The sequence below is a fragment of the Aliiruegeria haliotis genome, assembly GCF_003003255.1.
GTDB lineage: Bacteria > Pseudomonadota > Alphaproteobacteria > Rhodobacterales > Rhodobacteraceae > Tropicimonas > Tropicimonas haliotis.
On the sequence record NZ_PVTD01000012.1, the window covers coordinates 56,006 to 113,437 of the forward strand.

51 protein-coding genes (2 of these 51 only partly in view) are annotated in these 57,432 nt (G+C 61.8%); 22 read left to right on the forward strand and 29 right to left on the reverse strand.

Going from position 1 to position 57,432, the window contains the following annotated elements:
* From CLV78_RS20395 to hemJ, 6 genes are all read right to left on the reverse strand, one after another.
* Positions 1–539, reverse strand: the 5' portion of a protein-coding gene (locus CLV78_RS20395; protein WP_106207508.1) for a ParA family protein. 268 nt of this gene lie to the left of the window's left edge; the window shows 539 of its 807 coding nt (coding positions 1–539); its start codon is at positions 537–539; the stop codon falls past the left edge of the window.
* A complete protein-coding gene (gene rsmG, locus CLV78_RS20400) occupies positions 532–1,164 on the reverse strand; it encodes a 16S rRNA (guanine(527)-N(7))-methyltransferase RsmG (protein WP_245925207.1) in 633 nt (210 codons plus the stop codon). Before rsmG ends, CLV78_RS20395 begins: the two co-directional genes overlap by 8 nt.
* A complete protein-coding gene (gene mnmG, locus CLV78_RS20405) occupies positions 1,157–3,028 on the reverse strand; it encodes a tRNA uridine-5-carboxymethylaminomethyl(34) synthesis enzyme MnmG (protein ID WP_106207510.1) in 1,872 nt (623 codons plus the stop codon). Before mnmG ends, rsmG begins: the two co-directional genes overlap by 8 nt.
* 2 nt (positions 3,029–3,030) lie before the next feature.
* Positions 3,031–4,311 carry a tRNA uridine-5-carboxymethylaminomethyl(34) synthesis GTPase MnmE gene (gene mnmE, locus CLV78_RS20410; RefSeq protein WP_106207512.1) on the reverse strand — a complete coding sequence of 427 codons (1,281 nt, stop codon included), beginning with the start codon at positions 4,309–4,311 and terminating at the stop codon, positions 3,031–3,033.
* Between the two features lie 24 nt (positions 4,312–4,335).
* Complete coding sequence (gene rho / locus CLV78_RS20415; RefSeq protein ID WP_106207514.1) at positions 4,336–5,607, reverse strand: transcription termination factor Rho; 1,272 nt, start codon at positions 5,605–5,607, stop codon at positions 4,336–4,338.
* A gap of 135 nt (positions 5,608–5,742) precedes the next feature.
* Entirely contained in the window at positions 5,743–6,195 is a 453-nt protein-coding gene (gene hemJ / locus CLV78_RS20420; RefSeq protein WP_106207515.1) for a protoporphyrinogen oxidase HemJ, read from the reverse strand.
* A gap of 416 nt (positions 6,196–6,611) precedes the next feature.
* On the opposite strand from hemJ, the gene CLV78_RS20425 reads away from it, so the two are divergent.
* Genes CLV78_RS20425 through dnaQ form a run of 4 tightly spaced genes read left to right on the forward strand, consistent with a single transcriptional unit; the run spans position 6,612 to position 9,313 of the window.
* Positions 6,612–7,211 (forward strand): Maf family protein, encoded by a 600-nt coding sequence (locus CLV78_RS20425; protein ID WP_106207517.1) that lies wholly within the window; start codon positions 6,612–6,614, stop codon positions 7,209–7,211.
* The gene (locus CLV78_RS20430; protein ID WP_106207519.1) at positions 7,208–8,041 is read left to right on the forward strand and encodes a shikimate dehydrogenase; all 834 of its coding nucleotides are present in this window, start codon (positions 7,208–7,210) and stop codon (positions 8,039–8,041) included. Before CLV78_RS20425 ends, CLV78_RS20430 begins: the two co-directional genes overlap by 4 nt.
* Positions 8,038–8,628, forward strand: a complete 591-nt coding sequence (gene coaE / locus CLV78_RS20435) for a dephospho-CoA kinase (RefSeq protein WP_106207521.1) — start codon at positions 8,038–8,040, stop codon at positions 8,626–8,628. The genes CLV78_RS20430 and coaE overlap by 4 nt, the downstream gene beginning before the upstream one ends.
* Positions 8,621–9,313 (forward strand): DNA polymerase III subunit epsilon, encoded by a 693-nt coding sequence (gene dnaQ, locus CLV78_RS20440; protein WP_106207522.1) that lies wholly within the window; start codon positions 8,621–8,623, stop codon positions 9,311–9,313. Before coaE ends, dnaQ begins: the two co-directional genes overlap by 8 nt.
* 72 nt (positions 9,314–9,385) lie before the next feature.
* On the opposite strand, the gene secB is transcribed toward dnaQ, so the two are convergent.
* Positions 9,386–9,910 (reverse strand): protein-export chaperone SecB, encoded by a 525-nt coding sequence (gene secB, locus CLV78_RS20445; protein WP_106207523.1) that lies wholly within the window; start codon positions 9,908–9,910, stop codon positions 9,386–9,388.
* 64 nt (positions 9,911–9,974) lie between these two features.
* Positions 9,975–10,466 (reverse strand): FxsA family protein, encoded by a 492-nt coding sequence (locus CLV78_RS20450; RefSeq protein ID WP_106207524.1) that lies wholly within the window; start codon positions 10,464–10,466, stop codon positions 9,975–9,977.
* A 109-nt stretch (positions 10,467–10,575) separates the two neighbouring features.
* Between CLV78_RS20450 and CLV78_RS20455 the strand changes: the two genes are divergently transcribed.
* Genes CLV78_RS20455 through CLV78_RS20465 form a run of 3 tightly spaced genes read left to right on the forward strand, consistent with a single transcriptional unit; the run spans position 10,576 to position 12,909 of the window.
* Positions 10,576–11,244 carry a Tim44/TimA family putative adaptor protein gene (locus CLV78_RS20455; protein ID WP_106207525.1) on the forward strand — a complete coding sequence of 223 codons (669 nt, stop codon included), beginning with the start codon at positions 10,576–10,578 and terminating at the stop codon, positions 11,242–11,244.
* Positions 11,245–11,286: 42 nt separating this feature from the next.
* A complete protein-coding gene (gene mltA, locus CLV78_RS20460) occupies positions 11,287–12,267 on the forward strand; it encodes a murein transglycosylase A (protein WP_106207647.1) in 981 nt (326 codons plus the stop codon).
* A 6-nt stretch (positions 12,268–12,273) separates the two neighbouring features.
* Positions 12,274–12,909, forward strand: a complete 636-nt coding sequence (locus CLV78_RS20465) for a Smr/MutS family protein (RefSeq protein WP_106207526.1) — start codon at positions 12,274–12,276, stop codon at positions 12,907–12,909.
* A gap of 4 nt (positions 12,910–12,913) precedes the next feature.
* Here the strand turns inward: CLV78_RS20465 and CLV78_RS20470 are convergent, their stop codons facing one another.
* The 3 genes from CLV78_RS20470 to hslU all read right to left on the reverse strand — a co-directional run bounded on the left by CLV78_RS20470 (position 12,914) and on the right by hslU (position 16,709).
* Positions 12,914–14,134, reverse strand: a complete 1,221-nt coding sequence (locus CLV78_RS20470) for an MFS transporter (protein ID WP_106207527.1) — start codon at positions 14,132–14,134, stop codon at positions 12,914–12,916.
* Entirely contained in the window at positions 14,135–15,235 is a 1,101-nt protein-coding gene (locus CLV78_RS20475; protein ID WP_106207528.1) for an alpha/beta hydrolase, read from the reverse strand.
* Between the two features lie 166 nt (positions 15,236–15,401).
* A complete protein-coding gene (gene hslU / locus CLV78_RS20480; RefSeq protein ID WP_106207529.1) occupies positions 15,402–16,709 on the reverse strand; it encodes an ATP-dependent protease ATPase subunit HslU in 1,308 nt (435 codons plus the stop codon).
* A gap of 129 nt (positions 16,710–16,838) precedes the next feature.
* On the opposite strand from hslU, the gene CLV78_RS20485 reads away from it, so the two are divergent.
* A complete protein-coding gene (locus CLV78_RS20485) occupies positions 16,839–17,948 on the forward strand; it encodes a THUMP domain-containing class I SAM-dependent RNA methyltransferase (protein ID WP_106207531.1) in 1,110 nt (369 codons plus the stop codon).
* Positions 17,949–17,967: 19 nt separating this feature from the next.
* On the opposite strand, the gene CLV78_RS20490 is transcribed toward CLV78_RS20485, so the two are convergent.
* The 10 genes from CLV78_RS20490 to regB all read right to left on the reverse strand — a co-directional run bounded on the left by CLV78_RS20490 (position 17,968) and on the right by regB (position 31,788).
* On the reverse strand, positions 17,968–19,032 hold the full coding sequence (locus CLV78_RS20490; protein ID WP_106207532.1) for a hypothetical protein: 1,065 nt from the start codon (positions 19,030–19,032) through the stop codon (positions 17,968–17,970).
* Positions 19,029–19,586 carry an ATP-dependent protease subunit HslV gene (gene hslV / locus CLV78_RS20495; protein WP_106207534.1) on the reverse strand — a complete coding sequence of 186 codons (558 nt, stop codon included), beginning with the start codon at positions 19,584–19,586 and terminating at the stop codon, positions 19,029–19,031. Before hslV ends, CLV78_RS20490 begins: the two co-directional genes overlap by 4 nt.
* 162 nt (positions 19,587–19,748) lie before the next feature.
* On the reverse strand, positions 19,749–20,069 hold the full coding sequence (gene trxA / locus CLV78_RS20500) for a thioredoxin (RefSeq protein ID WP_106207536.1): 321 nt from the start codon (positions 20,067–20,069) through the stop codon (positions 19,749–19,751).
* Between the two features lie 57 nt (positions 20,070–20,126).
* Positions 20,127–23,519, reverse strand: coding sequence for a double-strand break repair helicase AddA (addA, locus tag CLV78_RS20505; RefSeq protein ID WP_106207538.1), 3,393 nt, complete (start codon positions 23,517–23,519; stop codon positions 20,127–20,129).
* Positions 23,516–26,482 (reverse strand): double-strand break repair protein AddB, encoded by a 2,967-nt coding sequence (gene addB, locus CLV78_RS20510; RefSeq protein ID WP_106207540.1) that lies wholly within the window; start codon positions 26,480–26,482, stop codon positions 23,516–23,518. The genes addA and addB overlap by 4 nt, the downstream gene beginning before the upstream one ends.
* Positions 26,475–27,173 carry a nucleotidyltransferase family protein gene (locus CLV78_RS20515; RefSeq protein ID WP_106207542.1) on the reverse strand — a complete coding sequence of 233 codons (699 nt, stop codon included), beginning with the start codon at positions 27,171–27,173 and terminating at the stop codon, positions 26,475–26,477. The genes addB and CLV78_RS20515 overlap by 8 nt, the downstream gene beginning before the upstream one ends.
* Positions 27,149–28,171 carry an aminoglycoside phosphotransferase family protein gene (locus tag CLV78_RS20520; protein ID WP_106207544.1) on the reverse strand — a complete coding sequence of 341 codons (1,023 nt, stop codon included), beginning with the start codon at positions 28,169–28,171 and terminating at the stop codon, positions 27,149–27,151. The genes CLV78_RS20515 and CLV78_RS20520 overlap by 25 nt, the downstream gene beginning before the upstream one ends.
* Entirely contained in the window at positions 28,168–28,680 is a 513-nt protein-coding gene (tsaE, locus tag CLV78_RS20525; RefSeq protein ID WP_106207546.1) for a tRNA (adenosine(37)-N6)-threonylcarbamoyltransferase complex ATPase subunit type 1 TsaE, read from the reverse strand. The genes CLV78_RS20520 and tsaE overlap by 4 nt, the downstream gene beginning before the upstream one ends.
* 63 nt (positions 28,681–28,743) lie before the next feature.
* Positions 28,744–30,315, reverse strand: coding sequence for a PAS-domain containing protein (locus tag CLV78_RS20530; RefSeq protein WP_106207548.1), 1,572 nt, complete (start codon positions 30,313–30,315; stop codon positions 28,744–28,746).
* Positions 30,316–30,393: 78 nt separating this feature from the next.
* Complete coding sequence (regB, locus tag CLV78_RS20535; RefSeq protein ID WP_106207550.1) at positions 30,394–31,788, reverse strand: sensor histidine kinase RegB; 1,395 nt, start codon at positions 31,786–31,788, stop codon at positions 30,394–30,396.
* Positions 31,789–31,898: 110 nt separating this feature from the next.
* Between regB and CLV78_RS20540 the strand changes: the two genes are divergently transcribed.
* Both CLV78_RS20540 and CLV78_RS20545 read left to right on the forward strand, forming a co-directional pair.
* On the forward strand, positions 31,899–32,522 hold the full coding sequence (locus tag CLV78_RS20540; protein ID WP_106207552.1) for an SCO family protein: 624 nt from the start codon (positions 31,899–31,901) through the stop codon (positions 32,520–32,522).
* A gap of 104 nt (positions 32,523–32,626) precedes the next feature.
* Positions 32,627–33,181 (forward strand): ActR/PrrA/RegA family redox response regulator transcription factor, encoded by a 555-nt coding sequence (locus CLV78_RS20545; RefSeq protein ID WP_106207554.1) that lies wholly within the window; start codon positions 32,627–32,629, stop codon positions 33,179–33,181.
* 529 nt (positions 33,182–33,710) lie between these two features.
* On the opposite strand, the gene CLV78_RS20555 is transcribed toward CLV78_RS20545, so the two are convergent.
* Together CLV78_RS20555 and CLV78_RS20560 are read right to left on the reverse strand one after the other, a co-directional pair.
* The gene (locus tag CLV78_RS20555; RefSeq protein WP_106207558.1) at positions 33,711–34,367 is read right to left on the reverse strand and encodes a peroxiredoxin; all 657 of its coding nucleotides are present in this window, start codon (positions 34,365–34,367) and stop codon (positions 33,711–33,713) included.
* Positions 34,368–34,554: 187 nt separating this feature from the next.
* Entirely contained in the window at positions 34,555–35,151 is a 597-nt protein-coding gene (locus CLV78_RS20560; protein WP_106207560.1) for an HD domain-containing protein, read from the reverse strand.
* Positions 35,152–35,335: 184 nt separating this feature from the next.
* On the opposite strand from CLV78_RS20560, the gene ahcY reads away from it, so the two are divergent.
* Positions 35,336–36,724: an adenosylhomocysteinase gene (ahcY, locus tag CLV78_RS20565; protein WP_106207562.1), complete on the forward strand. Its 1,389-nt coding sequence runs from the start codon at positions 35,336–35,338 to the stop codon at positions 36,722–36,724.
* Here ahcY and CLV78_RS20570 read toward each other — a convergent pair.
* A complete protein-coding gene (locus CLV78_RS20570) occupies positions 36,718–38,790 on the reverse strand; it encodes an acyltransferase family protein (RefSeq protein ID WP_106207563.1) in 2,073 nt (690 codons plus the stop codon). The genes ahcY and CLV78_RS20570 overlap by 7 nt on opposite strands.
* A gap of 465 nt (positions 38,791–39,255) precedes the next feature.
* On the opposite strand from CLV78_RS20570, the gene pta reads away from it, so the two are divergent.
* Positions 39,256–41,391, forward strand: coding sequence for a phosphate acetyltransferase (gene pta, locus CLV78_RS20575; protein WP_106207564.1), 2,136 nt, complete (start codon positions 39,256–39,258; stop codon positions 41,389–41,391).
* Between the two features lie 178 nt (positions 41,392–41,569).
* Here pta and ppk2 read toward each other — a convergent pair whose 3' ends face one another.
* Positions 41,570–42,409 carry a polyphosphate kinase 2 gene (ppk2, locus tag CLV78_RS20580; protein ID WP_106207566.1) on the reverse strand — a complete coding sequence of 280 codons (840 nt, stop codon included), beginning with the start codon at positions 42,407–42,409 and terminating at the stop codon, positions 41,570–41,572.
* 118 nt (positions 42,410–42,527) lie between these two features.
* Here ppk2 and CLV78_RS24060 point away from each other — a divergent pair, with 118 nt between their 5' ends.
* Positions 42,528–42,866, forward strand: coding sequence for a GrlR family regulatory protein (locus CLV78_RS24060; RefSeq protein WP_106207568.1), 339 nt, complete (start codon positions 42,528–42,530; stop codon positions 42,864–42,866).
* A 58-nt stretch (positions 42,867–42,924) separates the two neighbouring features.
* On the opposite strand, the gene CLV78_RS20590 is transcribed toward CLV78_RS24060, so the two are convergent.
* Positions 42,925–43,947 (reverse strand): LacI family DNA-binding transcriptional regulator, encoded by a 1,023-nt coding sequence (locus CLV78_RS20590; RefSeq protein WP_106207570.1) that lies wholly within the window; start codon positions 43,945–43,947, stop codon positions 42,925–42,927.
* A gap of 248 nt (positions 43,948–44,195) precedes the next feature.
* On the opposite strand from CLV78_RS20590, the gene CLV78_RS20595 reads away from it, so the two are divergent.
* The 8 genes from CLV78_RS20595 (at position 44,196) to CLV78_RS20630 (ending at position 52,750) form a co-directional block, all read left to right on the forward strand.
* A complete protein-coding gene (locus tag CLV78_RS20595) occupies positions 44,196–45,449 on the forward strand; it encodes an ABC transporter substrate-binding protein (protein WP_425427975.1) in 1,254 nt (417 codons plus the stop codon).
* A 155-nt stretch (positions 45,450–45,604) separates the two neighbouring features.
* Complete coding sequence (locus CLV78_RS20600; protein ID WP_106207572.1) at positions 45,605–46,549, forward strand: carbohydrate ABC transporter permease; 945 nt, start codon at positions 45,605–45,607, stop codon at positions 46,547–46,549.
* Positions 46,546–47,484, forward strand: coding sequence for a carbohydrate ABC transporter permease (locus CLV78_RS20605; RefSeq protein WP_106207574.1), 939 nt, complete (start codon positions 46,546–46,548; stop codon positions 47,482–47,484). The genes CLV78_RS20600 and CLV78_RS20605 overlap by 4 nt, the downstream gene beginning before the upstream one ends.
* Positions 47,481–47,669: a hypothetical protein gene (locus tag CLV78_RS20610; RefSeq protein ID WP_106207576.1), complete on the forward strand. Its 189-nt coding sequence runs from the start codon at positions 47,481–47,483 to the stop codon at positions 47,667–47,669. Before CLV78_RS20605 ends, CLV78_RS20610 begins: the two co-directional genes overlap by 4 nt.
* A gap of 3 nt (positions 47,670–47,672) precedes the next feature.
* On the forward strand, positions 47,673–48,770 hold the full coding sequence (locus CLV78_RS20615) for an ABC transporter ATP-binding protein (RefSeq protein WP_106207578.1): 1,098 nt from the start codon (positions 47,673–47,675) through the stop codon (positions 48,768–48,770).
* Positions 48,763–49,758: an ABC transporter ATP-binding protein gene (locus CLV78_RS20620; protein WP_106207580.1), complete on the forward strand. Its 996-nt coding sequence runs from the start codon at positions 48,763–48,765 to the stop codon at positions 49,756–49,758. Before CLV78_RS20615 ends, CLV78_RS20620 begins: the two co-directional genes overlap by 8 nt.
* Before the next feature lie 11 nt (positions 49,759–49,769).
* The gene (locus CLV78_RS20625; protein WP_106207651.1) at positions 49,770–51,386 is read left to right on the forward strand and encodes a dihydroxyacetone kinase subunit DhaK; all 1,617 of its coding nucleotides are present in this window, start codon (positions 49,770–49,772) and stop codon (positions 51,384–51,386) included.
* 176 nt (positions 51,387–51,562) lie between these two features.
* Positions 51,563–52,750 (forward strand): alpha-hydroxy acid oxidase, encoded by a 1,188-nt coding sequence (locus CLV78_RS20630; protein WP_106207581.1) that lies wholly within the window; start codon positions 51,563–51,565, stop codon positions 52,748–52,750.
* A 176-nt stretch (positions 52,751–52,926) separates the two neighbouring features.
* On the opposite strand, the gene CLV78_RS20635 is transcribed toward CLV78_RS20630, so the two are convergent.
* Positions 52,927–54,549 carry a ribulokinase gene (locus CLV78_RS20635; RefSeq protein WP_106207583.1) on the reverse strand — a complete coding sequence of 541 codons (1,623 nt, stop codon included), beginning with the start codon at positions 54,547–54,549 and terminating at the stop codon, positions 52,927–52,929.
* Between the two features lie 149 nt (positions 54,550–54,698).
* On the opposite strand from CLV78_RS20635, the gene araC reads away from it, so the two are divergent.
* Entirely contained in the window at positions 54,699–55,709 is a 1,011-nt protein-coding gene (gene araC, locus CLV78_RS20640) for an arabinose operon transcriptional regulator AraC (RefSeq protein WP_158263620.1), read from the forward strand.
* A 15-nt stretch (positions 55,710–55,724) separates the two neighbouring features.
* Here the strand turns inward: araC and araA are convergent, their stop codons facing one another.
* Both araA and araD read right to left on the reverse strand, forming a co-directional pair.
* Positions 55,725–57,233 (reverse strand): L-arabinose isomerase, encoded by a 1,509-nt coding sequence (gene araA / locus CLV78_RS20645; RefSeq protein WP_106207587.1) that lies wholly within the window; start codon positions 57,231–57,233, stop codon positions 55,725–55,727.
* A 51-nt stretch (positions 57,234–57,284) separates the two neighbouring features.
* Positions 57,285–57,432, reverse strand: partial view of an L-ribulose-5-phosphate 4-epimerase AraD gene (araD, locus tag CLV78_RS20650; protein WP_106207589.1) — the final stretch only. The gene runs 542 nt beyond the window's last position; the window shows 148 of its 690 coding nt (coding positions 543–690); its start codon lies beyond the right edge, outside the window; it ends in the stop codon at positions 57,285–57,287.

The window sequence follows — 57,432 nt, forward strand, 5'->3', positions numbered from 1 at the left end:
TGCCGTACCTCACGGAGTGTCAGCATCAACTGAGATAGACCTTCCAGCGCGAAGAACTCACTTTGAAGGGGAACGAGGACGGAATGCGCCGCCACCATTGCGTTCACTGTCAGAAGGTTCAACGACGGTGGGCAATCAATGAGGATAAACTCAAGCTTCTGTTCCATCACGGCTGGCTGGCGCAATGCGTCATGAAGCAAAAAGCTCCGGCGTTCATTCGACACGAGCTCAATATCAGCGGAGCTCAGATCCGTCGTGGCCGGCGCGATGAGCAGATTTTCGACACTGGTCGGATGGATGACGTCTGCAAGCGGAGCATCCTCCAGCAGCAAATCAAAGGTCGTGTGCCGACGATCATGCGCTTCGATCCCCAGCCCGGTCGACGCATTCCCCTGCGGATCGAGATCCGCAATCAGCGTTCGGTGACCGGCCTTCGCCAGGGCAGCTCCCAGATTGATGGCAGTTGTTGTTTTGCCCACGCCGCCCTTCTGGTTGGCAACGGCGATGATCTTTGGTTCGGACCGGTAAAGGTCAGTCACGCTGGATGTCCCCAACTACAAGAATAGTGGCCTTTGGGTCGGTTATACTGGGCTTCTTCACAAGCTTGAAGCGCCAGTTGGCCTGTGCTTGGAGAACTTCCTCTTCGCTACGGGACCCCTTTGGAAACAGGCATGTTCCAGTCGTTAAAAGGTGTCTGTCCGCAAACTGAAGCAACTTTTCCAGAGGTGCGAGCGCCCTTGCAGAGAGGATATCCGCTTCCTGTGGCTTCAGGTCTTCTATCCGTTTCGTCGCAACCGTGGCCTGAACACCGGTCTCACGGATGACCGTCATCAGGAAGGTTGCCTTCCGTTTGTCGGATTCCACAAAGGTAAACCGGAGGTTGGGCGCAATTTCGGCCGCAAGAACGGCACAGACCAGACCCGGGAACCCCCCTCCCGTGCCCAGATCCAACCAATGGCCGACGTCCGATGGCCGGGCCAGAAACACCTGGGCGGAGTCCACGATATGTCGCGTCCAACTATCGTCCAGCGACCCCGCGGACACCAGATTGATTGCTGGGTTCCACTTTCGAAGCAAGTCGTGGTGATGACCAAGCCGATCAAGTGTTTCACGTGAAACATCCAGACCCACCACGCGTTGAAAACTGTCGATCGGGTTACGCACGTCGCCGCTCCGCCTTGCGGAGATGGGCAAGAATTAGCGTCAGGGCGGCCGGGGTCATCCCGTCAATTCGACCGGCCTGCGCCAAGGTTCTGGGTTGAACGCGTGCCAGCTTTGACCGTAGCTCGGCCGACAACCCCTCCAGTGACTCGTACAAAAAGTCCGCTGGTATCGGCCTTTCTTCATCCCGCTTCAGAAGGGCAACATCTTTCTTCTGGCGTTCGATATAGGACTCGTAGATTGCGTCCCGGCCCACCTGCACCAGTATTTTCGGAGATATCGCATCAACGCCCGGTAGAATTGTTGCCAAGGTCCCTGCGTCGGCATTCGGAAGCGCCAAAGCCTCCAGCCCATTTCGCTTGGGACCGTCCGCATTTACGCGGACACCAAGAGCATTCAGCTCGCGAGACGACACACTCGCCGACGACAAGAACGCCTTCGCATCCTGGATTTCGGCCATCTTTCTTTCGAATACGGCGCGACGGCTCTCCCCGACAACTCCCAGTTCAAGTCCGATCGGAGTCAATCTCTGATCCGCATTGTCCGCGCGCAGAGAAAGGCGGAACTCGGCCCGGGACGTGAACATGCGATAGGGCTCCGCAACCCCCTGTGTCACAAGATCGTCAATCATCACGCCGATATAGCTCGTATCACGGGCGAATACTGCCGGTTCCAGACCCTGAGTACGGCGTGCCGCGTTCACGCCCGCAACCAATCCCTGCGCCGCTGCCTCCTCATATCCGGTGGTTCCGTTGATCTGCCCAGCGAGGTACAGCCCATCAAGAGCCTTCACCCGCAAGCTGGCATCCAGGTTCCTCGGATCGAGGTAGTCATACTCGATTGCGTAGCCAGGCTGCTGGATTTGCACGTTTTCCAGGCCGGCGATCGATCTCACATAGGCTTCCTGAACGTCCTCGGGCAATGACGTGCTGATACCATTCGGGTAGACTGTTGCGACCGTAAGGCCCTCCGGTTCAAGGAAGATCTGATGCGAGTCCTTGTCGGCAAACCGCACCACCTTGTCTTCGATCGACGGGCAATACCGCGGGCCGACACCTTCGATGTGACCGCCATACATCGCCGACCTGCCCAGATTGTCGCGAATGATCTGGTGCGTCTTTTCGTTGGTATGCGTGATCCCACAGGGAATCTGCCGCGCGGAGACTTCGGTCGACAGAAACGAGAAAAGCTCCGGATCCTCGTCTCCGGGTTGCTCGGCGAGAACGCTCCAGTCGATTGTGTTTCCATCCAGGCGCGGAGGCGTACCGGTTTTGAGACGCCCCATCGCCAAACCAAGCTCACCCATCTGCCTCGCCAACAAGTTGGACGGGTCGTCTCCCATACGGCCCGCGGCATACGACCGGTCGCCGATGTGAACCACGCCATTCAGAAAAGTCCCCGTGGTCAGGACCACGGCCCGGGCTGCAACAAAGGCTCCATCCGCCATGGAGATTCCTGCAATCCTGTTCGATTCGATTACAAGGCCAGCGACTTCGCCCAGCAACACTTGCAGACCATCAATGCCCTCTATCTCGCGGCGCATCGCAGCTCGATACAGCTTCCGATCCGCCTGTGCTCGGGGACCTTGCACCGCCGGACCCTTCCGGCGATTGAGTAGCCGATATTGGATCCCGGCCTGGTCTGTCACCCGCCCCATCAATCCATCAAGTGCGTCGATTTCCCGAACGAGGTGGCCCTTGCCCAATCCACCAATCGCCGGATTGCAGGACATCGTTCCAAGATCATCGAGTTTCAACGTGACCAGCGCCGTGCGTGCGCCGGCACGAGCGGCTGCGGCCGCGGCATCACAGCCGGCGTGTCCACCACCAACGACAATGACATCAAACTCATGTTTCACGTGAAACATCCTCACTTCCCAATGCAAAACGATCCGAAGATCTCGCCCAGCACATCTTCAACGCCAATCCGGCCAACGAGCGAATCCGTCGCACGGACAGCGACACGAATATTCTCTGCGATCAATTCCGCCATTCCCATACCATGAAACAGCTCTTCGCGGGCCAACTCCAGCGCGTGACTCGCCCGGCCTAGTGCATCGGCGTGCCGCAACCGTGTCGCCGTCTGTGCAACGCCCATGCGCCCCCGCAACTCGTTCTCGACCACTTCCAATAGCCGCCCGATCCCTTTGCCCGTCTTTCCCGATACGGCAAGGCCATCACCAACGACGCCGAGGTCGGCCTTCCCGGACACGACAATATCACCTTTCCGCTGCTCCACGCCAAACAGGTCATTGCCCATGAAAATCCGGAGATCCGCCTCCCCCGCCCTCTGCATCGCACGTTCCACGCCCAGAGACTCGATCTGGTCGTCGGTCTCCCGCAATCCGGCTGTATCCAGAAAGGTAACGGGCAAACCCGACACATCCAGCCTGACCTCGATCACATCCCGGGTCGTGCCTGCAATCTCGGACGTGATTGCCGCCTCTCGACCGGAAAGGCGATTCAGAAGCGTTGATTTTCCGGCATTCGGCGGCCCAACGATAGCAACCTCGAAGCCATGGCGAAGCTGTTCTGCCGTTGCGACACCGGCGGCTTCTTCCGAGAACTCATGTATTAACGAATCCAGCAGCGCTTCTACGTCCGGCGTCACATCCACCGGAACTTCTTCATCCGCAAAGTCTATCGTTACCTCAACCAGAGCCAGAGCACGAAGCAACTGCGCCCGCCAAGCTTCAACCTTGTCGCCGAGGCTTCCGGTAAAGACCCGCATAGCCTGCTGCCTCTGCGCCTCTGTTTCGGCATCTACAAGGTCGGCGAGCCCCTCAACCTGCGCCAGGTCCATCTTGTCGTTTTCGAGAGCCCGGCGCGTGAACTCCCCGGCCTCCGCCAAACGAAACCCGGAAATGGAACTCAATGCCCGGATCAACCGGGATACAACAGCCACGCTTCCATGGACCTGAAATTCGACCGAACGCTCGCCCGTGAAGCTTGCTCCGACATCAAATGCCAGCACCAAGGCCTGATCGATGACATCGCCGGCATCCACAAGCGAGCGCAAGCTCGCCATCCGGATCGGTGGGACGCCGCCACACAGCCGATCACAGCTTTTCCAGGCTTCGGGGCCAGAGACACGTACCACAGCGACCCCGGCGCGGCCGGGCGCCGTCGCCAGGGCGAATATGGTATCCATGCTATGCTCCGTCGTGGGAACGCCCTAGGTGTTCATCGAGTCGAAAAATTCGGCGTTGCTCTTGGTCTGTTTCAACTTCGAGATCAGGAACTCGATCGCATCCGTGGTGCCCATCGGGTTCAGGATCCGGCGCAGCACGAAGGTTTTTTGAAGATCGCGCGGGTCGACCAGAAGATCTTCCTTACGCGTACCGGACTTCAGAATGTCCATCGCCGGGAAAACCCGCTTGTCCGCGACTTTCCGGTCCAGAACGATTTCCGAGTTACCCGTTCCCTTGAACTCTTCGAAGATAACCTCGTCCATCCGGCTTCCGGTATCGATCAGCGCGGTTGCAATGATCGTGAGAGATCCGCCCTCCTCGATATTCCGGGCGGCACCAAAGAACCGCTTTGGCCGCTGGAGGGCGTTCGCATCCACACCACCGGTCAAAACCTTGCCCGATGACGGAACAACCGTGTTGAAGGCTCTACCAAGTCTTGTGATGGAGTCGAGAAGGATCACAACATCTCGTTTATGTTCAATCAGCCGCTTAGCCTTCTCGATGACCATTTCCGAAACAGCAACGTGCCGCGTCGCGGGTTCGTCAAAGGTCGACGAAATGACCTCGCCCTTCACGCTCCGCTGCATGTCCGTCACTTCTTCCGGCCGTTCGTCGATCAGCAGGACGATCAAGTAGCACTCGGGGTGATTCCGTTCGATGGAATGCGCGATGTTTTGCAGCAGCACGGTTTTGCCGGTTCGCGGCGGCGCCACGATCAGGCAACGCTGACCCTTCCCGATGGGGGCCACCAGGTCGATGATCCGTGCGGAACGATCCTTGATGGTCGGATCGTCGATCTCCATGTTCAGGCGCTCATCAGGGTACAACGGCGTCAAGTTGTCGAAATTGACCTTGTGGCGGGCCTTCTCCGGCTCCTCGAAGTTGATTTCCGAGGCATTCATCAGCGCGAAGTACCGCTCGTTCTCCCGCGGTGCCTGGATGACGCCTGCAACCGTGTCACCGGTACGCAGGGCGTACTGACGGATCATCTCAGGCGAGACATAGATGTCATCAGGACCTGGCAGGTAGTTCGCCTCCGGAGAGCGCAGAAAGCCGAACCCATCCTGCATCACCTCAAGAACGCCATCTCCGGAGATTTCCCAACCGTCTTCGGCGCGCTCCTTGAGGATGGCGAACATCATGTCGCCCTTCCGCATCGTGGAGGCGTTATCGATCTCCAGCTCCTCAGCCATCGCCAGGAGATCCTTCGGGCTCTGCGCCTTCAGTTCGGAGAGAGACAGGGACAATTCGGACATGCGTGCGTACTTCCTGAGCCGGGACCGGCTGCGGTATCATATGTGAACGGAAAGACCTGGCAGGACAGCCATTGGGCAGACCACCTAAAGGCTCCGCGCCGCGGAGTCAATTCCCACCGGCGCGATCCTGCCGGATCAGAACTTCACGATGACAGAGAACACGATGATCAACATCAACACCGTCGGCACTTCGTTCATGATGCGGTAGGTCCTGCCGGAGAGGCTGAACCGCCCCTCAACGAAGTCGTGCCGGTGCTTTGCCAGCCACATGTGAAACCAGGTCATGGCACCAACCGCCAGAAGCTTCGTATAGGGCCACACTGCGCTCCAGTCGACGATACCCGGCGTCAGCAGCAGCAATACCCCAAAGACCCAACTGGCGATCATGGCGGGGTTCATGATCAGCTTCAGAAGCTTGCGCTCCATCATCTGGAAAACACCGTCCATCTCTGTGCCAGCAACCGTTTGCTCCGTGTGATGCACGTAGAGCCTTGGGAGATAGAACAGCCCAGCCATCCAGCTCATAACAGAAACCACGTGGAGAGCCTTGGTCCAGAGATAGGCATTCGCCAGCCAATCCATGATCATTGCATTCTCCGGAATATATTTCGTCGCTTTGCTCTCTAAATAATAAATAAGAAAAGAAAAGAGGTAGTGGTTGTAGTAGGGGCTGTGGATTTGTGGATTACGTGGTTTTGCACCGGAATCCACACAGGTGGATATCGTTCCACCGAGTTGGGCCGATTTCTGGGTATTGTAGGTGAAAGTCTCTTTTTTACAATACGTTATTCACTTCCAACCGGTGTGCATGGTTGTGGATAACTGACCTGAAACGGCACGCCAAGCAAGCTATCCCGAACACACAGGTTCGGGTCGTCCACTTGGGATGGAACATGTCCTTGCGGTGCGGAAAGGGTGCCGGTACCGATGATGCACGGTTCAGTCCCTTTTGGGTCACATCGCGCCAAGGTTTCACACACCGGGTTTTCCACAAGGATACGCACATGAGCACCGATTTCGTACTCGCGTCCGGATCATCTGTCCGTGCAGACCTGCTGCGAAACGCGTGCGTTCCCTTCCGAGTGGAGACCGCGAGAATCGACGAAGATGCCCTGCGCGCTGCGCTCGAGCTTGAGGACACTTCACCCCGGGACATGTCCGATCTTCTGGCGGAAGCCAAGGCGGCAAAGGTGGCGGCAAAGAACCCCGATGCAATGGTTCTCGGGTGTGACCAGGTCCTTGAGTTCCGCGGGCAGACATTGACCAAACCGCACGATCCGGACCAGGCAATGGCCCAACTCGCCAGCCTTGCCAGCCAGACGCACGATCTCTATTCCGCCGCTGTGCTATTCGACCATGGACGTCCGGTGTGGCGACATATCGGGCGTGTTCGCATGACCATGCGCTCCCTTTCTCAGGAATACATCAAATCCTATGTAGATCGGAACTGGGACGAGATCCGTCATTGCGTAGGTGCATATATGCTGGAACGCGAAGGCGCCCGTTTGTTTTCAGGCATCGATGGCGACTACTTTTCGGTTCTGGGGCTTCCGTTGTTGCAGCTTCTGGATCATCTTGCCGAAAGGGGAGTGATTGAGACATGACAAGCAGGATTCCACTGGCCGGCGTGATCGGCTCGCCGATCAACCATTCGTTGTCGCCCCGGCTTCATGGGCACTGGCTGCGGAGCGCCGGAATAGTTGGCCACTACATTCCCATGGATATAACGGCCGAGGACTTGCCAGAGATCATCCGCACCCTGCCCCGCATGGGCTTTGTCGGTGTGAATGTCACGATTCCGCACAAGGAATCCGCCCTCAACCTCGCCAACCTTGTGACCGACCGCGCGGCGTTGATCGGTGCCGCCAACACTTTGATTTTCCATGAGGATGGCCGTGTTCATGCTGACAACACGGATGGCTACGGCTTTCTGGCAAATCTGCGCCAGAACGCACCCGGCTGGGATGCACGGACCGGCCCTGCCGCAGTCATTGGCGCCGGCGGCGCGGCGCGGGCTGTCGTCACCGCGCTGCTGGAGGCCGGTGCTCCGGTCATTCGGGTGACCAATCGAACCCGTCCGAGAGCAGAGGCATTGCGATCCGAGTTCGGGCCCAAGATCATTGTGCACGATTGGGCAAAGGCCGGAGACATGCTTGCGGGTGCCGCGACCGTGGTCAACACCACTTCGCTTGGTATGGCCGGCAAGCCGGAGTTCAACGTGTCACTTCGGCAGCTCGAAGCCGATGCGGTCGTGAACGACCTGGTTTACGTACCGCTGGAAACCCCCTTTCTTCAGGAGGCTGCCGCCAAGGGCTGCCGTGTCGTCGATGGGCTTGGCATGTTGCTCCACCAGGGCGCGCCCGGGTTCGAACGTTGGTTCGGGGTTCGCCCGGTCATTGATGACGACCTGCGCGCGGCGGTGCTGTCCGGATGACTTCGCCTTTCAAGATTGGCCTGACCGGATCCATCGGGATGGGCAAATCCACGACCGCTGCAATGTTCGAGGACGAAGGAATTCCGGTCTGGGATGCTGATGCCGCTGTTCATCGCCTCTATGCGCCCGGCGGCAAGGCGGTCGAGCCCATGCGTGCGCTTTATCCTGCAGCCATTGTTGACGGATCCGTGAGTCGCCATCGGCTGAAGGAATGGATCTCCGGCGACAACTCGGCACTGAAACGCATCGAGTCGATCGTTCACCCGCTTGTGGGCGAAGACCGGACACAGTTCATCGCAGAGACCAAGGCGCCGATCGTCCTGTTCGATATCCCTCTGCTCTTCGAGACTGGCGCGGCCAAAACGATGGACATGACGATCGTCGTCTCCGCTTCCGCGACAGAACAACGCCGACGTGTCATGGCGCGCCCTGGAATGACGGCGGAGCAGTTCCTGCGCATACTGGCGCAGCAGCTACCCGATGCCGAGAAGCGTGCCCGTGCTGACGTTGTCATAGATACATCTACCTTGGACGGGGCACGGGAGCAGGTACGAGAGGTTCTCGAAAGGATCAGGAACGATGCGTGAAATCGTGATGGACACGGAGACCACGGGTCTCGACCCCTTCGACGGGCACCGGATTGTCGAGATCGGTGGCGTGGAACTGGACAATCATGTTCCGACCGGCCGCACCTACCACCAATACATCAACCCGAAGCGCGACATGCCGACGGAGGCCTTTGACGTGCACGGGATCTCGGCGGAGTTCCTTGCGGACAAACCTGTTTTCGAGGCCATTGCGCAGGGTTTTCTGGACTTCGTAGGGGACGCGATCCTCGTCATCCACAACGCACCCTTCGACATGAAGTTCCTGAACGCCGAACTCGACTGGGCCGGGTTCCCGAAGCTGCCCGGAAACCAGGCGCTCGATACCCTTGCAATGGCGCGCAAGCGGTTCCCGGGGTCGCCCTCGTCGCTGGACGCGCTCTGCCGCCGCTTCGGGATCGACAATTCCAACCGGGTCCTTCACGGCGCGCTTCTCGACTCCGAGATTCTGGCGGATGTCTACCTGGAGTTGATCGGCGGCCGTCAGCCTGACTTTGCGCTGGCCAACGCTGGCGCCGCGTCTTCGGGTGGTCCAGCAATCAACTGGCGTGCCGCACCGCGGGCCACACCGCTGCCTTCCCGGATCACCAATGCGGAACGCGAAGCGCATGGCAAATTGGTGGAAAGTCTCGGAGAAGACGCGCTCTGGAAGGCTTTCACAGGCTAATCGATGACGAACCTTAAAAAAGGCCTCCGGCAGAAATGCGGGAGGCCTTCTTGGTCTGAAGGTGGAGAAGGATCAGGCGTCGGCCTGCGCTTTTCCAGCTTGCTCAGCTTGCGCACGGCGGATGAGTTCCTGCCGGTACAGCGCCATGAAGTCCACGGTATCGAGGTTCAACGGCGGGAAGCCACCATCGCGTGTCACATCGGAAACGATGCGGCGAATGAAGGGGAACAGCATCCGGGGGCATTCGATCAGCAGGAACGGGTGCAGTTGCTCTTCCGTGACGTTCTCGATCAGGAAGATCCCGGCGTATTCCAGCTCCATGAGGAACAACGGCGACTTGTCCTCGGTCTTGTTGCGGGACTCGACCTTGAACTTGGCAATCACCTCGTACTGGTTCTCGGCGGTGCGCTTTTTAGCGTCGAGGTTCACCTGAACCTGCACGTCCGGCTGGACCTCGCCAGTCACGCCCTTCTGCGCGACGATGTTCTCGAAGGACAGGTCGCGGATATACTGACCCAAGACCTGCATCTTGATTTGCGCGGCCTGCTGGGCCGCACCTTCGGCAGCGCCGTTCTCGTTGGTGGGGGTGTCGGACATCTGTATCTCCCGGATCAAAAGAATTTGCTCTTGATGCGGGGCATATCATCCCGTCGCGTCAGTCTCAATCCTGCGTCCAGCCCGACGGGCCGGTGGTCCGGCGCGGCGCCGGCTTGATCTCTTCGAAGTCACCGTCGATCACGTCTCCGCGTTTCGGGTGTGACTGCCGGGGCCCGGTCTGGAACCCGCCCATCGAAACAGAGGACTGCATGACGACACGGCTCCTGATCCAGCGGAACATCGCCTCCCGAACCTTCGGTACCAGAAGAAGGAAGCCGACGGCATCCGTGAAGAAGCCCGGAGTCAACAGGAGCGCACCGGAAAAGAGGATCATCGCCCCATGGGCAAGCGGTTCGGTGGGGTCATTCAACTCGTTGAAAGAGCTTTGAACCTTCATCAGGACGTCACGGCCCTGCTGGCGGACCATTGTCGTGCCGATGACAGCGGTCAGGACCACGATTGCAAGCGTCCAGCCGAGGCCGAGAATCCCGCCAAGCTGGATGAAAAGTGCGATCTCGATCAGCGGGACCGCTATGAACAGCAGCAACAGGGGCATCACTCTCCTCCAACGGGGCGGTGTTTGTGGACTTGTCTTCCACGCTCGCTTACATAAGTGCGGTGTAGACGGGAAACCATCCCCCCGAAGAATATTGAAGAGGGCATAAATGAGTGCTGCCGTGATCCAGCTCCTGGTTTTGGCCGGGATCGCTATATTCCTGATCCTGCGGCTTCGGTCCGTCCTCGGTACGCGGGAAGGATTCGAAAAACCGCCCCTCGCCGCGAACGAAAGTCCGAGCGACCGGTCAGCCGGACAGCGTGATTTCGAGGTGATTGACGGCGGCGTCGATCACGATATCACCGATCATGCCGAGGAAGGCAGCGCCGCTGCCGAGGCCCTTGCCGAAATGAAGCGCGCCGAGCCGGGTTTCAGCGTCAGCGAGTTCCTGCAGGGCGCTCGCGGAGCCTACGAGATGATCCTCATGGGCTTCGAGCATGGCGATCTGGACCAGGTCGCGCCCTTCCTGTCGCCGGACGTTTTCGAGGCATTTTCGACCGTTCTGGACGAGCGTGAGGCACAGGGCCTTCTGGTCGATGCGAATTTCGTCGGTGTCCGCGAGCTTTCACTTCAGGACGCCGCGTTCGACGCCGAAACGGCTACCGGTGAGATCACCGTTCGGTTCCAGGGCGAGTTGACCTCCGTGGTCCGCAATACCGCCGGCGAGATCGTCGAGGGCAATGCCAACGAAATCAAACGTCAGCGCGACGTCTGGACCTTTGCCCGCAAAATGGGCACCGGCGATCCGAACTGGCAACTGGTCGCAACGGGTGGTTAATTGGCCCTCCGAAGCGCCGTGGCGGCGCTCGCGGGTCTGGTGATGGCGGCTTCGGCCGCAGCCGAGCCACCGGCGCGACTACTGTCTTTTGACGAACTCGATGGTTGGGCCGCGGATGATCACGACGCGGCCCTGTCCGTTTTCGTGAAAACATGCGATATCCTGAAGGATCCCGATTGGGCGCCGATCTGCGAGGTTGCCCGCAATCAATCCGGGGGGCGCGCCTTCTTCGAGCTCTTCTTCCGGCCGGTGCAGGTCGGGGACGAGCCGGCTCTCTTCACAGGCTATTTCGAACCCGAGCTGTCTGGCTCGCTCACGCGAACCGCTCGCTACCGATATCCGCTGTACTCTCGTCCGAAGGACATGCCGAAGGGCCAGCCTTTCGCCACACGTGCGGAAATCGAGGCTGGCTTGCTGGCGGGCCGTGGCCTTGAGATCGTTTGGGTCGACGACCCCGTCGAGAGATTTTTTCTTCAGATTCAAGGGTCAGGGCGCGTTCGTCTTCCCGATGGGCAAGTTGTTCGGGTAGGTTACGGCGGCAACAATGGCCACCCTTACCGCTCCGTCGGCAAGGAAATGGTTCGGCGCGGGATCTATGCCGCTCACCAGGTTTCGGCCCAGGTCATCAAGAACTGGGTGCGCCGGAACCCGGTCGAAGGGCTGAAGTTGCTGCACCACAACCCGTCCTTTGTCTTTTTTCGGAAGGTCACGGCGGTTCCGGCCGACAAGGGTCCGATCGGCGCGATGAACCGGTCGGTCACCCCTGAACGGACCATCGCGGTCGATCCTGCCTTCACGCCGCTTGGTGCGCCGGTCTGGATCGAAAAGGGTGGCTCGGATCCGATCCGGCGGCTCACCATCGCGCAGGATACCGGTTCGGCCATCAAGGGACCGCAACGGGCCGATATCTTCTACGGAACCGGGGACGCCGCGGGGCGTGCGGCCGGAAAGATCAAGGATCCCGGCCGGATGGTCGTCCTGCTCCCGATCCAGCGTGCCTTTGCGCTCGCCACCGAGGAGTGAGCGCTGATGACCCGCAAGCGTCATCCCCGTACCCTCTCCGAGGACGATCTTTCGCTTTGGCAACAGGTCGCCCGAACCGCACGCCCGTTGAAACCGACGACCATCCTGGCCAAACCGGGACACACTCTGCCGGATGCAGACCCGGCGCCGATCGATCCACCACCGAAGCAACCTGCCCGCACCATTCCCGCCTTCCGGGTTGGAGAGGCCGCCCGCTATGACCATTCCAAGGGTCACAACCTGACCCCCACCCTTGAGGCGCAGTTGACTGCGCAGCATGTCCAGATGGATCGCAAGACCTTCGGCAAGATGAAGAAGGGAAAGATCCGCCCGGACCGCAAGATCGACCTGCATGGCATGTCGCTGGCCCAGGCGCACCCGGCGCTGACGCGTTTCATCCTTGGGGCGCAGGCGGACGGGTGTCGTCTCGTTCTGGTCGTTACCGGAAAGGGCAAGGTCCGCGATGACCCCGGGCCGATCCCGACGCCGCGCGGTGTGCTGCGCAACCAGGTTCCGTCCTGGCTTTCCCTACCACCGCTTGGCAGCGTGGTGCTGCAGGTGACCGACGCTCATATCAGCCACGGCGGCTCGGGTGCCTACTACGTCTATCTTCGCCGACATCCCGGCAGGCGGGGTCGCTGACAGGTCAGGTCGATACCAGCTTTCGCGCGCGCTCAAGCGCCACGAAGACGAGGATCGCGACCAGCACGAAGTATACCCCGAACAGGACCATCTGCGTCTCGAACCCCAGCCCGGCGTCGATCCCGAACCCGGTCAGGACAGGCCCGACCGCAGAGCCGAGGACCATGATCGCCGAGGCCATCGCCTTGATCGAACCGAGGTGACGGGTGCCGTAGAACTCTGCCCAGAATGCGTTCGGCAAGGTCGAGTTGGCGCCGGCACTCAAGCCGATGAGCGCCATTCCGACGGCTGTCGCGGCGACGCCCGAAGTGGTGCCCAGAACCAGGAAACCAACCGCAATCGGCAATGGCACGAGGGGCAGGAGGCGCGCGGTGCCGAAACGGTCAAGCGCCAGCCCGCTGGTCACCATCATGATGACGGACGCGGCGGTAAACACCGGGAACAGCGCCACAATCGAGAGATGTGCGATCCCCTTGATCTCCGCGAGATGCACCTGCTGAAAGAACAGCGCCGTGACGAAACTCGATGGGCCCAACAGCAACGGCACCATGCACCAGAACAGCCAGTGCCGGACCACTTCGGGACGCGTCCACTGGCGTCCGGCCATGCCTGTTCCCGACATGACATCCGGGTTGTCGCCCGGTGTCCGTTCCTTCCGGAGCAGCGCCAGTAGCACCGGGAGCGCGAGCAGGATCATCACGGCGGCCAGAACCCACAGACCTCTCCAGGCGAAGACCCCGAGCAATGCGACAAACGCCAGCGGCAAGATGCTCTCACCGAGCGTGACGCCGAGGGATGCAACCGAAAGGGCCTTGCCCCGTGTTGCGACGAACCAGCGGCCCATGGCGACGATGGCAATGTGGGTGGTCATCCCCTGCCCGGCGAAGCGGAGCGCGAAGATCACCAGCGGCAACGCCCAGGCGCCCGGCACGGCGGCCATCGCCAGACATGCCACTGCAAAGAACGGCAGTATCACCTGCGCCAGTTCCCGCACGCGATACCTGTCGGTCAGTGTGCCGGCCCAGACCATCACCATCGCGGAGGCCAACGTGCCCATGGAGTACATCGCGCCCCAGTCGCCGTGGCTCAGCCCGAACTCCGACCGGATTTCGCCGGCAAAGATCGAGATGAAGAAGGTCTGACCATAGCTGGAACTGAGCGTCAGCAGGAAACCGGCCGCCAGCCACGCGGCGTTTACTCTCAGAAACTCGATAGTGTTGCGCATCTACTGGCCCGTATGTTGGATCTGCGCCGGGTCGAGCAGGACGGCCGTAGCGTTTTGAACTGCGATGATCGTGCCGGGGATCAACCCGGCCTGTGCAGATGCACCACTCTGAAAGGCATCCGCCATTTTCTGCCGGTTCTCTGACAGTTTTATCAGAGTTGGGGAACTGACCACAGTCATGTGGACGTTGCGGGTGTCGCGAAATTCACTCACGTCCAGCACGACGATGTCATGTTGTGCGATCGGTTCCACGGTCTCAAGGTTGCCTACGCGCCGATCGTGGCCGGTCACCTGCGCGGACACGCGCAACGCCCTGTCCCGGCTGGAGGTGAAGACCAGAAACGGCTGTGGCAACTCACCGATATCGTCGATGACCGCATTGAAGACATCGACGTCCATGTCCGGTGCCATCAGCGCCACGCCATTGATCCGGTCCCATGCGGCGCCGCGACCAGAAAGCGACATCTGTCGCAATGTCTCCAGGGTCACCTGCGAGCCGAGGGAGTGGGCCAACAGGATGATGCTCTGCGCACCGGCGGCAGCGGTTTCCTCGATGAGGTCCTGAAGTCCTCGGCGCGCATAGAGCACGCTGTCGCGGTCATGGGGGTATCCAATTGCGGTGCCGCTGGAGGGCCAGGCGTAGTGGACCGGCAAGGCATCAATAGGCAGATCCTGTTTCATCTGCGCGGTCCGGAACACCCCGTCGGCCAGCGTATTGTTGTAGCCGTGGATGAAGATGAAGACTTCGCCGTTCCAGTCCGGGTTCTGTCGCAATTTCCGGGTGATGGCGGCCCGGTATCCCTGGTCGCTCAGCGGCTGGAGCCTGCGGGTCATGAAATGCCGGGACGGATCGTCACCGATCTCGACACGGCCAACCTCATGTCGCGGTGGAACAGAGACAGCGACTTCCGCGAAACTGATCCTGTCGCGCTTGCTGGGGTGGTAGAGCCCGTCCGGTGTTTTCGCCCGGGTTGTACCCACCAGGACGTTGACCGTCGAACCAGTATCCTCCGGCACCTCCCTAGGGCGGATGTCGGCATGTGGCGTGCACGCACACAGGAGGGCGACCAGCCCGCAGTGGATCAACACGCGCGGTATCATGCTGTCCCTCTACTCCGATCGGGGACCATGTACCATGACCGACCATGCGGCGTCCGGTCTCGCTCTCACCACGACCGGGTTTCGCACACGCGCCTAGGCACATTGTGGTGTCCCGCCGGGGCGGAAAGGACCCTGATTGCTGGCACCGGCCCAGGACCGGATGATATCAGAGGACGTAGCGGCTCAGGTCGGCCGACTTGGCCAGTTCGCCGAGGTTTTCCTCCACGAATGCCGCATCGACGATCACCGATTGCCCGGCGCGGTCCGGCGCGGCGAAGCTCAACTCCTCGAATACGCGCTCCATCACCGTGTACAGCCGCCGCGCACCGATGTTCTCGACCGATTGGTTCACCTCGGCGGCCATGCGGGCAAGCGCGGCAATCCCATCTTCCGTGAAATCGACAGTCACCTGTTCGGTTCCCATCAATGCCGTGTACTGGCGGGTCAGTGCGTTGTCGGTTTCCGTCAGGATGCGGACAAAATCGCCTTCGGTCAGGGCACGCAGCTCCACCCGGATCGGCAGACGGCCCTGCAACTCCGGCAAGAGATCGGATGGTTTGGCAATGTGGAATGCGCCCGATGCGATAAACAGGATGTGGTCGGTCTTCACCGGGCCATGCTTGGTAGAGACGGTCGTGCCCTCTATCAGCGGCAGCAGGTCGCGCTGCACACCCTCCCGGCTGACGTCACCGCCCCGTGCTTCCTGGCGCGCACAGACCTTGTCGATCTCGTCGAGGAAGACGATTCCGTTTTCCTGAACGGCTTCCAGCGCGGCCTTGGTCACTGCTTCGTCATCGAGCAGCTTGTCGGCCTCCTCGCCGATCAGCACGTCGTAGCTGTCGGCGACGGTCAGCTTCCGCTTTACCGTGCGGCCACCGAATGCCTTGCCGAAGATGCTTCCCAAATCCATCGCGCCCATGTTGGCGCCCGGCTGACCGGGGATCTCGAACATCGGCATCGAAGGTGCCGAGTCTGCAACCTCCAGTTCGATCACCGTATCGTCCAGTTCGCCACGCTTGAGCTTCTGGCGGAACATCTCCCGGGTCTGCTCCCGCGCGTCGGAGCCGGCAATGGCTTCGACCACGCGATCTTCGGCGTTGCGGTAGGCCTTGGCCTTGACCTCGTCACGCATGTAGTCGCGGGTCTGCTGGATCGCGGCGTCTACCAGATCGCGCACGATCTGCTCCACGTCGCGGCCGACGTAGCCGACTTCCGTGAATTTCGTCGCTTCGACCTTGATGAAGGGCGCGCGGGCAAGCTTCGCAAGGCGACGGCTGATTTCGGTCTTGCCGACACCGGTCGGGCCGATCATCAGGATGTTCTTCGGATAGACCTCGTCGCGCAGGTCGGCATCCAGTTGCTTGCGGCGCCAGCGATTGCGAAGCGCCACGGCCACGGCGCGCTTGGCGTCCCTTTGGCCGATGATGAAACGGTCGAGTTCCGAGACGATTTCCCGGGGCGTCAGGTCGGTCATGTTTGTCTGCCCTTCGTGGCAATGTTCCGGCCTAGGTAATCATGTTGACGCGGGACGCAACCGCACCGGGCAAATTTCGGTCTCAAGAAACCGGTCGCCCCGTCCGGTCTTTCGCGATAAGCACGGTCAATGACCACCCCTGACTTCGAAATCTTCCTCGTGTGCGCGCCCGGGCTTGAGACCGTGATGGCGGAGGAAGCGGCCGTGCTTGGCTTCTCTCCCACGGAAATCCTCGCCGGTGGCGTCCAAATCCGGGGCAATTGGCCGGACGTCTGGCGCGCCAACCTGGAGCTTCGGGGCGCCACGCGCGTGCTGGCGCGCATCGGGTCGTTCCGGGCGTTCCACCTGGCCCAGCTCGACAAGCGGGCGCGGAAGTTTCCCTGGGCCGAAACCTTGCGCGCCGATGTTCCGGTCCGGGTGGAGGTCACGTGCAGGAAATCGAAGATCTACCACAAGGGCGCCGCTGCCCAACGGATCGAACGCGCCCTGTCGGAGTCTCTGGGCGTCTCAATCGCGGAGGATGCACCCGTCCAGCTCAAGGTTCGGATCGAGGATGACCTATGCACATTCTCCGTCGATACCTCCGGCGCTTCGCTGCACAAACGCGGCCACAAGGCGGCCGTGGGAAAAGCGCCCATGCGGGAAACAATGGCCGCCGCGTTCCTGCGAAAATGTGGCTATGACGGCACCGAGCCGGTGCTTGATCCGATGTGTGGTTCCGGCACATTCGTGATCGAGGCTGCGGAGATCGCCGCGGGCCTGCAACCCGGTCGCGCACGGGACTTCGCTTTCGAGCACCTCTCGACCCATGATGCGTCTTCTCTCGCGGCGCTGCGCCGGACGGTCGGCACGCCAACGGATGTCCGGTTTCACGGCTCCGACCGCGATGCCGGTGCCATCCGCATGAGCGAGGCGAACGCGGATCGCGCCGGTGTGGCCGACTGGACGCGGTTTCAGACCTGTCCGGCAAGCGAGATCAAGCGGCCCGACGGTCCGCCCGGCCTCGTGATCGTCAACCCGCCTTACGGTGCCCGTATCGGCAACCGCAAACCGCTCTTCGCCCTTCACGACAGTCTTGGTCGTGCGCTCAAAGACCGGTTTTCAGGCTGGCGCGTGGGGATCGTCACCTCTGACAAGGGGCTGGCGAAGTCGACCGGATTGCCTTTCCGGCCGGTGGATCCGCCGGTGGCCCATGGTGGGCTGAAGGTCACGTTGTTCCAGACGGATCCCCTGCCCTAGCGGCCGATCTGTACGGTGATCACCGGAGCTGCCCCCAAGGCGGCAGTCGATCCTTTCCGGGGAAGCTCGGCAAGCCGGACATGATGCCACCGCGAAGCCGTTCCCACTGCGCACCGAGCAGCACCAGTCCCAGCCCGAGCCCCAGTACGGCAAGACCGGCCTGGCGCTCCAGGATGATGACGGCGAGAGCGACCACATACCCGACACCGGCCACCAGGAACGACCGCCTGTCGATCACGATGGCAAAAAGCGCCATCAGGCAGAGGAACGCAATCAACGCTGCCTGTGCTGCGGGGGTGTCCACCTCCAGCAAGGTCAGCGCCACGGTGTTGACGATGGCAGGTGCGGAAATGACATGCAGCCAGAAACCCGCCTGTGACCGACGCGTGATCCGGTGAGGATCACCCATGTCGAACCACAGCGCCACGGCTGTACCGATCACCCCCAGCGCGATAGTCAGCACCGCGTAGGGCCCTTCGTTCGTCAGGTGGAAGAAATCGGCGGCAGTTGGCCACCCTGCCCCGCCAAGCACGAGCATCGAACCAGTCGTGACAAAGACCCCCAGCCCGATAAGGGCCATGGTGAACGGCACCCGGAACCAGAAGTAGTGGAGGATAAACAGTGCCGTCGTCAGCCCGGACGCAAAAGCGACACGCACATGAAACGCCAGGCCCAATTGCCAGCCAAGCGTCATGCCCAGTTGCAGCGCGCCAACGCCGAACATCATCACCAGCGCAATGGATGGTGCCACCATCCGCCGCTTGAGCGTGAAATAGGTCGACAACCATGCGGAGACCGCCAACGTGATCAGCGCATAGATCCCGCCGGTCGACCCGCTGTTGCCAAGCTCTGCAAGTGTTGACAGCCCGCTTACCACCATCCAGCCGGTGAACAGCACCCCAAGCCCGACAACGATGAAGATCTCGTTGAAACCACGGAACAACTCGAAGGGCTCGTCCAGCCCATCCATGTTCTCGCGTACGCCGTGCCGTTGCTCCGCCAATGCGAGAATGGAGGCTGCCTGGGCCTCCGAGATCATCCCGGAGCGGACGGCGGCGCGTATATCGTCGCGATCCAGGTTCATGCTTTGATGGTTTCGACCGTCAGGTTGCCATTGGTATAGACACAGATGTCCGATGCGATCGCCATTGCCTTGCGTGCGATCTCCTCCGCGCCCATGTCGCTGTCGATCATGCCGCGCGCAGCCGCCAGCGCAAAATTGCCGCCAGAGCCGATGGCTGCGATCCCGTGCTCGGGTTCAAGCACGTCCCCTGCCCCGGTGATCACCAGCAGCTCCGTGCCATCCGTGACGATCAGCATCGCTTCGAGCTTCTGCAGGTATTTGTCCGTGCGCCAATCCTTGGCCAGTTCCACGGCAGCGCGGGCAAGCTGCCCCGGCGTAGCCTCAAGCTTCGTTTCAAGCCGCTCCAGCAGCGTGAAGGCATCCGCGGTAGAGCCGGCGAACCCGCAGACGACATCCTCCCCGCCCGGACTCAGGCGCCGCACCTTGCGCGCGGTTCCCTTGATCACGGTCTGTCCGAGGCTCACCTGACCGTCACCGGCCACGACAACCTCGCCGTCTTTCTTCACACCGATGATCGTCGTCCCGTGCCAGCCGGGAAAATCACTGTCGGCCATGTCTGCCTCCATCTTGGTCGAACCCTATATGGCCCCGCCCCCGGCGCCACACAACCGCATGGGCAAGGGTCCATGAAAAAGGGCGCCTGCAGGCGCCCTTCATTTCTTTTGACCGAACCTCGCAATCCGTGCGGCTACGGGGTCGGACGAGATATCGAGAGATCAGATCGACTCGTCGATCCAGGCTTTCAGCGCGGCCTTCGGCGCGGCGCCGATCTTGTTGGAGACGACCTGCCCATCCTTGAACAGGAACAAGGCCGGGATGCCACGCACGCCCATGGCGGCGGGCGAGTTCGGGTTCTCGTCGACATTCACCTTGGCGATCTTGATCTTGTCGCCATATTCCACGGCAAGCTCCTCCAGAGCCGGGCCGATCTGCTTGCAGGGTCCGCACCACTCGGCCCAGAAATCCACCACAACCGGGACGTCCGACTGCTTGACGTCAGCATCAAAGCTGTCGTCGGTCACTGCAAAAGTTGCCATTGCTTTCTCCTTCGCATCACGCGTTGGAGCGGAACGTAAGGACGGCCCCGGCGGGCGTCAAGGCGCGCTGGCTCCGCTCACCGCGTCGTGCACAAGATCGTCAGGCAGCGGCATCAGGGTGGCGTTCCGGGTCCACAGTATTGCCGTTTCGACGCGCTTGCCGGGGTAAATCCGTTTCAGCGCAGCGGCATAGGCCCCCATCTGGCGCAGCAGGCCAAGCGGGGTTTGCGCCGGGGTCGCGGGCACGGTTGCGTTGGTTTTGATATCGACGGCCAGAACGGCATCCGACGTGACGACAAGACGGTCAATGGTTCCGAAGATCTGCCTGCCGCCGAGCTCCTGCAGGTCGGCCGTTATGCCGACTTCCGCAAGTGTGCCGGGTGCGAACAGCGAGGCGAGGTCCGGGGATTGCAGGATCCGACGGGCCTCTGCCAGCAACCCCGGGATCACCGTTGGTTCAACCTCCCCATCCAGGATACCCGGGGCAAGATCATCCCACTTTTCAATTGGATAGGTCGGAAGGTGCTCCAACAAGGCGTGCAACCGGGTGCCACGCAGCATCGCCTCCTCCTCCGACAGACCTGCCTCGCCGGGCAAGGCCTTGGCGCCGCCAAGATCAGAGGGCGAGAGCGGCCCCACCGGTCGATCCGGCGTTTCCGCTGGTGTTGCGATCCAGGACGGCAGCGATCGTGCGATCGTCTCAACCGGCGCGACGGCGTCGGGCCGGCTGCCGGTTGTCCATTGTGGTGATTGCAGCCGCAGACCGGTCTCTGCCACATCAAATCCGGGGAATGCCTGTTCGCGTGCGTCCAGTGACCTGAGGCCTCGCTCCACCTGTTCATACCAACTGTCACCGGCGCGGCTGAACTTGCCCGCCGCAGCAACAACCAACCATTGCTCGGCCCGGGTCATCGCAACATAGAGCAGCCGTTGCGCCTCTTCCTGCCGTTTCTCGATTGCGGCCTGTTTGAGCGCCCGCACACCGTCCGGCAGATCGGCATTTGCACCGGACCAGAGCGGCGTGCCGTCTGGACCCGGCAGCAGGTCGCCCTTGAACTCGTGCGGCGCCTTTCGATGCGCGGTGTCCGGCAGAAAGACAATCGGGCTCTCCAATCCCTTTGCGCCATGCACCGTCATGACGCGCACCTTTGATCCGCGCCCCTCCGCGCGCCGCTTTACCTTGATTTCCGTACCTTCCATGCGGGCAAGGAACCCGGTGAGGCTCGGTGTTTCGGCCTGTTCATATGCCAACGCTTGTGCGAGCAGCGCATCGATCCCGTCCGAGGCTTCCTCCCCAAGCCGGGCGACAAGGCGACGCCGTCCATCCTGTTCGGTCAGCAACCGTTCCAGAAGGTCGTACGGGCGCAGGAAGTCGGCCTCGTTTCGCAACTGCCGCAACGCGGAATGGGTTTCCGGATACTCGGCTTTTCGCCGGCGCAATGCCTGCCACAGGTACTCGCCGTCGCCCCGCTCCGTCGCGAGGTCAAACAGTTCCGCCTCTGACCAGCCGAAGAGCGGTGAGCGCAAGATCTCCGCCAGTGACAGGTCGTCCTCGGGCATTGCGAGGAAAGAGAGCGCGGACCGCAGGTCACGTACGGCCAGTTCCTCGCCAAGCTTCAACACGTCGGCCCCGGCGACGTTCAACTCCTGCGTCTTCAACGCCCGAATGATCTCGTGGAACAGAACGCCCCGGCTCTGGACGAGGATCAGCACATCGCCCTCATGGATCGCGCGCGGCGCAAATGCGCCGCCGACTTGTTCCCACAGGAAGCCATGGTCGACCATCTCGCGAACCTGTGCCGCGATCCGGCGGGCGAGCGTCACGGTGTGGTGTTCGTCGCTCACCTGGTCCACAGGGTCGTACCATTCCCCACGTTCCGGTTTCTCGCCCGGTTCGATCAAGGGCCACAGATCCACGCGCCCCGGCATTTCCGCCTTGAAGGCGATGTGGCTGACCGCGTCGCCCATGCCTTTCGTGTTTGCCTCGAACGTGAAGTCCACGGCGCTCAGGATGCGCTCCGAGGAGCGGAAGGAATACTGGAGCTCCAGTTGCTGCAACCCGAGGCCAAGGTGCCCCAGACGTTCGGAAAAGCTGTCGCGCATGCGGGTGAAACCTTCCGGGTCGGCCCCCTGGAAGGAGTAGATCGACTGTTTCAGGTCACCCACCACGAAGATCGTGCGTTCTCCCGCTTCGGCGCTGCCCTTGCCGGCGGTGAACTCGCGGCTGAGGTGCTCGATCACCCGCCACTGCAGCGGGCTGGTGTCCTGCGCCTCGTCCACAAGGATATGGTCGATACCGCCGTCGAGCTTGTAGAGGACCCATTCCGCCACGCCGGGGCGGGCCAGAAGCTGCTCCGCCTTCTGGATCTGGTCGTCGAAATCGAGCCACCCGCCTGCGTCCTTCCGGGCGGCGTATTCCGGCAGAAACGCAGCAGCGAAACCGTGCAGGATCAGCGTTCGACGCGCGGCTTCCAGCGCAAGGAACTCCTGCCGTGCGCATGCGACGGCCTCGGCCATTGCGTCGAAATCATCGGCAAGCGGCCCAAGGTTTTCCCGCGCCTTCTTTGTGATCGCCGTCGCCTTCGGCTGGTGCATGTTTTCGCCGGAGGCATAGAGGCAACGCTTTGCCAGCAGGTCGAATGCTGCATGGCTCATTCCGCCGGCAAGGATCTGCCGCAGGTCAGCGGCCAAAACGACCATTGTCTTCGATTCCATCGCCAGAAGGTCGGCGATCTGGCCAAACGTGCCGGGTTCCAAAGCGGCGTCGAGGTCAGCGAGGATGTCGTCGGCGGTCCGACCCGGGATCAGGCCGAACTGTCGATAGACCTTGTCCGGATCCGGCGGCTTTGGAAGCCTATCGCGGTTCGCGGCAATCTCCGAGGCAAGCCCGGTGAGATCCGGGTCACTCACGAGCGCCGCCATCTTGGCAAAAAGCTCCGGCTGGGCGGACGCGATACTGTCGAGTACCTGGGACTGGAGGCTCGCGGTGGCCTCCTCGTCGAGCTCGCGGAAGCCGGGGCTTACGCCGGCCTCAAGCGGGAACCGGCGCAGGATTCCGGCACAGAAGGAGTGGATCGTCTGGATTTTAAGCCCGCCCGGCGTCTCGATGGCGCGGGCAAACAGGCGACGGGCTTTCGCAAGGGTATCGGCATCGGGGGCAGCCTCGACCCCGAGCTGCGCGAGGGTGCTGCGGAGGTCGTCATCATCGAGCATCGACCACTCGCCGAGCCGGCCGAACAAGCGGTTCTGCATCTCGCTTGCGGCGGCCTTGGTGTAGGTCAGACACAGGATGTTCTGCGGTGAGACATCCGCCAGCAGCATGCGCGCCACACGGTCGGTCAGCACCCGGGTCTTGCCGGAGCCCGCGTTCGCCGACAGCCAGGTCGAGGCCACCGGATCGGCGGCACGGATCTGGCGCAGGGTAGCATCGTCGAATTGGGGTGCGCTCATTCGCTGTCCTCCGGACCGACGCGGATCGTGACGGCGTCATCCGTCAGGTCCCATTCGCCATAGCGCGACAACTGGTCGAACTCGCCCTCGAACCGAGTGGTTTCGGCCGCACGCAGGGAGGTGTACCCCTTCGCGCGCCGCCCGTAGCCGCGGATCAGGTCGTGCAGCCGTTCCCATGTGACATCGGGCAGGCGCCCGTCGTCATCTTCCAGCTTGATCTCTCTGTCCTTCGAGGTGCCCAACGAAATATACCCCATGCTGATTGTTGGGGCAGAGGGCAGGCCCGTGAACGCGTCCCGCTCCAGCATCGCCGCCTCCAGGGGGAGTTGCTTTTCGAAGTGCTTCACCTGGTCAGGGCTCGGTGGGCTACCGGACTTGTAATCGTACACGGCATAGGTCCCGTCGGTGCGCCTGTCGATCCGGTCCGGGCGTGCCGTGAGTTGAAAATCCAGACCGGTCAGCGTCAGCCAACCCTTGTCCTCGGTCAGCACCGGGTCGCCGTCGCGCAGGCGGGCGATCTCGCCCTCGATCAGGCGGGGGGCAATGGCCATCAGCCGCGCGTGCCACAGTGCCTGCATTGCCGACTGGGGCGTTGCTTCGCGTAGCCGGCCCCAGCCAATCTCTGACAGGATATGAATTGCCTTTTCAGGATCGTCCCGCCACTCGGTCCGCCGCGCGAGGAAGTCCTCCATAATCCGATGCAACGCTGTCCCGCGCAAGCGGGCGTCGGGGAGTGGTTGCAGAGGATCGAGTTTTCGAAGCCGAAGGATTCGACCGGCATAGACCGCGTAGGGATCGCGGATGAGCCGGGTGACCCCGGTGACTGGCAACTCCCGGGGTCGCAGCACAAGCGGCGGGGAGGGCGATGGTCGCGGGGCAGGGGACTGCGTGGTCTCTGGCAGTTCCATATCCGCGAAGCGCCGCGTCCAGACGGCCCCACGTTCAAGCATCGCGGCGTGCGCCGCCTCCCCGGTCGGCCCGAGCCCGCGCAGCAGGTTTTGAAGGCGGTTCACCCATCGCGAGGGGACCGTTTCCGCATCCTCGTTGCGAATTGCCCGGGTCAGCAGCACCTCCGGGGCCGCAACTGCAATCTGGAAATCATGGGCGGAGAGGCCGATCCGACGGTCGGGAAGCAGCAAGCCGACCGTCGCCCGCATCTGCCGATTGAGCCAGGTGTCGGGCGCCGGCAGATCCGGCCAGGTCCCGTCGTTGAGGCTCGCGAGGATGGCAAGATCGGCGCCTTGCACGCGCGCTTCCAGCGTGCCCCAGACCATAACGCCGGGATGCGGACGCGTCGGGTCCTGCACGGAAAAGGCGCTCAGGTGGCTGGACAACAGGGCGCCGTAGTCACGATCGTTCAGCACGCCACCGCGTGTTCCGATCGCCAGCAACTCATCCATTGCCCTGCGGGCCTCCCGGCCGGGGGCTTCCTCCCACAGGCCGCCGCTGCCGGACGACAACCCGCCGGCGAGTGTTTCCGCCAGTTCGAGATGCCGCGCAGCATGCTCGCCAACGCTGAGGTCGCGACCCCGCTCGACCGCCGACAGGAGCGTTGCCAGCCATTGCGCCCAGTGCTGGCGCCCATCCTCAACCCGGCTTTTCTCGGCCCATGCCCGCAGATCGTCGGGTTCGGGCACGGCAATCGCCCGGCGCCGAAGGTGAAGTTCCAGCTCTCGCGTCCACCGCAGATGCGGGCCACGCCTGTCCGGCGAAGAGGCCGTGAGAGGATGCTTCAGAAGCACCAGCAGTTCGGACAGCGAAGGGGCGGCGTCGCGCAGCGTGGCGACATGCCGAAGAAACCGCCCGGCCGCGGTTTGCGCCAATGGCTCGCCGGCGCTGTCGTCCGGTTCGATATTCCAACGCCGCAGGGCCGCCGCCACCTGTCGCGTCAACATCCGGTCGGGGGTGATCAGCGCGGCGGTCTGTCCATCCTCCACCGCCTGTCGCAAACGCAACGCGATGGCGCCGGCTTCGGTCCGCTGGTTTGGTGCCTCGATCAGGCTCATGTCGCGGGTCGCGCGGTCGGGATCATGCAGCGCGCGGCCTTCGCACCGCCACTGGTCAGTCACCGGCGCAGGACGAAGAGCAAGCGAAATCAGAGTGTTGCGGTCGGCATTCGGAGGTTTCTCATCGGACCATCGGACCACGTCCCGTGGTGTGAGGCCAAGTTCGTCCAGAATTGGCAGAAACCGGTATTGCGGGTGGTCCTCACCCGAAAGCGCGCCCCGCAGAGCCTTCCACGCGTGGTCGGGCATGTCAAAATCGTAGCCCGGAAACACAACATGCCCTTCCGGGAGTCGGGCAACCGCTTCCAGCAGCAGCCGGGTCGCCCCACGCGAGCCGGTGGAACCGGCGACGACAACGGGACCGGCTGGCGGCGAAACCTCCCAGGTCTTGCAAAGTGCCTTGATGACCAGCCGGCGTCTGGCCTCGGACCCCGGCAATCTGCTGGCATCCTGCGCGAGGTAGTCGAAGGCGGCCTCCACCACGGCGCGCCCTATCTTCCAGTGATCCGCGAACTCGCCCACGTCTAACCCGGCCAGCCGATCCGGCAAAACACCCTCCCCGTGCATTTCGTCGATCAGGCCTGCCAGGCTGTCGGCGAGGTCGAAAACCGCGCTACGTGGGGCGAGTTCCGGGTTGCGGTCGATCAACTGCACAAGCAACTGCGCCAGTTCCAGCTTAAGCTGGAGCGGCGACAACGCCGCCGGGATTTCGGGAAACGCACCCTGTGGCGCAGGGTCCGGGATCAGCCGGATGCTGGGAAGCAGACGTGGAGGCCCCTCCGCGAACAAGGTCTTGAACCTGCGCGCCATCCGTCCGCTGTTGACGAAGACCGTCGTGTGCGCCCAGTCAGCAGGATCCCGCCCCGCCAGTCGCCGTTCAAGTCCGGATATGACGGCCTTTGGATAGTCGACGCCCGGTGGGAGCCCAAAGATCCTGGCCGGTCGCGGGTCAGCCATTTGCGACCTCGGCCAGCATGGTTTCGGCCAGTTCGATCCCTTCCGGGCGGCCCACGTCGCACCACATTCCGTCGTGCGAGATACCGAACAGGCGTCCTCTCGCAAGCATCCTGTCCCACAACTGGTTCAGCGAGAACGAGTCGTCCTTGATATCCCAGAGGTCGTCGGTCTTGAGGATCTGGGCTCCCGTGTAGATGTTCGCCGGACCGCGGCGGATCGGCCCTCCCTCGTCATGCTGGAAGTCGCCCCGCCCAAAATGCCCCCGGGCTGCATGTGGCGCTACCGTCAACACGAGCCCGTCCATGCGTGCCGGATCCCAGGTTTCCGCGAGTTGAATCAAGGGGTTGCGGCCCGTCCAGGCGTAATCCGTGTTCAACGTGAAGACAGGGTCCGGCCCGAGCAGCGGCAGGGCATTGCGCAGCCCGCCCCCGGTTTCGAGGATCTTGGACACCTCTCGAGAAATGGCGATATCCTCGCGATCCGCCAGATGTGCCTCGATCTGCTCGGCGAGGTAATGGGTGTTGACGACCTTCCGAGTCACGCCGGCGGCGTCGACAACGTCGAGCGCATGGTCCAGCAGCGAGCGACCGGCGACCTCCAGCAAGGGCTTGGGACGGCAGCGGGTCAGCCCCCGCATCCGGGTTCCGAACCCGGCGGCAAAGAGCATTACGGCATCGGGACGGTTCCGCATAGGTCCTTGAGACTCCTCAGTCGGTCGGGTGTTGGCTCGGGAAGGGTGTCCTGCACGAACCGCTGCAATGATGCCAGTGCAGGGTGTGTCAGATCCTGCTGCAAATAGGCCCAGACCCGAGGGATCAGGTCGACGTAGTGCCCTTTGCCAAAATGCATGGAGAGCCGCGCAAAAACACCCAGAATCCGTAGGTTGCGCTGGGCTGCCAGCGTGGCGCAGGCCCGCTCGAAAGGTTCGATGTCAAATCCCGCGCTTTTTGCGAAGTGGCGTGTCAGTTCGTGCCGCAGATCGGGCGACACGTTCCGGCGGGCATCTCGCAGGAGGGACACGAGGTCGTAGGCCGGATGCCCCGCGAAAGCATCCTGAAAGTCGAGAAGTCCGATCCGGGCGGACCCGGTACGATCTGGAAGCCAGATCAGGTTCTCCGCGTGGAAATCCCGCAGAGCCAGTACTTTGGGAGCGTCCTCAAGGCTCGCGAGTGCGGTCAACGTCAAATCCGCAAGCTGTTCGGTGTCCGATGATCGGGGTATGGCGCCCATTCCGGTCGCGTACCAACTGATCGCGAGGTCCGTCGCCTTGGCCATGGTGGACGGTCCGAATTCTGGCAGCGAACCAGGCAATGGGTGGCGTTGAAGCTCAAGGAGGGTCTCGACAACATGGCCATAGAGTGGCGCTTCAAGATCGGGTTTGCGCTCAATCAGGCGGGCAAGAATGGCGTCCCCGAGGTCCTCCATCAGGATCAGGCCGTTGGGTCGGTCGACAGCATGAATTTGCGGGGCAGAAAGGCCGATCCTGGACAGATGGGCGGCAACTCGCACGAAAGGATCGATCCGCTCACCGGTATCCGGCGGAGCGTCCATCAGAACATAGGTCCCACCGTTTGTAGCGGTGAGGCGCTCGTATCGCCGACCCGAGGCGTCGCCTGCCAAAGGCGCCCGCTGGGTGGTGAAGCAGCCGTTCAGCCGAAGAAACTCCTCAATGGAATCGTCCCGGGTCATGCGGACGCTCCGGGTTGGCTGGCTGGCTCGGACACGATCGGTTCCCAGCGTTCGTCGGTCGCCGAGAGAGTTGCTGTGCGTCCGGTGGCCTCGACATCGAGGTGAATGGACAACGCGTCCGCCGGGCAATCGGAGCCGAGCCGGTCCGGCCATTCGATGAGACAGATGGCATCCTCGAAAGCCGTATCCAACCCGAGTTCAAAAGCCTCGTCGGGCATTGTCAGTCGATAGAGGTCGGCGTGCCAGATTTCGACTCCGGTCAGGGAGTAGGTCTGGACAAGTGTGTAGGTCGGGGAAGGAACGTCCTCTACCGGACGCCTGTCGAGCGCCATGCGTTCCTGAATGATGGCGCGGGCAAGGTGACTTTTGCCTGCGCCGATACTGCCCGAAAGAAGGACGGTGTCGCCCGCGACCAGAAGCTGTGCAAGATCCCTTCCCAACGTTGCCGTCGCATCGGCATCGAGCAGGTGGATTTGCTTTTGCATCGGAGAGGCGGCGTGGTGGATCATGCGCGCAGCCTAGCTATCCTGAGCCGGCCCGCAACCCGTGCCGTCGCGCCTGTGGATAGGGGGTCAGCCCGCTTTCGCCGGGATATTTGCCCAGACTTTGGTGGAGAATGGACGCGCCTCTTCTCTGAGGGAGAAATTGACGATGGTGGAATGGCCGGATGCTGGCGTGAACCGCGCGTAGAGTTTTCGTCCGGACTTCAGGCGAAGATCACCGGTCCACTCGGCGCGCTCGCCGGTGTCGCCGACGAAATCACGCAGGTCGCCCCAGACCGGGCTCGGCTCGCAAAAGTCCTTCCAGACTCCGATGGCGTCAAGAATGCTGGTGCCACTGCCGTTCGAGCTATTCCAAAGATCGCTGTAGGCTTTGTTGGACATGATCAGCTGCCCACCCGAAGAGAAGACGGCGATTGCATCATCAAGGCAGTCGAATACCGACTGGTTGAGTTCAATCTCGGCGCGAAACGTCCGGGTCAGGGAAATCTCTGCGCTGATGTCTTCGAACAGAAAGGCAATGGCCCCGTTTGGATGGGGGCGGCCCGTCACCCGATAGGTCTGACCAGACGGCAGCGACCAGACCTCCTGATGGGTACCCGACGATGCGGCGGTTTCCATCGCGAGGATCTGTTGGCGCCAGGTCTTGTAATCCTTGGGCTCCGGCATCCTCTGTTTTTCCCGCAGTTTGTCGAGAAACTCGAACAATCCAGGCCGTGCGCTGAGAAACTGCGGCTCCAGCGACGACAGATCCATGAGGGCCGGGTTGAAAAGGGCAAGCCGCCGTTCCCGATCAAATACCGCCAGCCCGGTCGGTAGATGCGCGAATGTCTTCGTGAGCGTCTGGACGAACTCCCTCAGCGAAGCTTCTGCGCGGACCAGCTTGTCGGCAGGAAGGGCAAAGACCAGCGTGTCCTCACCCTGCGACTCGTCGTAGGTGTCGAACCAGATCGGCTCTTCCTCTCCCTGGATGGAGACCGAGAGCCGCCGTGGGGGTTCCGATGGGTCCATGCCGATGGGCCTGTCCGGGAACACCCGCGGGAGCGGCCATCCGACAGAGTCCTCGTCGGCAACGACGCGGTTCACGAGGTCTACATAGGCGCCATTGGCCCACCGGACTGCCCCGCATCCATCTTCTTTCCAGACAAGAATTGGCGCGTCGTCCACGACGCTCCGCAACGTCGCAAGCTCTTCGGTCAGCGCCGCCCGGCTGAAATGGTCGCCATCGCCCGTATGTCCTCTTTCGGGGCCTTCGCGAAAGATGATCCTTGCCAGCCCGTTGCGCCATTCGGCTTCAATCTGATAGCCGGTCCCTTCCTCTTCGAGCAGGATCTTCTGCCTGTCTGCAAGAGCCAGGATTTCATCGCAGAATTCCGGGAAACGCCGTTCGGCAATGGCCGCGATCCTGCCCCAGTCGTCGAGAAACCCGGGGCCGGAGTCTAGCATGGCCTGCGCATCGCGCGTGGAATCCACGACCTCCCGATCACGGAGCAGGAAGACGACAGCTTCGTCCATGTCTTCCACCGGGGTCCAGGAGATCCGGCGTGGGGGCTGAAAGTACCCCATGATCAGGAGCGCCAACAGCGCCGTACCAAGCGACGACGCCACCATGACAACCCCCAATGTCAGATCGAAGGTTTGCATTTTCGCGGAGGGCCTTTTGACAGTCTTTTCGGCCAGACCCTTGCAGATGAATGGTTAAGTCGGCGTTAACTGGGGGCGTCAGCGAACAGGGATCCGGATATTTTCTCCCAACCCATCTTCGCCACCTTCGGCCGAGATCTCGTCACGGTTCCAAACCACCTCGACAATTGCACCGCACCGCTCCGGGCGCTCCGCCTCCGTCAGGAAGGGATCCGAGCCATTCGCGAAGGTCAATGTCCCGCCCGATCGTTCCAGCAATGTCTTCGCGATAAACAGACCGAGCCCCATACCCTCGTATTCCGGCCGCTTGTTCCGCTCTGCCTCGCTTTTCCTGATCCGGATGAAGGGGTCACCGATACGCCCCAGGGCCTGTGCAGGAAAGCCCCGCCCGTCGTCAGATATCCGGATCGAGATCCTCTGGTCCGTCCATTCTGCATCCACCCAGACATTTCCGACAGCAAAGTCCACGGCATTCTGGACCAGGTTTCGCAGACCATGAATGATCTCCGGGCGGCGTTGGATCGCCGGTTGCTGGCTGCTTCCACCCATCGCAGGGGCGACGGTGAAGTGGATTTCCTTGCCCCTGTCCTGATGCGGTTCCGCGGCCTCCCGGATCACCGTGTCCAGCGGTGCCTGGTGCAGGTGCAGATCATCCTTGCCCGCACGTCCCATGCCGCGAAGGATGTCGCGACATCGGTCGGCCTGTTCCCGGATCAAGGCGGCGTCCTGCCGAAGATCCTCGTCATCGTCGAGCTCCTCGATCAACTCGGAACTCACCAGCTTGATTGTCGCCAAGGGTGTTCCCAACTCATGTGCGGCTGCGGCCACAACGCCGCCGAGATCGGTGAGTTTTTGCTCTCGCGCGAGCGCCATTTGCGTGGCCACGAGGGCTTCGGACATCGTGTGTATCTCATTGGCGACCCGCCTTGCATACAGCGCAAGAAAGCTGATCCCGATCACGATTGCGGCCCAGAAGCCCAGAAGGAACACGCGAGGAAGAAAGTAGGCAAAGCCATCGGTCGTCTGAAGCGGAATGAAGAAGAAGCTCAAAAGCGTAACGAGGAGTACAGCCATGCCTCCGATGAAGAGTGTGGCATGTAGCCTGAGCGCCGTGGCCGCAATCGTGACCGGTGCAAGAATCAGCAGTGCAAAGGGATTGTTGAGCCCCCCGGTCAGGTAGAGCAGGAAGCTGAGTTGCGCGACGTCGAACACAAGTGTCAGCAGAGTTTCGTTTTCCGAAAGCCGCTTGTTCTGTGGATACACGAAAATGGCCATCAGATTGGCGACAACCGCGACACCGACCGCCATCAGGCACAGCCCGAGTTCCAGTTTCAGATTGAAAATGACAACGGCGCCGACCAAGGCAGCCAGCTGGCCGACGATGGCCACCCAGCGCAAGTAGATCATTGTTCGCAAACGGACCCAGTGACTTCTCGACATTCCGTCAAAAACCGGAAAAGATGTATCTGACATGCGCATTCCCTGTAGCGACGAGATCGTGATGGCCGGACCCGGATCAGGCCATTGATATCCGGCGCCGGGGGTGGCAGCAAACCGACAGTTCCAGAGTTCGGAGAGAAGACATGAAGACCGGTACACTTGCCATCATCGCCGGGGGTGCAACTGTTGCACTTGTTGCCGGGACGTATCTGTTCGTTTCTGGAGGTGCGGGCGATGATCGCTTTGCGGAGTGCAGGAACGGTGCTGTTGCCGGAGGCACCGAAGCAATCGGCGGTCCGCTGGAGCTGGTGAGCGAAACGGGCGAGACCGTGACCGAGAAAGAGATCTTCACCCGTCCGTCCCTGCTCTATTTCGGTTACACCTTCTGCCCGGATGTCTGCCCGCTCGATACGGTCCGCAACGCGGAGGCTGTCGACGTGCTCAAGGAGCGTGGCTACGATGTTCAGCCGGTCTTCGTTTCGGTCGACTGGCAGCGGGATGACGCGCAGTCGATGGAGGATTTCACATACAACATCCACCCCGACATGCTGGGCCTGACGGGGTCCGAGGCGCAAATCCGGGCGGCTTCCAAAGCCTATCGCACTTATTTCAAGGTGCAGGAGGCAGACGACGAATACTTCCTGATCGACCATTCCACGTTCACCTACCTTGTTCTTCCCGAGGAAGGCTTCGTGGACTTCTTCCGCCGGGAGCTGATGGCGGACCAGTTGGCGGACCAGGTGCAGTGCTTTCTCGACAAGGGATAGCGTGACGTTGCAATCGGGTCACTTACGTGGCGCAAGCGTTTGACGCTGCGGCGAACTGACACTAGTGTCCGTTCGGCAAATTGAATGTTTCCGGAGGACGCCGAGTGGTTGAGCGCGAGCTGCAGGATATCGGTGAGGACAAGTCGCTTCTGATCGTTGATGACGATGAGCCATTCCTGCGCCGTCTGGCCCGGGCGATGGAGAAACGCGGGTTTGAACCCGAGATGGCGCAGTCGGTGGCCGCGGGAAAGGCCGTTGCGACGGCCCGCCCACCTGCCTACGCGGTCGTGGACCTTCGGCTCGAAGACGGCAATGGCCTTGATGTTGTTGAATTGCTTCGGGAAAAACGCCCCGATGCGCGGATCGTCGTGCTCACTGGCTACGGTGCTATCGCCACGGCCGTGGCTGCAGTGAAAATCGGTGCGACGGACTACTTGTCAAAGCCGGCCGATGCCAACGATGTCACGGCGGCTCTCCTGGCAAATGGCGACGCACTGCCGCCCCCGCCGGAAAACCCCATGTCTGCCGACCGTGTTCGCTGGGAACACATCCAGCGGGTCTATGAGCTTTGCGATCGAAACGTCAGCGAAACGGCACGACGTCTCAACATGCACCGCCGTACATTGCAGCGCATTCTCGCCAAGAGAAGCCCGAGATAGCGCATGCGCTTTTTACGGCAGCTGTTCGAGCAACCGGTCCTCGTGGCCGGTTGTCTTGTTTTAGCCGCTTGCAGTACAGGCGCTCCCGACATCAGTCCGGGCTCTGGGCAGGGCAACGCTGCCCCGGGCGCGACACCGGTTTTCACGAACCAGGGGATCGATGTTGGCACAACCGGCCTTGAGATCGATTTCGGCCGCACGGAACCCGGAGCGATCAAGGCGTTGTCGAAACTGATTGGCCGCGCACCAGCGACAGTTGCACCAGCCTGTTCAGGATTGCGCGCGGCTCGCTGGGCGGACGGCACCACGATGTATTTCGAAGAACGCCGGTACGATCCTGCGGCATTCGTTGGGTGGAGTACGTCCGACGGCAGTGCCGGTCGGACCTGTGGAACATAGCGCTCCATGGGCATTGGGTCTCTTCGGCCCGCCAGCCTGTGGGATGCCAGGTGTTCGAGGCCCGAAGCCTCGCCTGCCATAGTCTGATCGCGGTGCCCGCAGGAAGGGGCTGAAGACCGGAACGCCCGCACTACGACGGCTGCGACACCACACGCAAGTAGGGCAGCACTGCTTCGAAGTCGCCATGTTGAGTGCGCGCCTCCTCATCGGATACCGCTGGAACAACAATGACATCTCCGCCCTGTGTCCAGTTCGCCGGTGTCGAAACCTTGTGGGTCCAGGTCAGTTGCACGGAATCGATCACGCGCAACAACTCGTCGAAACTGCGGCCGGTCGTCATGGGGTAGGAGAGTTGAAGTTTGATCTTCTTGTCAGGGCCGATCAGGAACACCGTCCGGACGGTCTGGTTGTCCATTGCCGTGCGCCCTTCGAAACTGTCCCCAGCCTCCGCTCCGAGCATGTCATATAGCTTGGCAATCCTGAGGTCGGGGTCGCCGATCATCGGGTAGTTCACCGATTGGCCGGTCGCCTCCGCGATGTCATCCTTCCAGCGAAGATGATCTTCAACCGGATCGACAGAGATGCCGATAATCTTGCAATTGCGCTTGTCGAACTCTTCCTTGAGGCCCGCCATAGCCCCGAGTTCGGTGGTGCAGACAGGTGTGAAATCCTTGGGGTGGGAGAACATCACGGCCCAGCCGTCTCCGATCCAGTCGTGAAAAGATATCTGGCCTTCGGTCGTGTCGGCAGTGAAATCCGGAGCCGTATCGTTGATCCTCAGCGACATTTCCGTGTCCTCCCGCGCATAATGTTGGAAGGCGAAATAGTACCACCGGAGTGAAGTGTCACAAAATCACTATACTGCGCGCCGGTCGCGGCGTGGATCTCCGATGTGGCCCTCAACTGACCCAAGGCACGCATCGGAGTTTGGCAATCCACGGTCACCGCGACCCAAGGAAACGCTTCATGGACAGTCAGCCGAGCGCCGCAAGCAGTTCGGCGTGTCTTGCCGTATAGGCGTCGCGGACATCCTTTGGCGGCCGCAAGTGGATCCGCAGCCCGTCGATGATCTCCGGTTTCGGTCTTCCAAAAAACTTGTTCGATTCGGCGACCGAGAATCCGGCAATCTGCGTCGCTTCCAGCCAGGCGGATATCCGGTCCGCCCGTTTGATCTGCTTCTTGATCGTGACAGGGATCTGGGCAGGAAGGCCAAAGCGGATGTGTATGGCCGCTGACAGGCGGTCGTCCAGCGCGCCGTAGTTGGGGCCGACCGCTGCTTTCACGGGCGAGATCATGTCGCCAATCACGTATTCCGGTGCATCGTGGAGCAGCGCAGCGAGGAGCCACTTTGCTGGCGCATCAGGTTGCAGCCGACGAAAAAGCTCCTCGACCAGCAAGGAATGTTCCGCCACCGAATACGCGAAATCGCCCATTGTCTGGCCGTTCCAACGCGCGACGAAAGCAAGCCCGTGCGCAATATCCTCAACCTCGATGTCCATCGGGGTGGGGTCCAGAAGATCCAGCCGACGGCCGGAGAGCATGCGTTGCCAGGCGCGGGGGGCTTTAGCCATTGTGAATCGCTCGGGTTGCTTGTTTGTTCCGTCTGACTATCGGATGTGACCCTCGGTGTGTAGGGCGGAAATCGGGTGCGCTGCCGGGGAATCCTCCGAGCGGCGACCGGAGCGGGCCTTGTCGCAGCCGCTTGACGCCGCTATGTGACCGCGCAACAGCATTTCCATTCGCAAGGAGCGCAGTATGGCGCAGGACTATATCGTCAAGGACATCTCGCTCGCGGAGTTCGGCCGCAAGGAACTGGACATCGCCGAAACAGAGATGCCAGGCCTGATGGCGCTGCGCGAGGAATATGGCGAGGCCAAACCGCTCAAGGGCGCCCGGATCGTCGGCTCGCTTCACATGACAATCCAGACCGCGGTTCTTATTGAAACGCTGGTGAAACTCGGTGCCGACGTGCGGTGGGCCTCTTGCAACATCTTCTCCACGCAGGACCATGCCGCGGCCGCCATCGCAGCGGGCGGTACGCCTGTCTTCGCGGTCAAGGGTCAGTCGCTGGAGGAGCACTGGGACTACCTTGATCGTTCTTTCCAGTTTCCGGAGGGCGCGAACCTCATTCTCGACGATGGCGGTGACGCGACGCTGTACGTCCTGCTCGGCGCCCGTGCCGAGGCCGGCGAAGACGTTCTCGGTGTGCCCGGCTCCGAAGAGGAAGAAGTCATCTTCAACCAGATCCGCAAACGCATGGCGGAAAGCCCGGGCTGGTTCACGAGGACCCGTGATGCGATCAAGGGTGTGTCCGAAGAGACCACTACCGGTGTCCATCGCCTCTACGACCTCCACAAGAAGGGCCAGCTGCCCTTCCCGGCGATCAATGTGAACGACAGCGTCACCAAGTCCAAGTTCGACAACAAGTACGGCTGCAAGGAATCTCTGGTGGATGGCATCCGTCGCGCCACCGATACGATGATGGCCGGCAAGACCGCGGTTGTCTGCGGCTACGGCGATGTGGGCAAGGGCTCGGCGGCCTCGCTGCGCGGTGCCGGGGCCCGGGTGAAAGTGACCGAGATCGACCCGATCTGCGCGCTTCAGGCCGCCATGGACGGGTTCGAAGTGGTGCGGCTGGAGGATGCGGTCGCAACCGCGGATATCTTCATCACAACCACGGGCAACAAGGACGTGATCCGGCTCGAGCACATGCGCGAGATGAAGGACATGGCGATCGTCGGCAACATCGGCCACTTCGACAACGAGATCCAGGTTGCCTCATTGCGCAACATGAAGTGGACCAACATCAAGGACCAGGTGGATATGATCGAGATGCCGAATGGCAATCGTATGATCCTGCTGTCCGAAGGACGTCTGCTGAACCTGGGCAATGCTACCGGCCACCCGAGCTTCGTGATGTCGGCCAGTTTCACCAATCAGGTTCTGGCGCAGATGGAGCTTTGGACGAACGCTGGCGCCTACGGCAACGAAGTCATCATCCTGCCCAAGCACCTCGACGAGAAGGTGGCACGGCTGCATCTGGAGCGGATTGGCGTTCGCTTGTCCGAGCTGAACCCGGAGCAGGCCGACTACATTGGTGTGACCGTCGAAGGGCCGTTCAAGCCCGAACACTACCGCTACTGACTATCGCGCGACGACACGCGCGTCTGTGCGGGCCCGCCGGGATCTCCGGCGGGCTCGTTCTGTTTGAGCAATGGACCGGCTTGCGCAACGGTTCTGATCTCGCGTGCGGAGTCCAGCCAACCGGGCACCAGGTTGCGGGCCGCATGTGGGCTCAGGTGGTCGTCGTCGAAGTAGAGCGGACGCTCTCCATCAAGGATCCTGCATTTCGTCGAGCAGAGAACGTCAGACGGGCGAACAAGTCGGGCATCATGTCGGATCGCGGCTGTCAGGAGGAGTGCATCAGCTCTGGCACTGCGGACATCGAACGCCGCGCGGCTTGGCGGCGCTGGCATCTGGGTGCCCGCAAATCGGGATCGGGCCAGTGCCTTCGGGACGTGGAAACCGATTTCTGGCACACTTCCGATCAGGATGACTTCCCGACCACTGGTCCTTAGCCACCGCAGTGTATTCGACAAGCCATGCGCGACCGCACGGGCGTTGCCTACGGGGTGACCGGGTTCCCCGTCGATCGACAGAAGTGCGAGGGCACCCGCTTCTCCCGCCGGTCGCGTGCCTTCCACAAGAAGCGGCCACCGCGCAACGAGGATAACCGTGCGGATCTCGGTATGGGCTTCCAGATAGTCCTGTACGGAATGGTTATGCGCAGCGCACGCCGAACCGTCCGACCCATCGAGGCGTGCGACACCAAGCAGCGGCGCGCAGGCATTCCGGACCATGGCAACGCCGCCTTGGCCAAAGCTCTCCAACCAGTCGGATACCCCGGGAAGCATGGCACCTGCATGGGAATCTCCCCAGACCAACACCTCCGGCGGCTGTTGTTGCGCGCCGATGGGGCAGGGGATGTGGCCAGGCCCGGGACTGCGGCACCTGATGTCTATCTCGCCCCGGGCCGTCGCGTGCGCGTGGACTTGCAAGACGTCGGGCGGAACACGATTGGCGAATCCGTCCGTGCTGGAAACCAAGAGGGCCATGCAAATGAGCAATGCCGCGCTGGACGTCGCGGCGGTGAAGACCTTGGGGCGGGAGATATTGCGCAATGCGCCCTGTCGCCGAAACGGACGTTCGACGAAGCGCCAGCTTCCCCAAGCCATGGCACACGACACTGCAGTGCAAAGAATAGCGGTTCCGACTGGCAATTCTGCCTGCCCGGCGATCAGCCGAGCCGTCACAAGAACAGGCCAGTGCCAGAGGTAGAGCGAATAGGAGATCAACCCGATGAAAACCAGCCCGCGGTATGAGAGTAGCCTGCCGACAACGGTCTGCCCCACAGCCCCAGCCCAGATTACCAAAGCAGCGCCAACACAAGGGGCGAGGGCGGCTACGCCGGGAAAGGGCGTGGATCCGGAGAACAACACCACGCTTCCGCAGATCAGACATAGGCCGAGCACGGCAGCCGCATGGCGGGACGACCGGGTAGCGCGCTCCGGCGCAGGATAGAGTGCGAGGAGGGCGCCAATCCCGAGTTCCCAAGCACGGGTCGGCGCCAGGTAGAACCCTGCCACAGATTCATGCCGCAGGGCCCACACCGAGAGAGCGAAGGACGAAAGGGTAAGCACCGCAATGGTGGCGCCCCACTTCCGGCGCGGCCATCGGGCGACAGCCATCAACAACAGCGGGTACAGGAGGTAGAACTGCTCCTCCACCGCGAGCGACCAGGTATGAAGGAGGGGTTCGAAAGCAACAGAGGCATGGAAGTAGTCGCCGGTGCCTAGCCAGAACCAGACATTGGAGACAAAGAGCAGTGTCGCCGTCGTGGACTGGGCGAGTGCGGTGTATTCCGCGGGAAGAAGCAGAAACCACCCACCGAGGAGACATGCAGCGAGCACCACGAAGAGCGCCGGTAGGATGCGACGCGCGCGTCGCTCATAGAAGGCGGCGAGCGACAGGCGTTCCTCAGCGATCTCTCGCAACAGGATCTGCGAAATCAGATAGCCGGAGATCACGAAGAAAACGTCGACGCCGACATATCCGCCGGGCACCCCGGGAAGGCCGGCATGGTTCAGCACAACGGACAGGACGGCCACGGCGCGAAGTCCGTCGATATCCTTCCGATACCCGCTCGCCATTTCGTTGGTCCTTCCGCCCCGGCCGAGCGCCGGGCAAGTTTCACCTGTCTCCGTTGAAGCGTACCCTTGGTTAAGGCGGCGTTAATCGCTGTCAGCAGGGAAGCTGTTGTGCAAGGTTGCCGAGCATGGCTGCAACACGGGGCTTTCAGGAGCCAGCCCGAGACTTCGCACCAGTGCGGACGGGTCCCACTGGCATGCGTGCGGTGGCGGCAATAGCTCCATCCACAGTATTGCAGGGTCGATGAGTTCCGGGTTTTCTGACGGCGCTGGCGCCGAGCGACAGCCGATCTGCCGCATGTTGCTCCGCAACAATGCACATGCAGCAAGCGGCAAGCCGGTGTGCGCAACGGTGGGTGGTAGTCGGCGGCTGAAATCATATATCCTGCCTGAAACTCTGCAAGCACCGGCGGACATCACCCCCGGTGAAGACATTCTTGCGATCCATAACCGCGCTGGACAGCTCATATGCCCTCAAAAAAGGTACTTTTCCTCGCCTCCGCCAATCGCGAAGCCGGCCTGACCTCCATGGCTCTGGGTCTGGCCCGGGCCCTGCAACGTGAGGGACTGAGAGTCGCCTTCTCGAAGCCGGTCGGGCAATCGCCGCTCGGTTTGAGCGAAATAACCGACCCGTCGAGTGCCTTCGCACGGGATCTGTGCGACTTGCCAGTCACACGGTCGCTGTCTTTCACACGCGCCACGGAGTTTGTCGCGGCGGGCGACATCGACGGCCTGATGGACGAAGTCGTCGATCTGCTGGACGAGTTGGACGGCGACTATGATGTCCTCGTTGTCGAAGGGCTGGTCTCGGTCGAGACCGACACCCTCGCCCTACCGGTGAACGCGGCCATGTGTCGGGCACTCGGCGCCGACCTGATTCCTGTGGTTAATGCGTCCCGGCCGTCGGCAAATGACATGGGCGGCCTCGTTCGACGGGTCGCGCGCCAGTTTGGGAGCGGAGAAGAGTCAACCGACCTCGACGGGATCTATGCCGGCGTTCTTGTCAACAAGGTCCCCGAAGGCACCAACCCGGACGCGTTGCGTCAGGCCATGCAAGCCGATCTCGGTCCCGATCTGCCAATTCTGGGATCGATCCCCTTCGATCCGAGCCTTTATGCGCCGCGACTTCAGGAAATGGTCGATGCTATGGGCCTGAGCGTGGAAAACGCTGGTGCCATGGCGGCCGGACGGGTGACCGAAGTGGTGGTGGCAGCACGATCCGTGGAGTTGGTGTTGCCTTGCCTCGTTCCCGGCGCATTGCTTGTCACACCGGGCGACCGGGCCGACATATGCCTGGCGGCCTCGCTTGCCTTCCTGAATGGCACCCGGCTGGCTGGTTTGCTGCTGACATGTGGCAGCCGTCCGGACGAGTTCGTGAGTGAAATCATGCGGCCAGCCTTGGAGGCTGGCCTTCCGATTTTCCTATCCAATAACGACACCTATCAGGCCGCCGCTCAGCTTGCGCAACTGGACTGCCATGTCAGCGCCGACGACCGTCACCAGATGGAGCGGGTGATTGGCTTCATTGCCGACCGGATAGACGTCTCTTCGTTGATGTCCCGGATTGGGGAGACTGTCCGTCCGCTTCTGTCGCCGCCCGCATTTCGTCACCAACTGGTGTTGTTGTCCCGCGCGGCCGGGAAACGGATCGTTCTGCCCGAGGGCGAAGAGCCGCGCACCATCGAAGCCGCGATCAAATGCGCCGAAAAGCAGATCGCGCAGTGCGTTCTCCTTGGTGATCCGGAGGAGATCGTGGGCAAGATCTCCAAGCTCGGCCTCACGCAGCCGCCAAATCTGGAAATCGTCGACCCGGCGAGTGTCCGCGCGCGCTATGTCGCGCCAATGGTGGAGTTACGAAAGCACAAGGGACTGCCGCCGGAGCTTGCTGCGGAGCAACTGGAGGACACGGTAGTGCTTGGCACCATGATGGTGACCGAAGGCGATGTGGACGGGCTGGTGTCCGGTGCGGTTCACACCACCGCCGACACCGTGCGCCCGGCGCTGCAATTGATCCGGACCAACCCCGGGGCCAAGATCGTTTCCAGTGTGTTCTTCATGCTGATGCCGACCGAGGTGCTGATATATGGCGATTGTGCCATCAATCCCGACCCTTCAGCCGAAGAACTTGCAACCATTGCGATTCAGTCGGCCGAGACGGCAAGCGCCTTCGGGATCGAGCCGCGCGTTGCGATGATCTCCTATTCGACGGGCGGCTCGGGCATTGGCTCCGACGTGGAGAAAGTGCGGGATGCGACCCGGTTGGCACAGGCATTGAGGCCGGATCTGCTGATTGATGGTCCGCTGCAATATGATGCCGCCTCGGTCCAAAGTGTCGGCCAGCAGAAGGCACCCGACAGCGCCGTAGCGGGCAGGGCCAACGTTTTCATCTTCCCGGATCTCAACACTGGCAACACCACCTACAAGGCAGTGCAGCGATCTGCCGGTGTGGTCAGCGTGGGCCCGATGCTTCAGGGGCTTCGAAAGCCTGTGAACGACCTTTCGCGCGGGGCGTTGGTCGAGGACATCGTCTACACGATTGCCCTGACAGCCATACAGGCCGTCGCGCCCGAAACGTCAGTTGTTTCTGATGGTAAGGCGGTCTGATCGCGAGCCACGCTCGGGTCGGGTGCGGGCAATCCATCGATACTCGGAATGCCGCCTCCCTGCGGTGCAATCGCTCACCGGCCGGGTTTGCCTCGGCAAGTAGCCGTCATCGCAGCCGAACGGCGGAGAAGCTGCCCAGCAGGCCACATCACAACCGGGCTCCTGTGTCGGTTGATCGCTAGTTGCTGCCTGCAACATCGGGAACGAACGTCTGATCGCCGATCGGCGGCCTGACATACCCGGCGCTGTCCTGTCTTGGCGGAAGCTCGATGGGTTTTGGCGTGAGGTCTTCATAGGGAATCAGGCTGAGCAGGTGGCTGATGCAATTGATCCGCGCCCGCTTCTTGTTGTCTGCCTCCACCACGTACCACGGTGCCTGCTTGATGTCGGTGTGCGCGAACATCATGTCTTTCGCCTTCGAGTACTCGACCCAGCGCTTTCGCGACTCGATGTCCATGGGAGAGAGCTTCCAGCGCTTCGTCTTGTCCTGGATTCTTGCCTGAAACCGGCGTTCCTGTTCGTCGTCACTGACCGAGAACCAATACTTGATCAGGATGATGCCGGAGCGCACCAGCATCCTTTCGAACTCGGGGCAGGATCGCAGGAACTCTTCGTATTCCTCTGCCGTGCAGAAGCCCATGACGCGTTCCACGCCCGCCCGATTGTACCAGGACCGGTCGAACAAGACCATTTCCCCGGCTGTCGGAAGGTGCTGTGCGTAGCGCTGGAAGTACCATTGGTGGCGTTCGCGCTCGGTGGGCGTGGACAGGGCGACAACGCGGCATATCCGCGGGTTGAGGCTCTGGGTGATCCGTTTGATCACGCCACCTTTCCCAGCCGCATCGCGCCCTTCAAAAATGACGACGACCTTCAGGCCGCGTTGCTTGATCCATTCCTGGAGCTTGGTGAGCTCGATCTGCAGGTCGGCGAGACGTTTCTCGTATTCCTTTCGACCGAGCTTCGGCGTGTCGCCGGCCGGGGTGTCACCTGTTGCCATCTTTTCCGAAGCTGCGGACATTTGCGATCCCCTGAGTGTTCTTGCTCGTATTTTTTTTTGGCGCGCTGCCTATCTTCAATGTATAGCAGATTGGCGGCGGGCTGTAGCTTGCGGCCGACGGCGACACGGAGACGCAGTGATGTCGGTGGAAGGTGTTTGGACACTCGAAGTCTACGGCCCGTTTGGTTGGGACAATCGTGGTGTATTTGTCCTTGATCGCGGGCGCATTCTGGGCGGCGACAACCGGCAATATACAGTTGGCGACTATCAACTCGCGAACGCCGACTTCTCCGCCAACCTGAACGTGCACTACTATGGTCCGCCAAGGACCGACTTCGGCGAAGCACGGGAGCAGTTCGACACCGTGATAGCCGGAAAGCTGTCTGAAGGCGTCATCGAGGGGTCAATCGGCCGGCGCGACCGACCGCAGTTCGACCTTCAGATCCGCCTCACCAAAAGAATGGAGCTTCCGGACTAGGTTCGCACCACGGCATTCCATTCTGAATATCCCCGGTTCAGAGCCGGGCGGCGGTCTCCTACAGGTTTTCTTTCAGCAAGATATTGATCCTCGTGCTTTCCGCGGACGGAACCACGTTCCGGTTGTCGGATCGTGCGCGGAGGATCTCGACAGCGCTGTTCACAAGGTGCCGCGGATTCTGAGCGATGACCGCGTCGACAAGTCCATCCCGGAGCGCAATCTCCGTGAAGGGCGTGCGTTCATGGGCGATCACAACCAAGTCGGCCGCATTTCCCAGACGCCGGACAGCCTCAAGCGGAACGCGTGCTTCGGAGTTCAGGATGTAGGCTCCGACAATGTTGTCCTGATTTTGCAAGGACCGTTCGATGATGGCATTGGTCCGATCCTGCTGCCCGCGTGTCTCAAGTGTCGGAAGCGCGAGCAGCTCTGGGTAGTCGCTCGTAATCACGGCGTCGAACCCGTTTCGCCGTTCCAGACTGTCCCTCGCGTGCATGGTTTCGGCAACGACCATGATCTTTCCTGGCTGACCGCCGAGAAACCGGCCCATCAACCGCCCCGCTGTGGCGCCAGCCGCGAAGTTGTCAATACCGACAAAGGCGTCACCCGCTTCCGTCGGGTGCCCCGAGACGATGGAAACCGTACCGATTCCCCGTTCGGCGACCCGTATCATTGCATCGCGCACCTGCGGGGACTCAGGGGCCATGATCGCGAGCCCTTCCGTCTCCTTTTGGGAGACCGCTCCGAGGATGTCGGCGGTTGCCTGTGGGTCGTCCGCCGGGATTCGCAGGATGCGGGCCGAGACCATGTCGGCGGTCATCGCGTCGTCGATCTCCCGAATCACGTCTTCCAGTTGGGCCAGGAACTGGTCGCCGGTCTCCGGAAGAAGGAACAGAAAGCGATAGCTTTTGCTGCGCGCCAGATTTGCGGCAGAGACGTTCCGGACAAAGCCAATCTTTTCAATGGCCTTTTGCACCTTTTCGACTGTTCGCTTCTGCACGCCGGGCCGCTTGTTCAGGACCCTGTCAACGGTTGCCAGGCTGACGCCGGCCTCCCTTGCAATGTCCTTTGTCGTTGGCCGCATGCGCGTGATCCGATCCCGTCCTGAGGTCCCTGTCCTTGCCATTCTTATCAAGGAGTTTCAATTCGATGCAACATTTCTGAGGCACGTACCTCAGAAAGTTCTTGAAATGATGTACGTACCTCAAATACCGTCGTGGCATGAAAATTGCGCCCGGAGGACTTGGCGCGAACAAATGGGAGGAAGTCATGAAAGCGAGACATCTCGTTTCTTCTGCAGTCGCAGCCATAGTCGCTGGAAGCGGGTCCGTTATGGCCGAGGATCTGACCCTTTGCTGGGCGTCCTGGGACCCGGCAAATGCCCTGATCGAGCTGAGCAAGGACTTCGAGGAACAATCCGGACATTCAATGAGCTTCGAGTTCGTGCCCTGGCCGAACTTCGCCGACCGGATGCTCAACGAACTGAATTCCGGCGGCAAGCTTTGCGACCTTATGATCGGCGACAGCCAGTGGATCGGCGGCGGCGCGGAGAATGGGCACTACATCAAGCTGAACGATTTCTTCGAGGCCGAGGGAATCACCATGGACGACTTCATTCCGGCAACGGTCACCGGCTATTCGGAATGGCCCAAGGGGACGCCGAACTACTGGGCGCTTCCTGCCTTTGGCGATGTCGTCGGCTGGACGTATCGCAAGGACTGGTTCGCCAAGCCAGAGCTCCAGGCCGCATTCAAGGAAGCTTACGGGCGGGACCTCGCCGTGCCGACAACGCTCGCCGAACTCAAGGATATCGCCGAGTTCTTCCAGGGCCGCGAGGTTGACGGGACCAAGGTCTACGGCGCGGCGATCTACACCGAGCGGGGCTCGGAAGGCATCACGATGGGCGTGACCAACGCGCTTTACAACTACGGTTTCGAATATACCAACCCCGACAAACCCTACGATCTCGAAGGGTACGTGAATTCCGATGCCGCGGTGGAAGGGCTCGAATTCTACAAGGCTCTTTATGATTGCTGCACGCCACCGGGAAGCTCCAACTGGTACATGAGCGAAAACATCGATGCCTACAAATCCGGGCAGGTGGCCATGCAGATGAACTTCGCCTTCATCTGGCCGGGCGTGAACGCCGATGCCAATGTGGGCGGAGACAAGTCGGGCTACTTCGCGAACCCGAAGGGCCCCGGCGGGCAGTTCGCCCAGCTTGGCGGGCAGGGGATCTCCGTGGTGGCCTATTCCGACAAACAGGACGCGGCGCTTGAATACATCAAGTGGTTCGCCCAGCCCGAAATCCAGTCCACGTGGTGGGAACTCGGCGGCTACTCGGCTCTCAAGGCCGTGGTCGAGGATCCGGGCTTTGCCACCAGCCAGCCCTACGCACAGACTTTCCTCGACTCGATGGCGATCGTGAAGGACTTCTGGGCCGAGCCGGTCTATGCCGAGCTTCTTCTGGCGATGCAGGACCGGGTCCATGACTACGTGATTGCCGGGAACGGCACCGCGAAAGAAGCGCTTGACGGTCTTGTCGAGGACTGGACAGAGGTCTTCGAAGACGAAGGCAAGATGTAAGCGCACCACCGGCGTCCGTTGTCTCCCTCGACGGCGCCATCCCTCCGGTCGGTGATCCTTGCCCCGACCGGAGCCCCACTTCCCGAACCGAAGCCAAACCATCAATCGGGCGCCTGCCCGACACGATCGGCTCTTGCCTGTCGAAAGGTACGAACATGGTGACCTCAACGCTCGAACGTGCAGCCGAAGCGACCCCACCGGGCGCGGCGCGGCGCATCAAGGGCCTCTCGGACCGGGCCATCGCCTGGATCTTTGTCGCTCCGTCGATCTTCCTGCTGCTGGCGGTGAACATCTTCCCGCTGATCTGGACGATCAATCTCAGCTTCACGAACTTCAAGGCCAACCGGAACCGGGAGGTCGAGTATATCGGCCTGCGCAACTACGAGCGCATCCTGACCGACGCCGACACATGGGCCACGATGCAGGCCACGGCGCATTTCCTGTTCTGGACCATCGCGGTTCAGGTGCTGATCGGCTTCACGCTGGCCTATCTGATCAACAAGAAGTTCAAGGGCAACGACATGTGGACCACCATCATCGTGCTTCCGATGATGCTGTCCCCGGCGGTTGTCGGCAACTTCTGGACCTTCCTCTATCAGCCGCAAATCGGGCTCTTCAACTACGTGGTCGCCTTCTTCACCGGCGCCGACGCGTCGAGTTTCTCGATGATCGGTGAAGTGGCGCTGGCGCCTTGGGCGATCGTGATCGTCGACACCTGGATGTGGACGCCCTTTGTCATGCTGATCTGTCTGGCCGGGCTGCGCTCGATCCCTGAAAGCATCTACGAGGCGGCCGAATGTGACCGGGCCAGCAAGTGGCGGCAGTTCTGGACGATCACCATCCCCATGGTGCTGCCCTTCTTGATGCTGGCCGTTCTGTTCCGCGGCATCGAGAACTTCAAAATGTTCGACCTGGTGGTGCAACTCACCGGCGGCGGGCCGGGCAACACGACCACCCTGACCTCGATCGACCTCAAGCGTGAAGCCTTCGAGAAGTGGCGGACCGGCTATGCCTCCGCCTATGCCGTGATCCTCTTCGTCACCGTCTTCGGCTTGGCCTCGATCTACGTGAAGGCCCTCAACAAGGTGAAAGAAAGATGACCTATTCCGTCACCGAACCATCCGACCGCCAGAAGTGGATCGCCGGGTTCCTTGTCATCGGCTACGCCCTGATCACCCTGATGCCGCTCTTGTGGATCATCGCCACCGGCTTCAAATCCCCGGCGGATGCCATCGCCTATCCCCCCAAGGTGCTCTTCGAGCCGACGCTGGAGGGCTATGTGAACCTTTTCACGACGCGGACCCGCGTCACCGAGGAAACGCTGGCCTCCCTAGGCGAGCCGACCACCTGGTATGACCGCATCGTGCGCCAATATGACATGATCATTGCCGGGCCGTCCCGCTATGGCGAGCGGTTCCTGAACTCGGTGATCATCGGCTTCGGTTCGACCTTCCTGTCGGTCTTCCTCGGCACGATCGCGGCCTATGCCTTCTCTCGCTTCCGGGTGCCGCTGAAGGACGACCTGCTGTTCTTCATCCTGTCCACCCGGATGATGCCGCCGATTGCTGTTGCGATCCCGATCTTCCTGATGTTCCGCCAGCTGGGGCTGAACGACACCCATGCCGGGATGATCCTGCTCTACACGGCGGTCAACCTGTCGCTCTCGGTCTGGTTGATCCACGGATTCATCGAAGAGATTCCGATCGAATACGAGGAAGCTGCGCTGATCGACGGCTACACGCGGTTCCAGGCTTTCTACAAGGTTGTGCTGCCGCAAGCCGCCACCGGCATCGCCTCCACCGCGATCTTCTGCCTGATCTTTGCCTGGAACGAATACGCCTTTGCCGTGTTGCTGACCTCCGGCACTGCGCAGACCGCACCGCCCTTCATCCCGACGATCATCGGTGTCGGCGGGCAGGACTGGCCGGCCGTAGCCGCGGGCGCAACGATCTTCCTAGTGCCGGTCATGGTCTTCACCATCCTTCTACGCAAGCACCTGCTGCGTGGGATCACCTTCGGAGCGGTACGCAAATGACCAACTTTATCAATGGCCTGCTGCGACTTCGTCGTGGCCCGTGGGAGATGGTGGCCTCGATCCTCATCGCGTTGGGTGTATTCATGCTGATGCAGCCCTTCGCGCTGAGCCTCTTCACCTACTCCTTCCTCGTAACCCTGGTCGGCACGGTGATGTTCATCGTCGTCAGCCACTTCCCGGAGTAACAGATGGCGCAGATCATCGTTCAGAACGTCCGCAAGGAGTTTGGCGCCTTCACGGCTGTCCAGTCCTCCTCTTTCACCATCGAGGATGGCGAGTTCTTCATGCTGCTCGGGCCCTCGGGTTGCGGCAAGACAACCACCCTGCGGATGATCGCCGGGCTGGAACTGCCGACCAGCGGCGAGATCATAATCGACGGAGAGGAAGTGTCGCAAAAGCCCGCCTCCAAACGGGACATCGCCTTTGTCTTCCAGATGTTCGCGCTCTATCCGCACATGAACGTGCGCAAGAACATCTCCTATCCGCTGATCAGTCAGGGAATGCCCAAGGCCGAGGTGAAGAAGAAGGTCGAGGAGGTAGCGCAGATCCTCGGGATCGAGAAGATCCTGAACCGCCCCGTCGGCGGCCTCTCGGGCGGGGATCGGCAGCGCGTTGCCCTCGGCCGGGCCATCGTGCGCGATCCGAAATGCTTCCTGATGGACGAGCCGCTTGGCGCGCTCGACGCGGAGTTCCGCGAACACATGTCTGAAGAACTGCGCGCCCTGCACGACCGCATGCGGGCCACGACCATCTACGTCACCCATGACCAGCTCGAAGCGATGCAGATGGGCGACAAGATTGTGGTGATGAACCACGGCGTGGTCGAGCAATTCGGCGTGCCGCAGGACATCTACGACTGGCCCGCCACCATGTTCGTGGCCGACTTCATCGGTTCGCCGTCGATGAACTTCCTTCGCTTCCACGGCATGGTTGGCGGTGGTCAGGACGCGGTTGAGCTGAATGGTTCGCGGATTGCGGTTCCTGTGTCCCGCGACGGGGCCAAGGGCGATTTGGCCCTTGGCATTCGCCCCGAACACATCCGGCTGTCCGACGCCTCGGGATATCGCGGCGAGGTTCTGGCCACCGAATATCTCGGCACCAATCAGGTGATCACGATCAACACCGCCAACGGAGACATCAAGGCGCGCGTGCCGTCGACCCAGTCTGTTCAGGTGGGCGAAAAGGTCGGGTTGGAGTTCGACCCCCGGGCGGTGACGCTCTTCGACACCGAGTCCGGCCGCGCCCTCTTGTCCGAAGCCAATGAAAGGGTCCTGTCCCATGGCTGAAGTCACCCTGAAAAACATCACCAGGAGTTTCGGGCCCGACGTCGCACTTGACGACGTGTCGATGACCGTGCCGGATGGCTCTTTCGTGGTCCTGCTCGGGCCGACAGGCGCGGGGAAGACCACGACCCTGCGCATGGTCTCCGGCCTCGATGTGCCCGACAGCGGAGAAATCTACATCGGCGACACGCCGATGAACGGTCTCACACCGGCGCAGCGCAATGTGGCCATGGTGTTCCAGCAATACTCGCTCTACCCGCATATGACGGTGCGCGAGAACCTCGAATTCCCCCTGAAATCGCCGCTACTGAACACGCCGCCGGACCAGATTCAGCGCAAAGTCGGTGAAGTGGCCGAAGTCCTGCAAATCTCTCACAAGCTCGACAACAAGGCGACGGCGTTGTCGGGCGGCGAGATGCAGCGGGTGTCGATCGGGCGGGCATTGGTACGTAATCCGGCCGTTTACCTGATGGATGAGCCGCTGTCGTCTCTGGACGCGAAACTGCGCTCGGACCTGCGGATAGAGTTGAAAGGCATTCAGGCCGATTCCGGCGCCACGCTGCTCTATGTGACCCATGATCAGATCGAAGCGATGACGATGGCGACCCATGTGGGCGTGCTCGATCACGGGCGGCTGGTCCAGTTTGGCACACCGCGGGAGATCTACGAGGATCCGGTCAGCGTCTATGCAGCATCCCGGCTGGGACAGCCGCGGATCAACATCGTTCCGGCCGATCTGTTCGGAACCGCGCCGTCCGGTGCCGCGAGCATGGGGCTGCGGCCGGAACAGATCCGTCAGGGCGCTGGGCAGGAGAGTCTTGTGACCCGGGTCGAGCACCTTGGCGATCAGACCCGCCTGCACCTGTTTTTCCGTGAGCATGACCTGATCACGGTGACAGATCCCCACACCGCTCTGAAATCCGGCGACATCGTCCAGATCGAGCCACATCAACCATTCTATTTCAACGCCGACGGCGCGCGTATAGCATGAAGGAAAACAACGTGACCCACTTCATGAACACAAAAGAAGAAATCGTAACCGAAGCCATCGATGGGGTTCTGGCCGCATCCGGTGAAACGCTCGCCCGGCTGGACGGCTATCCACATATCCGCGTGGTCGTTCGCAAGGACTGGGACAAATCCAGGGTCGCGCTGGTATCCGGCGGCGGTTCTGGCCACGAACCGGCCCATGCGGGGTTCGTGGGAGAGGGGATGCTGACGGCGGCGGTCTGCGGGGATGTCTTCGCATCTCCCTCGGTCGACGCGGTCCTCGCGGGGATCCTGGCGGTGACCGGGCCGGCGGGCTGCCTGCTGATCGTCAAGAACTACACCGGCGACCGCCTGAACTTTGGCCTTGCCGCCGAACGGGCCCGCACTTTCGGACTGAAGGTGAACATGGTGATCGTCGATGACGACATCGCACTGCCAGATCTGCCTCAATCGCGCGGGGTGGCCGGGACGCTCTTCGTGCACAAGATCGCGGGAACGCTGGCCGAAAACGGGGCCGACCTCGATACGGTGACGGACATGGCGCGGAAGGTGATCGCGCGGGCCAAGACCATCGGCATGTCGCTCGATACCTGCCAGATTCCCGGCGCGCCCAAGGAAGAGCGCATCGGAAAGGGCATGGCAGAGCTTGGGCTCGGCATTCATGGCGAGGCCGGCGTGGAGCAGATCCCGTTCGAAAGCGTCGGCCAGGCGATGGATCGCGTGACCGAACGCATGGCCGCCGCTATGGAAGATGGCCCGCATGTCGCGTTGCTGAACAACCTCGGCGCGACCTCGGTTCTCGAAATGTCGGTGCTTGCAAACGAGCTGAACCGCTCCCGGATCGGCAAGCAGGTGACGTTTCTGATCGGGCCGGCGCCGATGATGACGTCGCTCGACATGCATGGGTTCTCGCTCTCGGTTCTGCCTGCGGAGGCAGATTTCGTGGATGCCTTGCGAAAGGGTGTTCCGATGCCGGCGTGGCCTGGCTGTGCGCCCGTGGTGGAACAGACGGTCTTTGACCTGCCGGACGGGTTGAGCCCGATCCGCCCGATCCCGTCGGCACATCCGCAGACCGAAGCCTTCCTGACCCGCTGTTGCAAGATCCTCATTGCTTCCGAGGATGACCTGAACGCGCTGGATGCGAAATCCGGCGACGGGGACACGGGATCGACGCTCGCCGGTGCGGCACGCGCCCTGATTTCCGCCATGGACCGGCTTCCGCTCGCGGATCACACGCAGCTCTACCGGGCCATCGGGCAGGAACTCAGCCAGACCATGGGAGGGTCCTCCGGTGTCTTGCTGGCGATCTTCTTCGCCGCGGCCGGTGATGCTGCCTCGGGCGGAATGAACATGCGGGACGCTCTTCGTATCGGCCTCACGCGGATGCAGGAGGTCGGTGGCGCGCAACTGGGTGACCGAACGATGGTGGATGCCCTCCACCCTGCGTTGGAGCAGCTTGAACAGGGGCTGGGTGCGGCAGCGATCGCAGCGCGTTCAGGTGCGAGTCTCACGGCGGAACTGGTCAAGGCAAAGGCCGGGCGCGCCTCCTATCTCAGTGCCGAGCAACTTGCGGGCCATGTCGACCCCGGGGCCGAAGCGGTGGCGCGGTTGTTTGAACAGATAGGCTAGGACCTCCCCTGTACAGGGTCGGGATCGGTTTCGGACGACGTCCCGGACCGATTTCGACCCCCCGCCGGGATCGCAGTGGTGCGGCGCATCGCGCAACCGACCGTCCCGCCCTTGAATTCGTCCGAGTTTCGCTGGCAACGTCGCGCCCAACGGTCGCTTGCCAGGGAGCCACGTCGATGCGTCTCAAGGATTGCCACAACTTCCATGACTTCCGGCGCCTTGCGCGGCGGCGGCTGCCGAGCCCGATCTTCAACTACATCGACGGAGGCGCCGACGATGAAGTGACTTTGGTCGGGAACACCAGTGCCTTCGATCAGTGCGATCTGTTGCCGTCGGTTTTGGCCGGCGTGTCCGATGTCGACATGTCGGTGACGGTCATGGGCCAGAAGCTCGACATGCCGGTCTTCTGTTCACCGACCGCCCTACAGCGTCTGTTTCATCACGAGGGCGAGCGCGCCGTGGCGGCAGCGGCAGAGAAATTCGGAACCATGTTCGGCGTTTCGTCGCTTGGGACCGTGTCGATCGAAGAGTTGCGGGAGAAGCACAGCAATCCGCAGGTCTACCAGTTCTACTTCCATCGCGACCGGGGCCTGAACGCGGCAATGATGCAGCGCGCCAAGGAGGCCGGCGTCGAGGTAATGATGCTGACCGTGGACAGTATCACCGGCGGCAACAGAGAACGCGACCTGCGAACAGGTTTCACGATCCCGTTTCGGCTTACCCTCGCCGGCATGATCCAGTTTGCGATCAAGCCGATGTGGGGAATCAACCATGTCACCCACGAGTCCTTCCGCCTGCCGCAACTCGACGAACACGTGGACATGGGCAGCGGAACCAGTTCGATCGGCGGGTATTTCACGGAGATGCTCGACCCGTCGATGAACTGGGACGACGTGGCCGAGATGGTCCGCAACTGGGACGGGCAGTTCTGCCTGAAAGGTGTCATGACCGTAGAGGACGCCCGCCGAGCCGCTGAGATCGGTTGCACAGGAATCGTCCTGTCCAACCACGGCGGGCGGCAGCTCGACGGCTCGCGAGCGCCATTCGACCAACTGGCCGAGGTCGTCGATGCTGTTGGCGACCGGCTCGACGTGATGATGGACAGCGGTATTCAGCGCGGCACACACGTACTCAAGGCCCTGTCGCTCGGCGCGAAGGCCGTCGGTGTTGGCCGTCACTATCTCTACCCGCTTGCCGCGGCCGGGCAGCCGGGTGTGGAACGTGCACTCGGCCTGCTCCGTAGCGAGATCGAACGCGACATGAAGCTCATGGGGGTGACCCGGGTCGACCAGTTGGGCCGACACAACCTGCGGCTCAGAGGTTCTGGCCTGACGTCGATTGCAGTGGCGGGCGAAGCATCCTGACCAGCGTCGCGACGGCCGATTACCTTCGCGAACCTGCCGCCGACGGCTGCCCCCACGATGGGCGGCGTGCTTCAGGCGCATTCCCTTCCGGGTCGCCGTGGGAGCGGTGCAACTCCTTGCAATAGTGCCGGAAACCCCACGCTGGTTACTGATTGAGCCACCGGCCCGCCGCGCCCTCAGAGGGTGTTGGCGAAAGCGCCGAGCCGCTTGTAGTCGCCGTAGATCCCGTCAAAGATCGCGTGTGCCTGCGGATCCGGCCGGAAGGTCTTTTCGACCGGACTCAGCATGGCTGACTTGGCGGCGCCGATGTCTGAGTGAACTCCGGCTGCGGTGGCCGCAAAGATCGCAGCACCGCGCGCGCAGGCCTGGTCGGATTCGATCACGTCGATTTCGCGGTTCAGGACGTCCGCACAAACCTGACTGATGAGGTCCGACTTTCGGGCGATACCACCGATCCCGGCAATGCTCTTTACCGGGATGCCTTCATCCACAAACCGTTCCACGATGGCGCGGGTGCCAAATGCGGCCGCCTCCACGAGCGCCCGATAAAGCGATGGCGCGGTACTGCCCAAGTGCAGGCCAGACATCATCGCGCGCACCTTCTGGTTCGCGTCGGGGGTGCGGCGGCCATTGAGCCAGTCCAACGCGCGTTCGCCAAGCGCACCCGGCGGCAGCTCCTTCGCCTCGGCTTCGAGCGCCGGCAGCAGCGAACCCTTCTGGCCCGTCCCGTTCCGGCCCCATTGCAGGATGCTCTCGAACCACGCGAAAGCATCCCCGAAGGAGGATTGTCCGGCTTCGAACCCGATGTATCCGGGCACGACACTGCCGGGAACCTGGCCGCAAATCCCCTTGACCAGCGTGCCCCCAACTTCATCGGGCGGCGCAATGAGGATATCGCAGGTCGACGTCCCCATGACACGCACAAGCGTGTAGGGTTCGATGCCCGCGCCCACCGCGCCCATGTGGCAATCGAATGCGCCGACGGCGACCGGGATGCCCGCGTCGATTCCGAAGCGGCCGGCCCATTCCAGCGACAGCCGCCCGGCCTGCTGATCGGAGGTGCGCGTTTCCGTGTAGAGGGGGGTCGCGAGGTTGCCGAGGCATGGATCCAGCGCGGTGAGCCACTCCCGGCTCGGCAATCCGTTCCAGTCGGGGTGCCAGAGTGCCTTGTGCCCGGCAGCACACCGGCTACGAACGATTTTCGAGGCGTCATCCACACCGGTCAAAAGCGCAGGGATATAGTCGCAAAGCTCTACCCAGCTGGCTGCAGCCCGGAATACCGTGGGGTTGGCCCGACCGATCTTCAGGATCTTGGCCCAGTACCATTCCGACGAGTAGATGCCACCGACGTACCGGATGTAGTCCTCGTGATCGCCACGCGCGCAGAGCGTGTTGATCTCTTCGGCCTCGGCAACTGCGGTGTGGTCTTTCCACAGGATGCACATCGCATCGGGATCAGTGGTGAACCCATCCTTGAGCGCCAGTGCCGTGCCGTCCGCAGCCACGGGGAGCGGTGACGAACCGGTCGTGTCGACACCGATGCCCGCGATACGTGGCGCCGGATCCTTGCATTTCGCGAGGGCGCCGCGCACGGCCGACACCAGCGCCTCCAGGTAGTCCGCCGGATGCTGCCGATACTGCTGATGCGCCGGGTTGCAGAAGCGGCCCTCCGCCCAGCGGGGATACTCGGCCACGCTTGAAGCCAGTTCGTATCCATCGGACGCGCGGACGACGACCGCGCGCACGGAATCGGAACCGAAGTCCAGCCCAAGTACGCATGTGTTGCCTGAATCAACCATTCCGTCTCTCCCCGTTTAACGCGATTCGGTGCGGCATCCCTATGGACAATTCACTTGGGCCGCCCGACGTCATCTCTTTCCCATTTCCGCCGGCTTCTTTAGATTATTGAGCAACCAAAGGTCGAACAATGCAGCATAGAGTTGGAGACATGGACGAAAGATCTGATTTTGATCCGTCACAAGACCCGCAGGTCAATCGGATCATTTCCAAGCTTGCCTATTCGTCCTCACCCCCCGAAGACGACGCCGAGGTCGCCTCGCTTTTTCCCGGATTCCGGTTCGATGTGCGGCTTGTTGCGGGCATCACGCCGATCGAAAAGGACGGGCCGCTGGATTTCTTCGTCGATCGCCCGAACGGTATGCGCGGGTGGATCGTGAATCTGACCGTCGATGGCACCGGGCAGGTCTTTGATGGCGACACCGGGTTCACTGTCGGGCCGGGCGACCTGTTGATGTTTCCGCCGGAAGCGCGACATTTCTACGGCCGGGCAGAGGGGTCGCAGAAGTGGTGGCACCGGTGGATTTACTTCCAGCCGCGTGCATTCTGGAAACCCTGGCTGGATTGGAGCACGCAGGTTGATGGAGTGCACCTGTTGCGGCACCGTGACGAAGGCAAGTTCTCGGAGATCTTTCGTCTGTTCGTGGGGGTCGATCGCTGGTCTCATCGCGATGACGCACTCTCCCTCGACCTCGCCTTCAACCGGCTGGAACACATCCTGCTGTCCTGCGCGCGGCTCGACCGGGATGCGCGCAATTCGCCGGAGGTGGTGGACGAACGGGTGCTGGCTGCCTGCACGCTGATCTCACAGGATCTTGCACGCCCCATCGGGGTGCGGGAGGTTGCCGACCACGTCTGCCTGTCGCCCTCACGTCTTTCGTCGCTGTTTCGCAAATTCATGGGTGTCGGAGTCGTTCAGTGGCGCGACGCGCAACGGGTGCAATACGCGATGCAGATGCTGCGGATCAGCAACGTGCCGATCAAGTCGCTCAGCCAGATGGTCGGCTATGACGATCCGCTCTATTTCTCGCGCGTTTTCAGCCGTCACACCGGGATGAGCCCGCGTCATTTTCGGGAACGCCACACCGAAATCCTGCCGACACTGCAAACGGAAATGGCGGCAACCGATGTATCCGGTCTGCCGCCATCCCTGGCTGAGTGAGCAATCCTGGCAACGTCAGGCCCGGAAGCCGCCTGACAGATGCCAGAAGACTTCGTTCATGCGAAGATCCTGCTTGAACCGCGGCAGCGAGGTGTCCGCATCGATGAGCGCCAGTTCCATATCCGCCATCGTCGCGAAGTCTTCCAGCATCTCCGCCGTCACATCGTAGCTATAGGCGGTGTGGTGCGCGCCGCCGGCGAGGATCCAGGCGCGGCAGGCGGTCTTGAAGTCCGGCTGGCATTCCCACACGGCACGGGCGACCGGCAGTTTCGGCAGGTCCGGGTGGTCAACGGCTGTCACCGTGTTAGCGATCATCCGGAAACGGTTGCCCATATCCACGAAACACGCATTGATCGCCGGCCCCTTGCGGGCGTTGAAGACGAGCCGCACCGGGTCGTCTTTGCCGCCGATACCCAGCGCGTGGATTTCCACCCGTGGCTTTGCGTCGGCGATACTCGGACAGACCTCCAGCATGTGCGAGCCCAGCACGCGCTCCGCACCCGGCGTCATGTCGTAGGTATAATCCTCCATGAAGGAGCAGGCCCCTGTCAGCCCATGGCCCATGACCTTCATCGCCCGCACCAGCGCCGGGGTCTTCCAATCGCCTTCGCCGGCAAACCCGTAGCCCTGCGCCATCAACCGCTGTGAGGCGATGCCGGGAAGCTGCGACAGCCCGTGCAGATCCTCGAAGGTGTGGGTGAAGCCCTTGAAACCTCCTTCGTGGAGAAAGGCGCCGATCCCAAGCTCCTGTTTGGCGTTGTACAAAAGGGCATCGTGGTGCTCACCACCGGGGGCAAGAACCGGGTCGACGTCATAGAGGTCGGCATATTCGGTCGCGAGGTCCGCAATCTCGGCGTCGGGGACCTGCGCCATGCGGTCGGCCAGGTCCATGATTCCGTAACCATCGACCGAGAAGCCAAAGGCCATTTCGGCACCGACCTTGTCACCTTCGGTCACGGCGACGTAGCGCATGTTGTCCCCAAACCGGCAGAACCGCGCACCCTGCCAATCATCCCAGGCCCGGGCCGCCCGCATCCACGTGTCGATCTGTTGCTGTACCTCGCCATCGGACCAGTGTCCCGCGACGACCTTTCGCGGCAACCTCAGGCGCGTGTGCATGAAACCCGCCTCCCGGTCGCCGTGCGCCGACTGGTGCAGGTTCATGTAATCCATGTCGATCGCGTCCCACGGAAGCGCGGCGCTGACTTGAGTGTGCAGATGCAGAACCGGCTTGGTGAGTTGGGAAAGGCCACGGATCCACATCTTGGCCGGCGAGAACGTGTGCATCCACAGGATCACGCCGCCACATTCCTCGTCCGCCGATGCCTCCCGGCAGATCCTCGCGATCTCGTCAGACGTTGTCCCGACACCGGCGAAATGCACGGGGAGCGACAGGCGACCATCCGCGGCAAGCCCCTCGGCCACGCTCCGCGCGCCATCGGCAACCTGGGCCAACGCCTCGGGCCCGTAGAGATGCTGCGAGCCGCACACGAACCATATCTTCAGTGGGTTCAGTCCGATCATTTCCGTGCCTTTCCTTGGATATCGACAGGGGCGTAAGCCGCTGTAATTAAATCACTTCTGGCCATACCAGGCATTGGCGCCGTGCTTGCGCTGGTAGTGGTAGTCGAGCACGTGGTCCTCCAGTGGCGGCAACCCGCCACAGGCGATGCGCGTGACCGTTGCCATCTCGGCGCATTTCTCCAGAACCACTGCATTGTGT

Bases quoted from the DNA above. Each gene is read 5' to 3' on its own strand.
- mnmG (WP_106207510.1), bottom strand. From the start codon at position 3,028: ATGTTTCACGTGAAACATGAGTTTGATGTCATTGTCGTTGGTGGTGGA.
- mnmE (WP_106207512.1), bottom strand. From the start codon at position 4,311: ATGGATACCATATTCGCCCTGGCGACGGCGCCCGGCCGCGCCGGGGTC.
- rho (WP_106207514.1), bottom strand. From the start codon at position 5,607: ATGTCCGAATTGTCCCTGTCTCTCTCCGAACTGAAGGCGCAGAGCCCG.
- hemJ (WP_106207515.1), bottom strand. From the start codon at position 6,195: ATGATCATGGATTGGCTGGCGAATGCCTATCTCTGGACCAAGGCTCTC.
- CLV78_RS20425 (WP_106207517.1), top strand. From the start codon at position 6,612: ATGAGCACCGATTTCGTACTCGCGTCCGGATCATCTGTCCGTGCAGAC.
- CLV78_RS20430 (WP_106207519.1), top strand. From the start codon at position 7,208: ATGACAAGCAGGATTCCACTGGCCGGCGTGATCGGCTCGCCGATCAAC.
- coaE (WP_106207521.1), top strand. From the start codon at position 8,038: ATGACTTCGCCTTTCAAGATTGGCCTGACCGGATCCATCGGGATGGGC.
- dnaQ (WP_106207522.1), top strand. From the start codon at position 8,621: ATGCGTGAAATCGTGATGGACACGGAGACCACGGGTCTCGACCCCTTC.
- secB (WP_106207523.1), bottom strand. From the start codon at position 9,910: ATGTCCGACACCCCCACCAACGAGAACGGCGCTGCCGAAGGTGCGGCC.
- CLV78_RS20450 (WP_106207524.1), bottom strand. From the start codon at position 10,466: ATGCCCCTGTTGCTGCTGTTCATAGCGGTCCCGCTGATCGAGATCGCA.
- CLV78_RS20455 (WP_106207525.1), top strand. From the start codon at position 10,576: ATGAGTGCTGCCGTGATCCAGCTCCTGGTTTTGGCCGGGATCGCTATA.
- mltA (WP_106207647.1), top strand. From the start codon at position 11,287: ATGGCGGCTTCGGCCGCAGCCGAGCCACCGGCGCGACTACTGTCTTTT.
- CLV78_RS20465 (WP_106207526.1), top strand. From the start codon at position 12,274: ATGACCCGCAAGCGTCATCCCCGTACCCTCTCCGAGGACGATCTTTCG.
- CLV78_RS20470 (WP_106207527.1), bottom strand. From the start codon at position 14,134: ATGCGCAACACTATCGAGTTTCTGAGAGTAAACGCCGCGTGGCTGGCG.
- CLV78_RS20475 (WP_106207528.1), bottom strand. From the start codon at position 15,235: ATGATACCGCGCGTGTTGATCCACTGCGGGCTGGTCGCCCTCCTGTGT.
- hslU (WP_106207529.1), bottom strand. From the start codon at position 16,709: ATGACCGACCTGACGCCCCGGGAAATCGTCTCGGAACTCGACCGTTTC.
- CLV78_RS20485 (WP_106207531.1), top strand. From the start codon at position 16,839: ATGACCACCCCTGACTTCGAAATCTTCCTCGTGTGCGCGCCCGGGCTT.
- CLV78_RS20490 (WP_106207532.1), bottom strand. From the start codon at position 19,032: ATGAACCTGGATCGCGACGATATACGCGCCGCCGTCCGCTCCGGGATG.
- hslV (WP_106207534.1), bottom strand. From the start codon at position 19,586: ATGGCCGACAGTGATTTTCCCGGCTGGCACGGGACGACGATCATCGGT.
- trxA (WP_106207536.1), bottom strand. From the start codon at position 20,069: ATGGCAACTTTTGCAGTGACCGACGACAGCTTTGATGCTGACGTCAAG.
- addA (WP_106207538.1), bottom strand. From the start codon at position 23,519: ATGAGCGCACCCCAATTCGACGATGCTACCCTGCGCCAGATCCGTGCC.
- addB (WP_106207540.1), bottom strand. From the start codon at position 26,482: ATGGCTGACCCGCGACCGGCCAGGATCTTTGGGCTCCCACCGGGCGTC.
- CLV78_RS20515 (WP_106207542.1), bottom strand. From the start codon at position 27,173: ATGCGGAACCGTCCCGATGCCGTAATGCTCTTTGCCGCCGGGTTCGGA.
- CLV78_RS20520 (WP_106207544.1), bottom strand. From the start codon at position 28,171: ATGACCCGGGACGATTCCATTGAGGAGTTTCTTCGGCTGAACGGCTGC.
- tsaE (WP_106207546.1), bottom strand. From the start codon at position 28,680: ATGATCCACCACGCCGCCTCTCCGATGCAAAAGCAAATCCACCTGCTC.
- CLV78_RS20530 (WP_106207548.1), bottom strand. From the start codon at position 30,315: ATGCAAACCTTCGATCTGACATTGGGGGTTGTCATGGTGGCGTCGTCG.
- regB (WP_106207550.1), bottom strand. From the start codon at position 31,788: ATGTCAGATACATCTTTTCCGGTTTTTGACGGAATGTCGAGAAGTCAC.
- CLV78_RS20540 (WP_106207552.1), top strand. From the start codon at position 31,899: ATGAAGACCGGTACACTTGCCATCATCGCCGGGGGTGCAACTGTTGCA.
- CLV78_RS20555 (WP_106207558.1), bottom strand. From the start codon at position 34,367: ATGTCGCTGAGGATCAACGATACGGCTCCGGATTTCACTGCCGACACG.
- CLV78_RS20560 (WP_106207560.1), bottom strand. From the start codon at position 35,151: ATGGCTAAAGCCCCCCGCGCCTGGCAACGCATGCTCTCCGGCCGTCGG.
- ahcY (WP_106207562.1), top strand. From the start codon at position 35,336: ATGGCGCAGGACTATATCGTCAAGGACATCTCGCTCGCGGAGTTCGGC.
- CLV78_RS20570 (WP_106207563.1), bottom strand. From the start codon at position 38,790: ATGGCGAGCGGGTATCGGAAGGATATCGACGGACTTCGCGCCGTGGCC.
- pta (WP_106207564.1), top strand. From the start codon at position 39,256: ATGCCCTCAAAAAAGGTACTTTTCCTCGCCTCCGCCAATCGCGAAGCC.
- ppk2 (WP_106207566.1), bottom strand. From the start codon at position 42,409: ATGTCCGCAGCTTCGGAAAAGATGGCAACAGGTGACACCCCGGCCGGC.
- CLV78_RS24060 (WP_106207568.1), top strand. From the start codon at position 42,528: ATGTCGGTGGAAGGTGTTTGGACACTCGAAGTCTACGGCCCGTTTGGT.
- CLV78_RS20590 (WP_106207570.1), bottom strand. From the start codon at position 43,947: ATGCGGCCAACGACAAAGGACATTGCAAGGGAGGCCGGCGTCAGCCTG.
- CLV78_RS20595 (WP_425427975.1), top strand. From the start codon at position 44,196: ATGGCCGAGGATCTGACCCTTTGCTGGGCGTCCTGGGACCCGGCAAAT.
- CLV78_RS20600 (WP_106207572.1), top strand. From the start codon at position 45,605: ATGGTGACCTCAACGCTCGAACGTGCAGCCGAAGCGACCCCACCGGGC.
- CLV78_RS20605 (WP_106207574.1), top strand. From the start codon at position 46,546: ATGACCTATTCCGTCACCGAACCATCCGACCGCCAGAAGTGGATCGCC.
- CLV78_RS20610 (WP_106207576.1), top strand. From the start codon at position 47,481: ATGACCAACTTTATCAATGGCCTGCTGCGACTTCGTCGTGGCCCGTGG.
- CLV78_RS20615 (WP_106207578.1), top strand. From the start codon at position 47,673: ATGGCGCAGATCATCGTTCAGAACGTCCGCAAGGAGTTTGGCGCCTTC.
- CLV78_RS20620 (WP_106207580.1), top strand. From the start codon at position 48,763: ATGGCTGAAGTCACCCTGAAAAACATCACCAGGAGTTTCGGGCCCGAC.
- CLV78_RS20630 (WP_106207581.1), top strand. From the start codon at position 51,563: ATGCGTCTCAAGGATTGCCACAACTTCCATGACTTCCGGCGCCTTGCG.
- CLV78_RS20635 (WP_106207583.1), bottom strand. From the start codon at position 54,549: ATGGTTGATTCAGGCAACACATGCGTACTTGGGCTGGACTTCGGTTCC.
- araC (WP_158263620.1), top strand. From the start codon at position 54,699: ATGGACGAAAGATCTGATTTTGATCCGTCACAAGACCCGCAGGTCAAT.
- araA (WP_106207587.1), bottom strand. From the start codon at position 57,233: ATGATCGGACTGAACCCACTGAAGATATGGTTCGTGTGCGGCTCGCAG.